Source organism: Alteromonas sp. 1_MG-2023 (genome assembly GCF_030547075.1).
Classification (GTDB): Bacteria; Pseudomonadota; Gammaproteobacteria; order Enterobacterales; family Alteromonadaceae; genus Alteromonas.
Genome location: NZ_JAUOQH010000009.1, coordinates 57,672 through 115,342 on the forward strand (window position 1 = coordinate 57,672; position 57,671 = coordinate 115,342).

At 43.5% G+C, this 57,671-nt stretch carries 49 protein-coding genes and 1 pseudogene (2 of these 50 cut by a window edge); 30 read left to right on the forward strand and 20 right to left on the reverse strand.

The genetic code is table 11. The annotated features are described in order from the left end of the window. Together Q4561_RS11140 and Q4561_RS11145 are read left to right on the forward strand one after the other, a co-directional pair. Positions 1–260, forward strand: partial view of a LacI family DNA-binding transcriptional regulator gene (locus Q4561_RS11140; protein WP_303460327.1) — the 3' end only. It extends 787 nt beyond the left edge of the window; the window shows 260 of its 1,047 coding nt (coding positions 788–1,047); its start codon lies off the left edge, out of view; the stop codon is at positions 258–260. Position 261: 1 nt separating this feature from the next. Beyond that, positions 262–513: a hypothetical protein gene (locus tag Q4561_RS11145; RefSeq protein WP_303460330.1), complete on the forward strand. Its 252-nt coding sequence runs from the start codon at positions 262–264 to the stop codon at positions 511–513. 74 nt (positions 514–587) lie between these two features. Here Q4561_RS11145 and Q4561_RS11150 read toward each other — a convergent pair whose 3' ends face one another. Continuing rightward, positions 588–830 (reverse strand): YdcH family protein, encoded by a 243-nt coding sequence (locus tag Q4561_RS11150; RefSeq protein ID WP_303460332.1) that lies wholly within the window; start codon positions 828–830, stop codon positions 588–590. 46 nt (positions 831–876) lie between these two features. Next, positions 877–1,302 (reverse strand): annotated as a pseudogene (locus Q4561_RS11155) (enoyl-CoA hydratase-related protein); the annotation flags it as partial. Between the two features lie 417 nt (positions 1,303–1,719). Here Q4561_RS11155 and Q4561_RS11160 point away from each other — a divergent pair. From Q4561_RS11160 to Q4561_RS11175, 4 genes are all read left to right on the forward strand, one after another. Continuing rightward, positions 1,720–4,290, forward strand: coding sequence for a M1 family metallopeptidase (locus Q4561_RS11160; protein WP_303460338.1), 2,571 nt, complete (start codon positions 1,720–1,722; stop codon positions 4,288–4,290). Between the two features lie 347 nt (positions 4,291–4,637). Then, positions 4,638–8,660 carry an ExeM/NucH family extracellular endonuclease gene (locus tag Q4561_RS11165; RefSeq protein WP_303460341.1) on the forward strand — a complete coding sequence of 1,341 codons (4,023 nt, stop codon included), beginning with the start codon at positions 4,638–4,640 and terminating at the stop codon, positions 8,658–8,660. Positions 8,661–8,674: 14 nt separating this feature from the next. Then, on the forward strand, positions 8,675–9,262 hold the full coding sequence (locus Q4561_RS11170; protein WP_303460343.1) for a hypothetical protein: 588 nt from the start codon (positions 8,675–8,677) through the stop codon (positions 9,260–9,262). A gap of 209 nt (positions 9,263–9,471) precedes the next feature. Next, the gene (locus Q4561_RS11175; protein WP_303460345.1) at positions 9,472–10,431 is read left to right on the forward strand and encodes a WYL domain-containing protein; all 960 of its coding nucleotides are present in this window, start codon (positions 9,472–9,474) and stop codon (positions 10,429–10,431) included. 5 nt (positions 10,432–10,436) lie between these two features. Here the strand turns inward: Q4561_RS11175 and Q4561_RS11180 are convergent, their stop codons facing one another. Further along, on the reverse strand, positions 10,437–12,572 hold the full coding sequence (locus Q4561_RS11180; protein ID WP_303460348.1) for a response regulator: 2,136 nt from the start codon (positions 12,570–12,572) through the stop codon (positions 10,437–10,439). Here Q4561_RS11180 and Q4561_RS11185 point away from each other — a divergent pair. After that, a complete protein-coding gene (locus Q4561_RS11185; protein ID WP_303460578.1) occupies positions 12,559–12,720 on the forward strand; it encodes a hypothetical protein in 162 nt (53 codons plus the stop codon). The two genes, Q4561_RS11180 and Q4561_RS11185, sit on opposite strands and share 14 nt — an antisense overlap. Before the next feature lie 97 nt (positions 12,721–12,817). On the opposite strand, the gene Q4561_RS11190 is transcribed toward Q4561_RS11185, so the two are convergent. The 7 genes from Q4561_RS11190 to Q4561_RS11220 form a co-directional block, all read right to left on the reverse strand. Beyond that, positions 12,818–13,408, reverse strand: coding sequence for an urea carboxylase-associated family protein (locus tag Q4561_RS11190; RefSeq protein ID WP_303460350.1), 591 nt, complete (start codon positions 13,406–13,408; stop codon positions 12,818–12,820). A gap of 49 nt (positions 13,409–13,457) precedes the next feature. Beyond that, entirely contained in the window at positions 13,458–14,123 is a 666-nt protein-coding gene (gene gntA / locus Q4561_RS11195) for a guanitoxin biosynthesis heme-dependent pre-guanitoxin N-hydroxylase GntA (RefSeq protein ID WP_303460353.1), read from the reverse strand. Between the two features lie 74 nt (positions 14,124–14,197). Further along, entirely contained in the window at positions 14,198–15,100 is a 903-nt protein-coding gene (locus Q4561_RS11200) for a glycosyltransferase family 2 protein (RefSeq protein ID WP_303460355.1), read from the reverse strand. A 350-nt stretch (positions 15,101–15,450) separates the two neighbouring features. After that, positions 15,451–15,945: a hypothetical protein gene (locus Q4561_RS11205; protein ID WP_303460358.1), complete on the reverse strand. Its 495-nt coding sequence runs from the start codon at positions 15,943–15,945 to the stop codon at positions 15,451–15,453. Next, positions 15,945–16,967: a YHYH protein gene (locus Q4561_RS11210; protein ID WP_303460360.1), complete on the reverse strand. Its 1,023-nt coding sequence runs from the start codon at positions 16,965–16,967 to the stop codon at positions 15,945–15,947. Before Q4561_RS11210 ends, Q4561_RS11205 begins: the two co-directional genes overlap by 1 nt. A gap of 122 nt (positions 16,968–17,089) precedes the next feature. Beyond that, a complete protein-coding gene (locus Q4561_RS11215) occupies positions 17,090–17,779 on the reverse strand; it encodes a response regulator (protein ID WP_303460362.1) in 690 nt (229 codons plus the stop codon). Continuing rightward, complete coding sequence (locus Q4561_RS11220; protein WP_303460365.1) at positions 17,779–19,203, reverse strand: ATP-binding protein; 1,425 nt, start codon at positions 19,201–19,203, stop codon at positions 17,779–17,781. The genes Q4561_RS11215 and Q4561_RS11220 overlap by 1 nt, the downstream gene beginning before the upstream one ends. 140 nt (positions 19,204–19,343) lie before the next feature. Between Q4561_RS11220 and Q4561_RS11225 the strand changes: the two genes are divergently transcribed. From Q4561_RS11225 to Q4561_RS11235, 3 genes are all read left to right on the forward strand, one after another. Continuing rightward, positions 19,344–19,580, forward strand: coding sequence for a hypothetical protein (locus Q4561_RS11225; protein ID WP_303460367.1), 237 nt, complete (start codon positions 19,344–19,346; stop codon positions 19,578–19,580). A 215-nt stretch (positions 19,581–19,795) separates the two neighbouring features. Beyond that, positions 19,796–20,386 carry a hypothetical protein gene (locus Q4561_RS11230; protein ID WP_303460369.1) on the forward strand — a complete coding sequence of 197 codons (591 nt, stop codon included), beginning with the start codon at positions 19,796–19,798 and terminating at the stop codon, positions 20,384–20,386. 84 nt (positions 20,387–20,470) lie between these two features. Beyond that, positions 20,471–21,052, forward strand: coding sequence for a hypothetical protein (locus Q4561_RS11235; protein ID WP_303460371.1), 582 nt, complete (start codon positions 20,471–20,473; stop codon positions 21,050–21,052). A gap of 115 nt (positions 21,053–21,167) precedes the next feature. Here Q4561_RS11235 and Q4561_RS11240 read toward each other — a convergent pair whose 3' ends face one another. Next, complete coding sequence (locus Q4561_RS11240) at positions 21,168–22,163, reverse strand: endonuclease/exonuclease/phosphatase family protein (protein WP_303460372.1); 996 nt, start codon at positions 22,161–22,163, stop codon at positions 21,168–21,170. Positions 22,164–22,554: 391 nt separating this feature from the next. On the opposite strand from Q4561_RS11240, the gene Q4561_RS11245 reads away from it, so the two are divergent. Next, positions 22,555–23,163, forward strand: a complete 609-nt coding sequence (locus tag Q4561_RS11245; protein WP_303460373.1) for a BON domain-containing protein — start codon at positions 22,555–22,557, stop codon at positions 23,161–23,163. A 381-nt stretch (positions 23,164–23,544) separates the two neighbouring features. After that, positions 23,545–23,907: a hypothetical protein gene (locus Q4561_RS11250; RefSeq protein WP_303460375.1), complete on the forward strand. Its 363-nt coding sequence runs from the start codon at positions 23,545–23,547 to the stop codon at positions 23,905–23,907. 282 nt (positions 23,908–24,189) lie between these two features. On the opposite strand, the gene Q4561_RS11255 is transcribed toward Q4561_RS11250, so the two are convergent. The 4 genes from Q4561_RS11255 to Q4561_RS11270 all read right to left on the reverse strand — a co-directional run bounded on the left by Q4561_RS11255 (position 24,190) and on the right by Q4561_RS11270 (position 29,469). Continuing rightward, a complete protein-coding gene (locus Q4561_RS11255; RefSeq protein WP_303460377.1) occupies positions 24,190–25,386 on the reverse strand; it encodes a DUF2891 domain-containing protein in 1,197 nt (398 codons plus the stop codon). A 145-nt stretch (positions 25,387–25,531) separates the two neighbouring features. Continuing rightward, positions 25,532–26,449 carry a 5'-methylthioadenosine/S-adenosylhomocysteine nucleosidase gene (locus tag Q4561_RS11260; RefSeq protein ID WP_303460379.1) on the reverse strand — a complete coding sequence of 306 codons (918 nt, stop codon included), beginning with the start codon at positions 26,447–26,449 and terminating at the stop codon, positions 25,532–25,534. Positions 26,450–26,647: 198 nt separating this feature from the next. Beyond that, the gene (pyk, locus tag Q4561_RS11265) at positions 26,648–28,084 is read right to left on the reverse strand and encodes a pyruvate kinase (protein WP_303460382.1); all 1,437 of its coding nucleotides are present in this window, start codon (positions 28,082–28,084) and stop codon (positions 26,648–26,650) included. A gap of 533 nt (positions 28,085–28,617) precedes the next feature. Further along, entirely contained in the window at positions 28,618–29,469 is an 852-nt protein-coding gene (locus Q4561_RS11270; protein WP_057791191.1) for a MurR/RpiR family transcriptional regulator, read from the reverse strand. A gap of 296 nt (positions 29,470–29,765) precedes the next feature. Between Q4561_RS11270 and zwf the strand changes: the two genes are divergently transcribed. From zwf to Q4561_RS11295, 5 genes are read left to right on the forward strand one after another with little or no spacing between them, the layout of a single operon-like run. Continuing rightward, entirely contained in the window at positions 29,766–31,262 is a 1,497-nt protein-coding gene (zwf, locus tag Q4561_RS11275) for a glucose-6-phosphate dehydrogenase (protein ID WP_303460384.1), read from the forward strand. Position 31,263: 1 nt separating this feature from the next. Further along, complete coding sequence (gene pgl, locus Q4561_RS11280) at positions 31,264–31,956, forward strand: 6-phosphogluconolactonase (protein ID WP_303460386.1); 693 nt, start codon at positions 31,264–31,266, stop codon at positions 31,954–31,956. Between the two features lie 9 nt (positions 31,957–31,965). Continuing rightward, positions 31,966–33,795 carry a phosphogluconate dehydratase gene (gene edd / locus Q4561_RS11285; protein ID WP_303460389.1) on the forward strand — a complete coding sequence of 610 codons (1,830 nt, stop codon included), beginning with the start codon at positions 31,966–31,968 and terminating at the stop codon, positions 33,793–33,795. Beyond that, a complete protein-coding gene (locus Q4561_RS11290) occupies positions 33,792–34,745 on the forward strand; it encodes a glucokinase (protein WP_303460392.1) in 954 nt (317 codons plus the stop codon). The genes edd and Q4561_RS11290 overlap by 4 nt, the downstream gene beginning before the upstream one ends. A 4-nt stretch (positions 34,746–34,749) precedes the next feature. Further along, complete coding sequence (locus Q4561_RS11295) at positions 34,750–35,397, forward strand: bifunctional 4-hydroxy-2-oxoglutarate aldolase/2-dehydro-3-deoxy-phosphogluconate aldolase (protein ID WP_303460394.1); 648 nt, start codon at positions 34,750–34,752, stop codon at positions 35,395–35,397. A 194-nt stretch (positions 35,398–35,591) separates the two neighbouring features. Here Q4561_RS11295 and Q4561_RS11300 read toward each other — a convergent pair whose 3' ends face one another. Together Q4561_RS11300 and gap are read right to left on the reverse strand one after the other, a co-directional pair. After that, positions 35,592–36,440, reverse strand: coding sequence for a D-hexose-6-phosphate mutarotase (locus Q4561_RS11300; protein WP_303460396.1), 849 nt, complete (start codon positions 36,438–36,440; stop codon positions 35,592–35,594). 207 nt (positions 36,441–36,647) lie between these two features. Next, complete coding sequence (gap, locus tag Q4561_RS11305; RefSeq protein WP_303460397.1) at positions 36,648–37,643, reverse strand: type I glyceraldehyde-3-phosphate dehydrogenase; 996 nt, start codon at positions 37,641–37,643, stop codon at positions 36,648–36,650. A 241-nt stretch (positions 37,644–37,884) separates the two neighbouring features. Here gap and malQ point away from each other — a divergent pair, with 241 nt between their 5' ends. The 5 genes from malQ (at position 37,885) to msrB (ending at position 46,680) form a co-directional block, all read left to right on the forward strand. Continuing rightward, the gene (gene malQ / locus Q4561_RS11310; RefSeq protein ID WP_303460399.1) at positions 37,885–40,080 is read left to right on the forward strand and encodes a 4-alpha-glucanotransferase; all 2,196 of its coding nucleotides are present in this window, start codon (positions 37,885–37,887) and stop codon (positions 40,078–40,080) included. Between the two features lie 111 nt (positions 40,081–40,191). Next, entirely contained in the window at positions 40,192–42,393 is a 2,202-nt protein-coding gene (gene glgB, locus Q4561_RS11315; RefSeq protein ID WP_303460402.1) for a 1,4-alpha-glucan branching protein GlgB, read from the forward strand. 8 nt (positions 42,394–42,401) lie between these two features. Further along, positions 42,402–44,489 carry a glycogen debranching protein GlgX gene (glgX, locus tag Q4561_RS11320; RefSeq protein WP_303460405.1) on the forward strand — a complete coding sequence of 696 codons (2,088 nt, stop codon included), beginning with the start codon at positions 42,402–42,404 and terminating at the stop codon, positions 44,487–44,489. Positions 44,490–44,601: 112 nt separating this feature from the next. Next, positions 44,602–46,155, forward strand: a complete 1,554-nt coding sequence (gndA, locus tag Q4561_RS11325) for an NADP-dependent phosphogluconate dehydrogenase (protein WP_303460407.1) — start codon at positions 44,602–44,604, stop codon at positions 46,153–46,155. A gap of 126 nt (positions 46,156–46,281) precedes the next feature. After that, positions 46,282–46,680 (forward strand): peptide-methionine (R)-S-oxide reductase MsrB, encoded by a 399-nt coding sequence (msrB, locus tag Q4561_RS11330; RefSeq protein ID WP_303460409.1) that lies wholly within the window; start codon positions 46,282–46,284, stop codon positions 46,678–46,680. Between the two features lie 170 nt (positions 46,681–46,850). Here the strand turns inward: msrB and Q4561_RS11335 are convergent, their stop codons facing one another. Next, positions 46,851–47,744 (reverse strand): DUF2989 domain-containing protein, encoded by an 894-nt coding sequence (locus Q4561_RS11335; protein ID WP_303460412.1) that lies wholly within the window; start codon positions 47,742–47,744, stop codon positions 46,851–46,853. Between the two features lie 123 nt (positions 47,745–47,867). Here Q4561_RS11335 and Q4561_RS11340 point away from each other — a divergent pair, with 123 nt between their 5' ends. From Q4561_RS11340 to Q4561_RS11370, 7 genes are all read left to right on the forward strand, one after another. Continuing rightward, positions 47,868–49,313 carry a glyceraldehyde-3-phosphate dehydrogenase gene (locus Q4561_RS11340; protein ID WP_303460413.1) on the forward strand — a complete coding sequence of 482 codons (1,446 nt, stop codon included), beginning with the start codon at positions 47,868–47,870 and terminating at the stop codon, positions 49,311–49,313. A gap of 157 nt (positions 49,314–49,470) precedes the next feature. Next, entirely contained in the window at positions 49,471–50,601 is a 1,131-nt protein-coding gene (locus tag Q4561_RS11345; protein WP_303460414.1) for a M14-type cytosolic carboxypeptidase, read from the forward strand. A 100-nt stretch (positions 50,602–50,701) separates the two neighbouring features. Continuing rightward, the gene (locus Q4561_RS11350; RefSeq protein ID WP_303460417.1) at positions 50,702–52,366 is read left to right on the forward strand and encodes a sodium:alanine symporter family protein; all 1,665 of its coding nucleotides are present in this window, start codon (positions 50,702–50,704) and stop codon (positions 52,364–52,366) included. 195 nt (positions 52,367–52,561) lie between these two features. Beyond that, complete coding sequence (locus Q4561_RS11355; protein WP_303460420.1) at positions 52,562–52,891, forward strand: hypothetical protein; 330 nt, start codon at positions 52,562–52,564, stop codon at positions 52,889–52,891. Next, positions 52,888–53,181 carry a YeaC family protein gene (locus Q4561_RS11360; RefSeq protein ID WP_303460422.1) on the forward strand — a complete coding sequence of 98 codons (294 nt, stop codon included), beginning with the start codon at positions 52,888–52,890 and terminating at the stop codon, positions 53,179–53,181. The genes Q4561_RS11355 and Q4561_RS11360 overlap by 4 nt, the downstream gene beginning before the upstream one ends. After that, positions 53,171–56,149 (forward strand): DUF349 domain-containing protein, encoded by a 2,979-nt coding sequence (locus Q4561_RS11365; protein WP_303460425.1) that lies wholly within the window; start codon positions 53,171–53,173, stop codon positions 56,147–56,149. Before Q4561_RS11360 ends, Q4561_RS11365 begins: the two co-directional genes overlap by 11 nt. Before the next feature lies 1 nt (position 56,150). Continuing rightward, entirely contained in the window at positions 56,151–56,366 is a 216-nt protein-coding gene (locus tag Q4561_RS11370; protein ID WP_061997703.1) for a hypothetical protein, read from the forward strand. A 62-nt stretch (positions 56,367–56,428) separates the two neighbouring features. Here Q4561_RS11370 and Q4561_RS11375 read toward each other — a convergent pair whose 3' ends face one another. Next, complete coding sequence (locus Q4561_RS11375; protein WP_303460429.1) at positions 56,429–56,623, reverse strand: hypothetical protein; 195 nt, start codon at positions 56,621–56,623, stop codon at positions 56,429–56,431. Positions 56,624–56,667: 44 nt separating this feature from the next. Continuing rightward, positions 56,668–56,844, reverse strand: coding sequence for a DUF1328 domain-containing protein (locus Q4561_RS11380; RefSeq protein WP_041452796.1), 177 nt, complete (start codon positions 56,842–56,844; stop codon positions 56,668–56,670). A 270-nt stretch (positions 56,845–57,114) separates the two neighbouring features. Here Q4561_RS11380 and yfbR point away from each other — a divergent pair, with 270 nt between their 5' ends. Then, positions 57,115–57,671, forward strand: the 5' portion of a protein-coding gene (gene yfbR, locus Q4561_RS11385; RefSeq protein ID WP_303460431.1) for a 5'-deoxynucleotidase. The gene runs 100 nt beyond the window's last position; 557 of the gene's 657 nt are visible here — the first part of the coding sequence; it begins with the start codon at positions 57,115–57,117; its stop codon lies beyond the right edge, outside the window.

The following is a 57,671-nucleotide window of genomic DNA, read 5'->3' on the forward strand; positions in this document are numbered from 1 at the left end:
GGGTGAGTGTTCCTGACGATGTGTCTTTGTTAGGTTTTGATGATATTCCCATGACGGAGTTCTTTAAAGTGCCCATCACGGTGGTAAAACAAGAGCCGTATATTATAGGTAAAGAAGCGGCCCAGCTTCTTCTTGAATTAATTGAAGATAAAGACCGGCATTCTCAGAAAATCATGATCTCCTGTTCTATCACCGAACGAGATTCTTGCGCCGCGCCGAAGGCGACCATGGGATTGACCGTGAATAGCGAAGCCAAATAAATTGGCTAAACCAAATAAGAAAGGGCCTGTTAGAACGGTACAAATAACGTGTGCGAAATGCAAAACGCCTATTTTCAAATACCGAAAAGGTGGCAAAGGCGCACTGGTTAAGTGCTTTAAAGAACGTATTGTTGAAGATTACACCGCTACAGCGTGTGTATGCCCTGGGTGTGAGCAACCTTTTGCTCGGGAAGCCACAATAAGAGGGGCGCCAGCGTTTAAAATTATTGGTGGGAAGGTACATATGAAGTAGCGGCGAAGCATTCGAGAGGTTAATGCCCCGCCACTTTTAAAACTACGCGCTTAGGGCTATCTATGCGCTTAGGGCTATTTCGCCGCCTGTAACTTTTCATATAGAGTGTCTTTGAGTACTGCTCGGTCGTGCTTCATTTGATGCAATGTTTCGTCGGTGGTTGGGCCGCCCTTTAGCTCAAGTTTGCGAATTTCTTCATCTAAAGCATTGTACTGTTTGTTTTCGCTGGCAAACAAACTGTCACTTTCTACCAGTTTCTCGATGGTATCTTTGTATTCTGGAAAGTCAGATTGCAATGAGTGAACTTCACCTAACATAATATGCTCCTAAAATTTTTCGATGACTTTATTTGCTTTGATAGTGTTATTTAATATCTTGCACGGCTACGACTAGATCATTCCAATTGCGTTGATTCTCCATATCGTATTCCATTCCCTTGATATCAGCTTCGTTGAAGCGCTTAATAGCAGGGGTTTTACTGGTAGCTTGATATAACCAGTAAGCTTCTGCACGTAACGCTTCATCTATAGGCTTGTCGATAGATTCGTATACTGCTTGTTTACAGGCGTTAATCGATTCTGCGGGAAACAGGGCAATACGTTTCGCAAGTGCATCGACATAAGGCCCAATTTCGTCAGGCTCCAGCGCTTTATTAATAGTGCCGTAAGCTTCGGCTTCATCGGCGCTGAAATCGCGAGCACTTAGAATGATTTCAAGGGCCCGGCCTAGACCGGTTTGAAAAGTCATGCGAGACTCGCCACCGCCGCAAGGCAATCTGCCCATGTTCATATTCCTCTGGTCGCATTCGTTTGTTAATTCATTTTTTAGTTGAGATTAACTTGCCAATAAAAGATTAGCAGGGTTTGAGTGACTTAATAATTGGTAAAACCGTGAATACAGTTTATGGTTTTTGTTGAAGATAGAGGGAGCTTGTGGAGAAACCCATGTAATTCGAACAGTGTTTAAGCAAGTCTTAGACAGAAAGTTTGATGGTTGTTCAGTTGAATGAACTATCTGATGCGCTGGACATTTCTCGTAACAATTTCAAACTTCATTTGCGACTGCCTACGTTGCGTGACACGCTAAAGCTGATTATGCTCCTTCGCGATTATACTTAGGGCAATGCTCCCTTTTTACGGGTAATGCTCTCTTTCAAAGGGAATACTCTCTTTTAAGGGAGCCCCTCTCTACATGGAATTATAAGATATGAGACGAATCATAACGTTGTTCAGTTGTGTTTTGGCGGTGCTAACGACTCAAGTGTTAGCAAAAGATGTGGAATACCGTTTACCATCTTCTGTTACGCCAACCTTTCAAGACATTCATTTAAACCTAGATCCTGATGCTCCAAACTACTCGGGTTCTACCCGCATTAACATTACGGTTAATTCAGCCACGAAAAAAGTGGGCTTTTATCAGCAAGACCTTACCGTTACTCATGCCAAGCTTAGTCAAAATGAGCGGGTAATAGCACTGAATGTTGAGCAAGGTGATTACAACATTAATTGGGGTACAGCCGATGCCGAGATTGCTCCAGGCAAATACACCCTAGTCATCGACTTCGAAGGCAAGGTGAATACGTCATCTGATGGTATGTACTTGTCTCGCTTTGAAGACACAAACTACATATTTACGCAGTTTGAAGATATGCATGCACGTAAAGCTTTTCCAAGCTTCGACGAACCCGCATTTAAAATACCTTACCAAATGACCATCACTGCACCTGAAAAACAGGTCGTTGTTTCGAATACACCGGTTGAAAGCCGTGATGTTAGCGAAGGCATGCAAACGGTTAAGTTTGAGAAAACCAAACCTATGCCAACTTACTTAATTGCTTACACGGTAGGGCCGTTTGATAGTGTTGAACTAAAAGGTTTGTCGGTACCAGGTAAAATCTATGTGCCTAAAGGCTATGCAGATAAAACTAAGTTTGTGGTGAAACACACCCCTGAAATTTTAGCCACGCTAGAAGACTTTTTCGATATTAAATACCCTTACAAAAAGCTCGATTTTGTTGCTGTGCCTAACTTCACCCACGGCGCGATGGAAAACGTAGGGCTTATCACCTACCGCGACAGCTTATTACTATTAGAAGATGAGCCAGGCTTAACTGAGCGTAAAGGGCCACTTAACGTTATTGCACATGAGTTGGCGCACCAATGGTTTGGTAACCTAGTTACCATGGCATGGTGGGATGATTTATGGTTAAACGAAGCGTTTGCCTCGTGGGCGGCAAGCTACACCATGATGGAATTGTACCCAGAGCTTAATTTTGCCGATCGTATCGTGCAAGAATCTGCGTTTGGTGCCGACGCTAGCCCTACGGTTAAACCGGTTAAAAAAGTAGTGCGTATTCAACCGGATGTTATGGATGGTCTGGGGCTAAACTACTCAAAAGGCGAGTCTATTCTGCAAATGATAGAGTCGTTAATTGGCACTGAAAAGTTCCGTGAAGGCGTACGCAACTATATGAATACCCATGCGTGGGGCAATACGGTTGCTGATGATTTATGGACCGCTCTTGATGGTGTGTCAGACATTAATTTAAGCGCCATGATGAAAGCCTACTTAGAGCAACCTGCTTACCCGCTTATTACTATTGATGACAACGGCACTATTACGCAGGAACGTTTCCATTACGCGGGCGCAACGGTAGAAGCGCAAACCTGGGCAGTTCCGCTTAAACTTACTTATAAAGTAAATGGTGAAATAAAGCAGGAAGTGGTATTTATAGATAAAGCGAAAACTCAATTGCCTCAACTTGCTGAAGCTGACTGGGTATTCCCTAACGATAACGCCACAGGCTATTTTCGCTGGGCAGTTTCAAGTAAGCAACTAGATAACTTACTTGGCGATTTGGACGTGCTGAACAATCGTGAAAAGAAAAACGTGCTTTATAACATGCAGGCATTGCTTAACGCGGGTAAGGTGAATATTGATAGCATCATGCCGGTATTAAATGCATTGGCGAAAGATAATGACCCTGTTGTTAAACGTGCTGCGGTAGGTGTTTTGGCTGAGTTTGATTACTTGGTTAACGACGACAATAAAGCTAATTATGCTGCATTGTTAAATCAAGAATATTTACCGTTGCTCAACTCACTTACGCTTACGCCAGAAAGCGGCGAATCGGAAAGTGTTATTAGCCTACGAAACCAGCTTTATAGCTTGCTTGGAAACAGAGCGAACAATGAAACCCTGATTAAGCAGAGTGAATCGATAGCTAAGCAGTACATTGAAGATAGCAGTGCAGTTCCAGCAGGTATTGCAGGTACCGCAATAGGCGTAACCACGAAGCACAGCGACGAAGAGCTTTACGATACATTAGTCGCTGCATTCAAAGAAGCCCAACTACCCAATGTTAAACGTACCTTGCTTTATTCAATGCGCTATACCGATGAAGTCACGGTAAACAAGATGCTAGATTTAGCCTTAACCGATGATATTACACCTGCAAATACCCTTTATATGTTGGTGCGGGTATCGCGCAATTTAGAACTTAAAACCGTGTTGTATAAATGGTTAGATAAAAACCTAGATGCATTAATTGCCAAAATGCCTGATTACCATGTATCTCGTATGCCTGAATTTGTATCAACTACATGCAGTACTGAAAACTTGGACATGGCTAAAGCTTTCTATAAGCCAATAAAAGATAAGTACGAAGGAATGGCTCGTAGCTTCGACATTATGTTAGATGAATCGAACCAATGTTTGCGATTAAAAGCGACTTACCAAGAAGACTTCAATAAATTCTTATCTAATTATGGAAATTAAATATAAGAATTAATTAATATCTATATAAATCAACAGTATTACTGTGATTAAACGCAAGAGGCTGCCATTCGGCAGCCTCTTTTTTATTTTCTACTTCAAAATGTCACATAAGGGCGCGGTAAGCGTCAGTTTTGTTACAACCCCATCTTTTACGCAAAATTTACCCACTTAGTTTTACCTGTACCTAAGTACACTGGAGTTAATCAAAAAATAAACTTATTTAAAAGCCCTAAGCTTTTGATTTATTTATGATAATAAAAAACTGACATTATTTTGTACAAGTTCTTGCTGTGTATACGCAAGTATATAATTTAATACTCTCCTAATAAAAAGCGGACGATAACAACATGGCGAAACTGGGTAGACAAGGGCGAGCGAAGTTGAGTAAGTCAGCTTTGTGCGTGAAATTGATATTAGGTAGTGTATTAACACTACCGCTTTCTTTTAGTGCTTTTTCAGATGTTATTTGGGAAGAGAACTTCGATGCAGACGCTTTAAACGGCAAAGGAGCCGTTGGCGGTGACAGTGTTACTATTGATATGGACGGCGTTACGCGCTGGAGTATTGATGTTTCAGATGCCGATTTAACTGCGGCTTCTGACTGGTTTAAAGTCGATGGTGGCCAACTTAGTGCTCGCGACGTAGATGGTCCTGCAGTGTGGTTGTCTGAAGTTATTGTCGTAAACGGCTTAACTGACTTGCAGCTTGATGTAACTGTTTCAGAACTGAGTGGGCAAGAATCGTCAGATTTCTTTGATGTAATGTATTCTGTTGATGGCGGCGCTTTTACGCTAGTGACCCATGAGTCAGGCACTGATAGCCACACACTGGTTGATGATTATACGAGTGCGTTAGTAAATGCCGCTATTCCTGATGGAAGCACGCTTCAGATAAAATTAGTCATGCAGAACAGTGCTGGGGGTGAATATCACCTTGTAGACAGCGTTATACTATCCGGTTCGACTGGCGAAGAAGGTGGTGGCGATGAAGGCGGCGATGATGGTGAAGTATCTGACGACACACTTCGTACATTAACTGAAAGTTGCTTTAACTGCCCTGATTTAACCGCGGTTAAATTACCCAGCGAATATGTTGAAGCTGATTATTATGCGCAGCTTGATACCGCAATAACGAACAATGAAAGCGCTGAAACACTCAAAGCGCTGGCACAAAATATTATCTCGCTAGACCACCACCAGCTTTCTTATTCAGAAGCATGGACAGCCCTTACCGATACCGATCAAGACCCAGCCAACCCAGACAATGTAGTATTGTTCTACATGGGAACGTCGTTAGCTAAATTTAGTAACGGTAGCGGTACCCAAAGTAGTAACCAAGATAACTGGAACAGAGAACACGTTTGGGCAAACAGCCATGGTTTCTCTAGCAATAACCTTGCAGCCTATACCGATATTCATCACCTTCGCCCGACCGATATTTCGGTAAACGGTTCTCGCGGTAATCTCGATTTTGATTTCAGTGACGGTGCACTATCTGAAGCGCCAGCAAACAAAATTGATAGTGACTCTTTTGAACCTCGTGATTCAGTAAAAGGCGATGTAGCGCGCGCTATGTTCTACATGGACGTACGTTACGATGGAAGCGATACCAGTGAATCGGAAGAAGACTTGGTATTAGTTGACCGTTTAACCAGCACTGACGAAGCGGCGCATGGCAAACTGTGTGTATTGTTACAGTGGCATGAAAGTGACCCAGTAGATGAGTTCGAGGAAGACCGAAACAGTAAAGTTTTCGAATTCCAAGGTAACCGTAACCCGTTTATTGATAAGCCAGAGTTAGCCTCGCTAATCTTCAACACTGATTGTGACGGTAGCGATGCTGGCGGTTCAGATGATGATACTGACGACGGAGACACAACTGGCGGAAGCACAGGCTCAGGCCACGCAGTCTTTATTTCTGAATACATTGAAGGTAGCAGTTTTAACAAAGCCATAGAGATTTACAACGGCTCTACAGAAACAGTAGATTTAAGTAACTACAAGCTTAAACTGCTTTCTAATGGCGCAACTGCGGTAGGTGATGAGAAAGTGCTAGCGCTTAGCGGTACATTAGCCTCTGGTGCCGTGGCCACCTTTAGCCATGCTAGCGCAGAAGAAGTACTTGCTACAGGTTCAACGATAAGTAGTTTTGTCATGAACTTCAATGGTGACGACTACATCGAGCTAAGCTATGGCGACGAAACCATTGATGCTGTTGGTACATTCGGCGTAGATACCGACTGGGGTAAAGATGTAACCCTAGTACGTAAGGCTTCAATTACCGAAGGTAATGCAACCCGCAACCCCGCTTTCGATCCCGCTAGCGAATGGGATAGTTACAGCCAAAATACCTTCGATTATTTTGGTTCTCACAACGGTAGTGTAGTCGAACCTACAGATCCAACCGACCCTACAGATCCAACTGATCCAACTGATCCAACTGATCCGACAGACCCTGTTGACCCAGTCGATCCGGTAGACCCAACGGTTGAATTGGTACTTATCAGTGAACTGCAGGGCGACGGTGATGCATCACCATTGGCTGACACAACCGTTATTATTGAAGCGGTTGTGACTAAGGTAGCTGAAGATTTATCTGGTTTCTTCGTTCAAGAAGAAATGGCTGATTCTGACGGTAACGATGCAACATCTGAAGGTGTGTTTGTGTATGCAACTTCGCTTGATACTTACCCTGCGGTAGGTGATTTAGTGCGCATGCAAGGTGATGTAGTTGAGTATAACGACTTGACTGAGTTTGTATTATCAGGTGAAGTTGAAGTACTAGGTGCGGGCGGCAGTGTACTATACACCGAACTTAGCATGCCATTTAGTGCTGATACTAACCTTGAAGCCTATGAAGGTATGCAAATTACCTTTACACAATCTTTGTTAGTGAATGATGTGTACAACCTAGGCCGTTACGGTCAGTTTAACGTGGGTTCTAAACGCGTGATGATCCCCACAAACCAATATCCTGCGGGTTCTGCTGACGCATTAGCATTAGCGGAAGAAAATGCCCTCAATACGTTATTGGTAGATGATGCTTCAAACAGCCAAAATCTAGATGGTATTCCATTCCCAGTAGGTGGGCTAACTCACAATAATCCACTTCGCCTAGGTGATACGGTTGCAAACCTAACAGGTGTAATGCATTACTCGTTCAGCGAGTATCAATTGCTACCAGTGATGGATTTAGAATTAGTACGCACTAATGCACGTACGGCTTACCCATTAATCGGCCTAACCGGAGACGTAAAAGTGGCTAGCTTTAACGTACTCAACTATTTCGATGGACCAGATTTCCCAACCTCTCGTGGTGCCACCAATGAATTTGAATTGGTACGCCAAGAAGCGAAAATTGTTGCAGCATTAGCGGCAATGGACGCGGATGTTGTTGGTCTTGTAGAAGTTGAAAATGATGGACACGGTGAAGACTCTGCCATTGCAACGCTAACCGCAGCAGTTAATGCTGAAATGGGCGGCGATGTTTATAGCTATGTGTCAATTACTGAAGCGCTAGGTACCGACGAAATTGCAGTAGGCATGATTTACAAGCCTGCAGTAGTCACACCATTTGGTAATGCAGTGACTTCGTCTGAATCACCTTTTGACTATGGTAACCGTCAGCCGCTTCTTCAATCATTTACAGTGAACGCTAACGGTGAAGCATTCACCCTTGCCGTAAACCACTTTAAATCGAAAGGAAGCTGTTCTAGTGCTACCGGAGATAACGCCGATTCAGGTGATGGTCAAGGCTGTTGGAACGCATTGCGTACCGATGCAGCTAATGGCTTAGTTGCCATTGTGGAAAACAATAGCGATACCTTGTCTGACCGCTTGTTAATTATGGGCGACTTGAACGCGTATGCTGCAGAGGAGCCTATTTTGGCCCTTGAAAGTGCAGGTTATACCAACCTAGTTAACACCTTTGGTGGCGACTCGGCGTACTCATACACCTTTGATGGCGAGCTTGGTTACCTAGATCACGCGCTATCAAGCCCTACGTTAACTCAATACGTGGTTGATGCGACGGTATGGCACATTAATGCAGATGAGCCTCGAGTGTTTGATTACAACGAAGAGTTTAAAACTGACGCGCAAATCACCGATTATTATGGTGCTGATGCGTACCGCTCTTCAGATCACGATCCAGTATTGGTAGTGCTTAACTTCCCAGATGCGGTTCAACCTGGCGATTTTGATGGCGACAACGACGTAGATTACAACGACATTATGGCGTTCTATGGCTTGTTCTTATCAGGTGGTGCAAGCGATTTGGCGAATGATTTTAATAACGATGGCATGGTTAATTTCTTTGACCTTAATGCCTTAATGGCCATGTGTACCCGCGCTGGTTGTGCAGTAGAATAAGTAGGAATTAGAAAATGAAAAAATTTATTATTGGTTTATTTGCACTAGTTGGTTTCAGTGCGCATGCAGCGGTGATCAACATCAGTACTGACCAAACTATATATAACGTGGGAGATACAATAACTGCCAATGTTTGGATTGATATAGCCGAGTTGCAAGACAGCAATCTGGCACAGCCAATCATTAGTGGTTTTGTGATGTCATTGATGACAGATCCTACAACTGTTTCATACAATGATAATTCGATTATGTTTGGTGATAAATTGGGGGCAGGGGCTTTGAGTGCTTTTTTACCAGCAGGATTGGGAATGTATTCTATACAGTCTGCAGGGTTCACTTCTACCCTGTTTTCTCTTCAGGCTGGACTAACGTCTTTCGAACTTTTCTCGCTTGAGTTTACCGCTTTAAACAGCGTTTCAGACGCGCTTTTCGGTCTTACTGCTAGTGTGAGTGAGCTTGGTTCATTCCTAGGAACGCCGGTATCAACGGCCTCAACCGCGTTTTCTGTCGAAGCGACTTCAGTTCCAGCACCAAGTACTGGTGTTCTAGCATTACTTGCATTTTTCGGTTTGGCGGTATCGCGGGTTAAGGCTCGTCGCTAATCGAGATATTCTAGCGATAAAGTGAAATAAGCTTTTTACAAAGCGTTTTAATAAAAACCCAGCATTTGCTGGGTTTTTTATATTTTAAACTCGCTAAATCATCTAGTACTTCTCGTTCAGGCTACCAGCAGCGCATACGATAAAATTTTTATTTACAGCTGGATCAAAATAAACCACACTGTTTAAAAATACAGTCAAGTGGGAATATTATGTCTGCCACCCAAATACTAGGCAATGACGGGCCAGAATTCGGCCTCAGCGATGCTTCACCTTCAGAAAACGCCAGTCTTGATACTGTCAGCTTTGCTCAGCGCCAGCGGTTGGCGTATATCGATTTTTGTTTGCTGTTCAAAGGGGCGATTTATCGCCAAGATCTTATTGGCCGCTTCGAAGTGGGCTTGTCTGCGGGCTCTCGCGATTTCAGCCTATACAAAGTGTTAGCTCCAAATAACCTTACGTATGACGCCAGAGAGAAACGTTATTTTCAAACTGATACATTCACGCCCTTATTCGAGCACGATCCCCGAAGAACCTTGGTAAAGTTGGCGAACGATATTTCAGATGGTTTCGATGCTATCGGAGATATTCATTTTCCAGTAGAAAGTGCATCGTCGTTAAATGTGCCCGACATTTATGTGGTAGCAAAATTAGTGCAAGCCATTGTTAACAATAAAGCGGTGAGTGTTATATATACATCGCTTTCAAGTGGTTCGGGGGCGCGAGAATTGGTACCCCATAGCATTGTAGATAATGGCCAGCGTTGGCACGTGCGTGCGTTTGATAGAAAAACCGGAAGCTTTAGAGATTTCGTGCTAACCCGTATTAGTAAAGTTACCCTAAAGGCCGCCCCTGCATTAAGCGAACAAAGCCTTGCTGATGAAGCATGGCAGAGAAAAATAGCCTTAGAAGTGGTGCCGCACCCGAAAAATATAAACCATCCTACTGCCATTGAGCTTGATTATGGTATGGAAGAGGGGGTACTTCAGCTTGAAGTACGAGCTGCTATGGCGGGGTATTTATTGCGCAGGTGGAACGTAGATTGTACGAAGTACGCTAGCCTACGAACCGGTGAATACCAATTGTGGTTACGTAATCAAGAAACGCTGGAAAATACCGATAATCTGGCCATTGCGCCAGGCTATATTGGTGAAGAAAAGCGCTACGAGTAAGCAGCTTAGCGCGTTTGGGTAAACTGCTTAATACATGAAAGTAGTAACTCTTTGTTTAATGGTTTGGTAAGAAAATCATTCATGCCCGCGTTTAAGCATTCTTCTTTATCTTCTGGGAATGCATTGGCGGTCAGCGCGGCTATAGGCGTGTTCACCTTTAACTCATTTCGTATAATGTTCGATGCCATAATGCCATCCATTACGGGCATATTGCAGTCCATTAAAATGAAATCAAAAGTGTGTTTAGTACAGGCCGCTACCGCTTGTTCTCCATCTTTCACATGAATAATTTTATAACCTTCACTTTCAAGCATGGCTTTTACAATTTCTGCATTTATGTCGTTGTCTTCAGCAATTAGAATGCGTAATTTCTTAGTGGCAACTGATGGTAAGGGGGCAGGGGCGCTAACTTGCGTGACAAGGTGTTGTAAATCCAATTCTAGATCTTTGCGAATAATAGGCTTGGCGTGGGTGCGCCAAATCATGTCACTTATCTCTTTTCCACATTCTAGCTGTTCTAGTTCGGCTGAAATCAAGATGACTTTCGGAAACGGCGTAATGCCTAACGTTAATAATTCTTTTAATAAGTCTACGCCGCTCATTTCAGGCATGGATAAATCGAGAATAATAACGGGGTAGTTACTAGGCGTATTTTCTAAAAATGCTTTGGCACTAGAGTAGCTTGTGGGTATTAATGACATGGCGGCAACCACATGTTCAAGATATTCACGACTGGTGAGTAAGTCGTCCACAATTGCACATTTTAAGGTGGCACCAGGCTTAACTTCAATTTCGGGTAAAGACTCTTCAATAACAGGAAGGGTTAATGTGAAATCACTACCCACTCCGACAGTAGTGGTAACCGTAATATCGCCATCCATTAATTGCGCTAACTCTTTTGCAATACTAAGGCCTAGCCCTGTTCCGCCATAATGACGTGTGGTGGTTTGGTCGGCTTGCTCAAACTTTTGGAAAATCGTAGTTAGCTTTTCATTCGCTATGCCAATACCAGTATCTTTAACCGAAAACAGTAAGGTGTTGCCATTCGTATCTGTAGTTTGGCTTATCGACAAAGACACGCTGCCAGATTCGGTAAACTTAATAGCATTGCTTAACAAGTTATGTAAGATTTGTGCTATTCGTGTGATGTCACCTTGAATGACAGGGGCCAAATTCTGTTGTTTATTGTAATAAAACGCCAGCCCTTTATTTTGGCAGTAAATACGCTGTATCGACACCACTTCGTCTAATAACTGAAGTAAGTCTACCGGTCCTTTTTCTACACTAATTTTGCCCGCTTCTATTTTCGATAAATCTAGAATGTCGTTTATTAGTGTAAGCAATTGTCTACCAGCGGCTTTGGCTTTTCGCAAATAATTGTCGCTTTTAGCGGGGTTATCCATTGCGAGTTCAATCATGCCGAATAAACCATTCATCGGGGTGCGCAGTTCATGGCTCATGCTGGATAAAAACTCAGATTTTGCCCTATTGGCCTCTTGGGCTTTTTGCGCTGCTACCTCTGCTTTATTTGAAGCTTTATGAAGGTGCTGAATAGTTCTCTTTATTTTTCTATCCATAGGCGCAAAAATGAAGAGCGCTTCCATAGCGAGTAAAAATATCGTGACCGCCCATAAATAAAACTCTAGGGATGACACATCATCTACATGCCCTTTGGCTTCCTGTTCAAATGTATAAACCACAGTATTAAGCTGTTTTAATAACACCGTTGCTTGCTCGATAGGAATGGCAATTGACGACGAACATTGGGGTGTTTTAACAAGAGATTTAGCTTGCGAAATATACTGTGTAACTTTTGCGTCTAATTCGCCAGCGCCAAAATACATATCGGAGATACTAGCAGGCAAAGAAGGTAAAGAAGTGAGTTTGCTATGGTTACTTGAAAAAGTGCGAATAGCAGCATCAAGCATCGCGGTTGAAGCGGCGCTATCTTGACCACATGCATTTATCTTTTGCACCAGTAATGCAATGCGCTGAGACAGCATTCGCTGTTGACCAGCAATATTGATAATTTCCGCATCAAGACGCTGATCATCTAACAGTGTTCTCATTGTAAATACTGACGCAGTAACAAGCCCAGCAATCAGGAGAAGCGCTAAGGTGTATCTTATGCGAATTGACATAAAAATAATGTTTGTCTTTGAGTACTTAAAAGATAATGGATCGCTTGGATATACGCAATTTTATGGTGGGGATAAATACAAAGTTTTTCGTATGAAAGGAGCCACTTGGCGCAGCATGGCAAGGCTACAAGGCTATTTAATACTTTAGTGTGGACGTAAAATATAGGTGTATAACAGGAGTAAAATGAAGTGGAATAAGCGGCGCTTACACTTAATTAGCCTAAGCGCCTTTTTGTATTTAACAATTATAAGCGAGCAGGCAAAATTTCGAATTGAATAGGCTTATAGCGAAAGTTATTTGATTCGCCGGCCGAGCACGCGGTAAGGCCAACAATCATGTCCATTTTTGCTTCGAAGATAGTATAGTCACCCGCCTTACTGGTAGGAGGAAGTACGGCAATTTTCCCTTCTTTACTGATATCAACGTGCATGAAAGTATTGAACGTTGTGCCTATGTGATGGGCAGGAATATCGAACTCGGCAAAGGCAGTTACCAAATTTCCATGGCATCCAGGAACCGGTGTTTCGGTAGGGTAAAAGTGTTTAAATGTATCTACACTGCAAGGCGTTAATAAGAAATCGTGCTCTTCAACCGTGTCTTCGATAATTTCAAACATCACCTGACTTTCGTTCGAGTAAAGTTTGCAACCGGTTTTAAATTGTGTACTCTCGTTATAATCTAAAGAACGGCCCGATGACATAAATTCATTCTTATCATGCGCATTAAAGGCATATAAATCGGCAACTTGTTCACCTTCCGGGTCGATAACTTTAAGTTGCTCACCTTGTTTTATGGTGAATGCTGTTCCGCTTCTTGGTTGTATTGTTTGTCGCATTGCCGCCTCGTTCTGTTTTATTTCAAATCTGTGTTGATTCAATAAGGAATTAGTTCTGACTCGCATGGAATGGGCACTGCCAATTATTGGGCTGCTGCTTCCCACTGTATTGATACGCCTCTGATTCCTCACCATGATTTTGCAATAAAGTATTTTTTGACCCACAGAAGGCTTCATCTTGTTGACGAATGTGGTCTCTTAAACTTTCAAATTTACCTTGTTCGCGAAGCAGTTCAAATTGCTCGTGTAAATTAAACACAAGGGCAGGGCGTTCAAAACGCCTACTTTTACGTTTCGCACCTGGGTGAAGGCCAATGATGAAAAATGCCTTGCCGCCCAAGCTAAAACTAAAATTAGGGTTGTGGGGATTGTCGTCTACCTCGTCATCCCAATCGTATAAACAAGAGTCAATGTCGTGTAGATTTTGAAGTTTGCGCCAAAGTAGTTTGTCAAAAACCGCTTCGGTAATGACTTCAGGTAGTTCGAATGTGAGCACTAGCGAAGAATACATATCTTGGTCTATTTCGAACTGATGAATGAAGTCATATATATCAGTCAAAATATCGGTATCGTTCATATCACACAGAAGGTTATCGTACTGACGCACAGTAACTTTTCCTTTATTCAGTGCTGTTTTCGCACCGACACAAGGAAATTCCGCTTGGTCAATGAACGCAGACAATTTATTGTCAAGATCAGGCTTAAGAATAGACATACTCACTCCTTGAATACTCACATAGTTCGGTTACACGTCGACTGGAGGTAATGATGACTAGGTGCTAAAGATGACTAAGCGGTTTGTTTTACTAGCGCAGATTCCACGTTTTGCGCTTCGCTCTTAACAGCAACAGCTGGTTTGTCTCGCTTTGGAAGTTGCAGAACGTGAATGCCTTCGGTTTCAAAATCCTTATTGATATAACCGGCTTCTGCATATGCGTTTAAAACATCAAGTCGTGGATTAACGCCCCATTTCGCATGATAGCGCTCGGCGTTTCTAACAAAATCTAATAGGTGGTTAATCGGACAACGATAATTTAGTCGCTCTGGAGCAAAGGTGTGCAACTCAATCTGATTGAGTGAAAACCCAAGTGATCGGCAATTGGTAAAGAAGTCTTCATCATTTAGTCCGAAGCCGTCGTAACCTTCATCGAAACCGCCGGTTTTCTTAAAATCTGTCTTGCTAATAAAAAACACTGTAGAACAAATGCTATCGTCACTAGACTTTCCATGATCATCTTCCTGTTTTCTTGACGGTATTTCGTTATTGTCTTTGCTTGGTAATTCTTGATTGTTGATTTGACGCAGAGTTTCATAGGGCAATGACCACTGCGGCTCTGGAATAAAGGTCACTTTAGTAAATACAACCGACCCAGGTCGCCACGCATTCATACCCTTTGAGATAAAATTTTTATCAACAATGGCATCAACGTTTATGTAAGCAAGCAAATTACTTTTAGCTTCTTGTAAGCCGCGGTTACGCGCTCTTGCAATGGGTAGTGCTGCATTGGCAACAAACTTATGTACGATGTTAAATTTCTCACTCTTCGCTAGTGAAAGCGTAGATGGAGAACACATCCAAACAATTACAAGTTCATCGGGTAATGGGTTACATGACTCAAGCTGTTCTATGAGTCTGCAGAGCTTTTCTGTTCGACTTTTTACAATCGTTACTACGCTGACGGGTGAATGCATGTAAACCTCCTAATTTCCCTTTGGGTAACTGTTGGATGATTGGTAGGAAACACTGCTCTCTACCAACAACACCAAACGTCGCACTAACTGACTTACGTGATTCTTAGTAAGCAATTATTAGACCTTAGTCTAATATGTTGAAAAGTTTAGAGAATATAAGTTTTGGTGAGGTTGTACTTTTAAATTACATTGCAAAGAATTCACTGGGTGTGAATCTATTTCATACTCGCATTAGCCTAATTGATCAGGAAATGAGAGAGGATTTGGCGGAATTTTAAAAAGGAAATGACCGAATTTAAGCACGGTTAAAAAGAGGTTAAACCTCTCTTTAACTATGATGTCCGTACATATTAGTTTGCAGTACTCTTGTTATCTATCTTTCGTTTATCGATGACCTGTTTGTCCGTGTTTTGTTTATCGATGCCCTGTTTATCAGTATTCGGGCCGGCAGGTTTCTGCTTAGCGCTATTCGAGGCAGTGGTGTCTAAATCCACAACCTTTCGCTCCACAACCTTTAACTCGACAATCTTTGAGGCATTTATTTGCGCGTCATCAATATGTGGGTCATGGATGTTCGGGCTGGGAGCAACAGGTTGAAGATACTCGATAGGCTTATTTCGCACACACAACCTATTTTCGTTGAATATCTGGCAACTGCCTTTATATCGTTTGGTATCTGCGACAATATAGCTGCATGTATCACCTTTTGTTTTAGCTTTACAGGCTAGCACTGCATCATCGTGGATATGACCGCTGTGGGCCAATACTACAGACGAGCACAGCATTACCATTAAGATGGGCATTGCACAAAATGATGCCAGTAAGGGTGAGCGTAAAGTCTGCATTAATTTAGCGCTATACTGCCTTGGGCACCTTGGTAGCAGCCAATAAACATGTTTTCTGCCGCACTGGCTGCATGGTAGTGATAGCCTCTGGTCTCGTCTTCATGGCCTCGGCACTCATCAAGATCATAATCTTCTTCACCGTCAGCGTTGAGCATGCCGTATATGCCATACCCATCAAGTGCGTAACCCATTAGGTTGGCATGATCATCAATGGTGGTCACAACTTCACTACACCCCAAAGATGCGTGGTAGTGATAACCTTCAGCGGGGTTAACATGGCCACCACAGTCGTCAAAGGCGGCAATGGTATTGGCGGCTAAAATTTGGGTTACTGGGGCTGGGCCGGCTATGACTACGCCGTTTAGTGAAACACCTAAGTCAGCGCCTATAGTTTCAGGGTTTGACATCGGCACTGGGGTAACGGGAATCAATATGGTTTGCTGCATACCGCCGTCATAATAGCTAATCGAGCATTGTACGCAGTGATTTTGATATTCGGCTGCTACATTAGGACGAGCTGCGGCCTCACACGCTACCTGTGTGTCTGTTACATGAATCTCGCCGGTATCTTCATCGTATAACTCCCAATCGTCGCCATATAAGGTTTTAACATCAACAAAGAACTGACCTTCAAGTGGGTACACTTCGCCACTGCCGTCAAACCATATACCGCCTTCAGTGGCATCATCTGTGATATTAGAAGGGCAAAATGGCCCTATTTCAGCATTGGCAGGTGCACCGTTAATTACCACTTTGTAGCATTGGGTAGTGGTGCCGTCGGTAAGCGTACACGAGGTGGTTGTGATGTTCTCGGCAAGTCCAGCAGCTAAGAAATAATCTGGATTTGGGCCTACTTGATTGCTGTCCGTATCATCTGGTGCATCCGAAGCATCATCGCCTGAGCCGCTGTCAGCAGATGTATCATTCGCCGCTGCTGAAGAATCGGTCGAATTGTCGCTATCGGAACAGGCAGATGTGCCTAATAACGCGAGTATGACCAGTGTGTAAAATGATGTCTTCATGAATTGCTCCTGAACTTTATTTTAGATTTGAGTGGTTAACCAACAGTAAAGCTGAAGGTTACCGCTTAAATGTGTAGATCCAGTGCAGGTTCAATGAGTCTTCGATGAAGATTTACTAAAGCCTATTGTACTTTGTAGCCAATTCCATAAACGGCATGAATAGGGCTAGTGTGCTCAGGGGCCATTAACTTCTGGCGTAAGTTTTTCATATGACTGTCTATGGTGCGGTTACTCACCACGCGACCATCTTCGTAAGCGAGCTCCATAAGTTGGTCTCGGGAATAAACTACCCCAGGTTTTGTCATCATGGTTTTTAATAAACGAAATTCAACAGGGGTAAGCTCTATAGTCTTGCCATCAACTGCACATTCAAACCGCGACATATCTAATTCAATATGGCGAAATTCCAGCTTATCTGTTGATGCGTCGGAACTGATTTGTTGCGTACTACGGCGTAACACAGCTTGAATTCGGGCGACCACTTCACGGGCAGAAAAAGGTTTACAGACATAATCATCTGCGCCAGCCTCAAGCCCAATAAGCCGGTCTATTTCGTCGACTCTGGCCGTTAGCATGATAATGGGCACCATGGAAAAACGCCGTAAGGATTTACAAATGGTAAGCCCATCCATGCCGGGTAACATTCTGTCTAAAATTATCGCTGCAGGGGCTTCTTTTTTCACTGTGTCAACCACATGAGTCCCTTCATTCAATACGGTAGATGTGAACCCTTCTAATGCAAGAAACTCAACTAAGATTTGAGCAATCTTATCTTCATCTTCTACAATGAGTACGTGTTTCTGGGTTGTCATCAATTTTTTTCCGTATTGAAATTTTTAGGTAACTCGGCCGTAATGTTAACTCCGCCGAGGGATGAAGCTGATGCGCGAATAGTACCGCCATGCGCCTCTACAATTTGCTTGCTAATAGATAAGCCTAATCCAGCGCCTTGAGTGCGCCTTTTACGTGAGGCATCTTCTCTAAACAAAGGTTCAAATAACACTGCTGCATTTCCTTGCGCAATACTTGGGGCCGAGTCTTGGACGATGATGGAAACATGGGAAGATTGTTCAGTTACCAATAACTCTACTGTGCCAGGCACATCAGTATACTCACAGGCATTGACTAGTAGGTTCAGCATCAACTGCTTTAATCGCTGGTGGTCCGCATTTATGGTTATGTCAGACGGGCATGAAAAACGAAAGGATAATCCCTTTGTCTCGAAAATATGCGTAAGGCTTTCACTTTGCTTTAAAATGAGAAGACTTAAATCTACCGGTGAAAAATGGTACGAAAGCCCGCCAATATCAGACAGTGATAATTGATATAAATCTTCAACAAGCAGAGATAATCTAGACACTTCTTGGTCGAATGACGCCAATTGTTTTTGATCTAAAGGACGTATTCCGGCCTTTATTAGTTCTATTTCCCCCGACAAAATTGTGAGTGGAGTTCTTAGTTCATGAGATATATCAGCAAGCCACTGGCTTTTAGTGTTCTTGTGAGCTTCAAGAGTATTACCTAGCGTATTGATATGTCGCATAAGTTCACCAAACTCATCGGGGCGATCCTCTGGTAAATTGGTTTTGTACTGATGGGCGGTAAGCCCTTTAACGCTTTGTAGAATAGCCTTGAAAGGGTTAAGCATGCGAGGCGTTACACCAAGCGCCAGTATAAGTGAGCCGATAAGCGATACTAAGCCAATAAAAATGATGGCATGCAGTTGTTGCGCTGAAAAAGCGCGGGCCACATCTGAATCAGGGGTTTTAGGCGGATAACTGGTTAAGCGGCCTATTAACTCACCGTTAATTTCAAGTTTCACCATAACTTGGTTGCGTTCGTTTTCGTCCTCTTTAGATACACGCCCTGAAATTACCTCTCCCGACGCATCCATCAGTAAGGTGGGCGGGCCAAATGATACGTCTTCAATTAGACGTCGTGGGGGAGGAAAATTTCCTGGGCGAGGTCGCATGCCGGGGCGAGGAGGGGGCATGCCATCCGGCGCTACGCGCTGTATCCTATCAATATCCGTTTCAATGCCATCCCACGAATTATTGTTGTTGCGGTATTCAGCAATGAGTACGCGACTTAAGCTTCTTAAGCGTTCACGTTCTTGATTTTGGATAAATTCGTTAAAGCCTTGTTCAAAGCTCCAGCGTGCAAGTGCGAGTGAAAGCAACAAAGATACACAGGTAAAGCCAACAAGAATAACAAGCAATTTATGGGATAGTTTCATGCATAGAGTATATCTATGCTTGCCCCTTGCTAACAATCGTTTCTGGATTTATTCCGCTACTTCTACATACTTACTACACTAAATCTGCACAATTAACGCGTATGCTTAATGTGAGTTAGTTAATCTTCTTAGGAATATTCATGAAATTGTTAAAGTTTGTACTCGTTGCCACGTTAATCACAGGAAGTCTTAGTGCATTCGCTCAACAGGGTCGTCCGAATGGTCCACCTCCAGAAGCTATTGAAGCATGTGATGGAAAATCTGAAGGGGATACAGTCTCTTTTGAAACGCGTCGCGGAGACAGCGTTGAAGGTACGTGTGAAATGGTTGAAGAGCAATTAGTTGCGGTTCCTGCAAACCATCGCGAACAGCGTTAATCCCTCGCGCTAGCCATATCAATTCCCCTCAGAGCATGAAAGCTGACAGTGTATAATTACACCGTCAGTTTTTGCTTTCTTATTACAGATCGCTCTAACAAAAAAACATCAAATATGTCATAATGGCGCTTCAATAAACTGAGTGTTAACAGCGCGACCTATTATTAGGTTTTTCCCTTGCGCATCAGTTTAGAACATCTAATGGAAGGCCTAGTATGCAATACAGTGACGAGCGCCTTAACGAGCTAGTAAACGCAAGAAATACAGAAGTTCCCGATGTATTCAGCATCCAGTGCGACGGTATCGATCTTTATGTTCACGTTAGCCCTTATGTCTGGATCCGGCCATGGGAAGGTCGTGACCATACGGCATTTTCAGTGAGCCTAGCACCAGGGTGCCCTAATGCATGTCGTTTATTTGGTAAAATTGACGTTCCCTATCTAGATATCACCCTTGAGGCGCTGAAAAAAGCTGCCATCGACAGGGTAACCGAGGCCGGAATTTCATTTTTAACTAAGCGCGGAGCTGGGGTTAAAAGCTTTGCCATCCACCCTCGTGGGGGATTAACGTCGGTAGATGAAAGTCGGGCATACCAAGATGCCTATGTAAACGGTTATCGATATGTAGTGCATGTTTACCAATTGCGCAGTGGTGGCCTAGGAAAACTTTTTGCTGAATGGTTCTTTTTTGGAGAACCTGAGCCATCCGTGATTTTGTCAAAGTTACGCCGACAGCAAGATAATCATGCAGATTCAATGCATTTTGAAATTTGCCAGCTTTCTACGGAACTTCCTAAGTCAGCGTAAATCTTAATTATTATAATAATTTATGGTTCACTTGTGAGCTTAATCGTATATTTGTAAAGTGAGTAAAAACAAGTGGAGAGAGTTGTGAACTCTGGATCGGTAGTTGAACTTCGCAACTATGAAAAAAGCCAATTAAAACAGGTTAGCGTTATTTCCGGTATTTCGCCTAACGCTATGCGAAGGGTTTTTGGTGGGTGGATATTATTTGCTGCATTAGTAGGAATAATTGTGTCTGTTGCACCAGATTTAGACAGCCAATTTATTGGTCTCACTTTATTTGTGTTAGTTGCCTTTACGTTAGTGATGTTTTGGCAGAGCCGAATTTCTGAAGGATGGCCGGCTATTATCTGTGATGACGATTACATTGGTGTAGTTCGCGACCCGGTATTACGAGAATATGTGTGCGTTCAAAAAAGTATTATTACTGATGCGAAACCGGCATTGATTAAACCCAATAAAAAAGCTGTTGAGATGAGTTTAGATACAAGTTTACTCACCGACAGTGATATGGCCATTTTAAAGCAAGCTGTATGGCCGCGAGAAGATAAACTCGTAGGCTTAGCGCACTTTAAGCGCCGTGAAGATGCGTGCGAAAGCGTGATGTGGTGTGTTAATCATAATACTAAAGCGGCTAAAGCCGTTTCATCGCGTCACCTCGCTACATAAAGGTAACGCGATACTCTTCATTATCTTATTAATACTAATACCGCATTAATACGACGTAAAAACCGCACTCTATAACCCAGTTTTTATTACCTTAACGCTTATATCAAGCCGCTGTTTAGCGGCTTTTTAGTGTCGGCTGTAATTTCAATCGTGTTAATAACGGGTAGTGGTCGGAGCCAATATCCGACAGCTTTCTAATGTCTTCTAACATAAAGTGGCTTGAATGAAACACATGATCTAACGGCCACTTTATAAGAGGGTAGTGGGCATGAAAGGTGTTAAAGAAGGCTCGTCCAATTCTAGGATCCAGCATGCCGCTTATTTTCTTAAATTTGCGAGTGGTAGGTGACCACGCTACATCGTTCAAGTCTCCGGCTACAATAATTGGCCCTTCTTTTTGAGATATTTCTTGTCCTACCATGGTGAGCTCAATATCCCGTGGTTTCGCCGTCTTGTTTTCAGTCGGGCTAGGCGGTTTAGGGTGTAAAAAATAGAGGGTGACATCTTGACCACCCATTTCAATCGTTACTAGCATCGAAGGTACGTCATCTTCAACCAAGTAATTTAGTGTTGCTGTCTTTAGTGGGTATTTACTATAAAGGTGCATGCCATATAAATTTTCCAATGGGCAATGCTGTTGATGAGGGTGAGTTTCATTCAGCGCAGAAAGGGCTATTTCCCAACGTTTGTTCGATTCTAAGGTAACCACAAAATCGGGATCGGCATCGCGTACATGGGTTAACAACTTGTCATAATCTTCATTTGGCATGAATACATTGCTAGATAAAATACTGATGCTCTCTCCCTCATCTTTATCAGATGCTCTCACCACTTCCTTTTTGTAAAACAAGGTATAAGGCAATATCCAAATGGCTTGATACACAGCAGATGCGACTAATGCTAAATAGAGTAACGCAGTAAAAATTAGCCCAGAGTTGGACAAATCGGTTGGGTACATTACGCACCGTACAACTAACGTAATAACCATTAACCCTAATAGTTGTAAGCGTGGAAACTCCCATACCCGAACAAGCCAGTGTTTAGAGGGAAGTGACGGGGCTAATGTGGCGGCTATAAGCAATATCGCCACAGTGTTAAGTAATATATTCATTGTCGTTCCTGACTAAAATTTATCGAATTACTTTCATTTGTCTTCGCTAATCGAGCCCTTGCAGGGCTTCTATTAAATAGCGCTCATAGGAGACTATCTATAGAAAAGTACTCATAAAGAACACCCGCGAGACAAATACGTCTAATGCGTTGTGAACGTGCTTTTATCAACATTTATTGGTTCAAAACCCGTTACTTGTTTGAAAATCATTCAATAATTGTTCCGCTTGGGCATTTAGTAGGTAAAAAATTCGCACAGAACGAAAAGTTTGCAGAAATGTTAATGAAATAAGATACTTGAGAATTAATATTTCGCAATTAAAATCAATCACTTGCTGTGTTGGCTTGAGTTTCGCATTAGTTATTATGAGTTTCGACAAAGGAGAACTGTTATGAAACGCACAATACTTTCCATACTTGTAGCAACCTCGATGACAACCGCAGCATTTGCTGGTGACATGGAGACCGATAACAAATGGGAAAAAGGCGCTAAGGATGCGTGGATAGATGGAAAAGCAGAAGCAACTCTACTATTCAACGGCAACCTTGATTCATTCGATATCAATACAGATGTAGACAACGGCAACGTTGTGTTAACAGGTAAAGTAGACCACTCTGTCGATAAAAAGCTAGCTGAAGAGTTAGTGGCAAATATCGATGGTGTGATATCAGTAGACAACCAGCTTACTGTGATTGAAAAGAAAGATATGGATAATATGACTAGCGATATGTCTGATGACGCCGACGAGGAGTCTGACAAGCAAGTCGGTACACTAACTGATGCTAAAATCGCTACCGTCATTAAGACCCGTCTATTAATGGACTCTGACATCTCTGGTTTCGATATTGATGTAGATGTTCAGGAAGGTAATGTTACTTTAACTGGTAACGTTGATTCTGATGCCGAGCGCCAATTGGCCATCGAGATTGCCAAAAACGCATCTGATGTAAAACATGTTGAAGATAATTTGCAAATAATTACAGAAACTGCAATGAAATAGGTAGTAATTATCGCATTTGAAAAGGGGCCCTATGGGCCCCTTTTTTGCGTAAAATGTAACCGTAAAAGCGAGGTGGAATAGCAACTAACGCGCTGTATTAACTAAAAATAGTAGTTTTAGCAACTTAGGTTAATATCCCGTTTTTTCGCAGCAACATGTAGAATTTTCTCATCAACTTACAACTTTTGTCTTACAACCTTTGTCGTGTTTTCATCCAATCCATTGCTACGTATACTCTCCACCGTAATTGAACAGCCGTACAAAACCTGGAACACAATGTGCAATCTAAGGTAAAGGTTAGCGTCACTCTGAATCAACGGCAGTAGGAACAGACGTCGCTTACTGAAGAATGTGCAGGATTAGTTTTTATAAAGGAATTAGATGATGAAAATGTTAAGTTGGTTAGTATCAGGTGTTTTGATTTCTCTGCTGATAGTTGTTGCTGGTGTTTTAACGAACAACTCGGGTTACGTGGCTAAAGCTAACGCTGATGATTCAGATAAAGCTCACCACGCTACAATCGTTAAAATAGAGCGCATACTATCTCAAACCGATTTCGATGTGTCACAAAAGCGTGATTTGTTGCGTAAAACTCGTATCGAGTTTTATCTCGCTGAAGCTAAACAAGCTGACTTACGTAATTGGACATTTAAGCGCGACGATTTAGTTGATCGTGCTAAAAGCATTCTTATTCATCATCAATCACAATTTAATGCAGACGCGACTGAGTTCGTGAGCATTTAAGCTCGCTGGATTAGCGCTTGAAGTAGGTTAACTATGTGGCTTTTCAAGAGCAAACAGAGTCTGTGTAAATGTGATTAAAGGAAAATATAGCCAGCATAAGCGCCGTCAATGCATCTAATGCGCTATGCGAAAGCTAAAAGGGCTAACACCGAAGCGTCAACCAGCACCGAAGCGTCAACTAGGCAGCCTTAGCCATTACAGCTTGCGTAGGTTAAGCAATAGGTGTTAACGCAACGCAAGTCGGTAAGATGAGGCTCAGTTGTCATCTAAGCCCTGTTAAGGCTATAGGCCTCTTTGTGTTTCTAAGTAAGTCGCAAAACTTCCCAACCAATGACTCCCCATATAGTGCATATCATGAATAACGGAATTCACTCCCGCTGTTTTATGCGAAATTGCGGCGTGGTTAATAGCAAGGCTGCGCTTATCGCTTTTAGGAAGCGCTGAGGCAATGCCTTCAAGCATCCATGCTCGGCTTAAATTTAAACCATCTAAATGCGCAAGTTTGCCATCGCTCTTGTCCACAACCGATGCCACGGTTAGCCAAGAACCATCTCCATCGGTCGGGATACTAGGTAAAAATGCAGATAGCCAGCTCGCAAATTGTTTAGGCGCTAACACTCGGCGCATTAAATCCGCCTCAGCAATACACGGTGATAAGAAATCTTGACCCGAAGGTTCATAGGCTAGCGGGCAATTAACATCGTCTGAATATAAACGGGTAATTGTGTCCGTCAGTAAGGTTTCAAATGTTTCATCACCTGCGGTTTGGCTCCAATCCAACATAAGGCCAAATGCGAACGCGGTTTGGCTATGTTCGCCAACACGGATAGGAAAAGATAATTTAGGTAGCCAGTCAGACACGTTGGCCACTATTTTTTCTTCTAAGGGTAATAGAATGGCTAACCACTTCTTAGCGTCAGGTGAGTTCCACTCACGAAGTTCGCTGGTTAATTGTAAGAACCAAGCAAGTCCATAGGGGCGTTCAAAGCTAGTACCTGTGCCTTCACGATTAAAATAGGCCAGTTCACCCGCAATGTTCTCTTCAGTGAAACTAACATCTAGGCTATTCATAATGTCTTGGTAATGGGGTACTTGCGGGTATTGGCTTGCTATACGCGTTAGCAGCCAATGACCGTGTACAGACGAGTGCCAGTCGAAGCAGCCGTAAAAAGCAGGGTACAGTTGCTTAGGGGGCTTCACATGTTCTTCTCCCGTCATCATATGCTTTACAATATTCGGGTACTCTTTGTGAACGCATGCAAGCGCTAATTCAGCAAAGCGGTCTATGACTTGCCTCTCTCCAGGTAGATCAGCAGCAAGATCGCTTGGTAAAGCACTAGGCAAATCACTAGTAGCCCCCTTACTATTCTCAGCATTCGCCAGCAATGGAAAAGAAGCGAGAGAGAGCACAGTGAACAGCACCGTTACTGGCTTAGTTATTAGCCCAGTCGACAAATTAGATAGCATGATCAATTTCATAAAATAAATGCCAATTTTTGATAAGAAAGAAAATCGCCGAGTTATATATACCAAAACGGATTAGCACTCGGCAGTTCATTATGGGTTAGGCCGACTAAACTGAGGGCGATTAGCGCTAACAGAATATACAGGCCAAACGATGTGTTTACTCAGCGCCACTTGACGTTTTGTTTACAGTTGCGCTCGCGGTTTTTAATGATGAAATATAAGCTTCGACAACGGCTTTAACAAACACTTGGCAGGCTTCTGCAGTATTCGGGTTGTACTCACCATTATTGGTAATATTGTTAGATAAAATACGAATGCCAAGAAAAGGTACGCCATAAGCGTGTGCCATTTGGGCCGCTGCCGCAGACTCCATTTCTTCTACACTAGTCCCCAAATTTTTATGCAACCACGCAATGCGGTCAATTTCATTATTCCAAAAGTTACCACTGCCGATGGTACCTTTTACCACATTTCCGCTTTTATGTTCTTTGCTCAGTGACATGGCAAGCGTCAGCAAGGTTTCGTCACCGGCATAAAAACGAATTTTTTCAGCATCTGCGGCACTGTCACCTTCACCCGCACTGCCTTCGGAAGCCATTATATCCATAGGGATCCAATCAAGTGGATTAGACCCTTCGCCCGCACTTAACTTGGGCGTTTTAAAGTTACTCGCGTTTACGCTTTTTTCACCCAATACAATATCGCCAACATGAAGGGCGGGGTCGTGTCCCCCTGATGTCCCTTGATTGATTATCATTCGAGGTTGATATCGGGCAATGCCAATGGCCGTTGCAGCGGCGGTGTTTTCTAGTCCTTTACCGGTTTTCGCCACTACCATGGGGTAACCATTTAATTCACCCAAATAGAAAGTGGCATTACCAGAATGCTCAACACGAACATCGGTTAATAAAGAGGCAAAGTATTCAGCTTCTATCGGCATGGGCCCTTGAATCATGATGGGCGCCAAAGGAGCAGTAGAAGCGCTAACGGTCACGCTCTTCATAGTAGATTCAGCCATACTGTTAAAACAAAGCAGCGCAAAAAGCGCGGAAAAAAGTGGAATTGCTATTTTCATTATTATTCCGTCGATTGGAGGAGTTATAGGTGATACATAGTAACTTGAACGCTATTCTTTTCTATCAGTTCAATGGGGAAATTACAATGCGAGTAGGTGGTAGGCATGGGTAAATCTCGCATTTAAAAAAGCAATAAAAAAGGCAATAAAAAAGGCAGCCATCGGCTGCCTTAATATGAAAAAGGAGGGAATTCCCGCTTATTCTACATCTACAATTTTAAGTGTATTGGTTGCGCCAATTTTTTCCATTTCATCGCCGTAGGTCAAAATGATGCTATCGCCGCTTTGCACTAAGCCTTTTTCTTTTAGTGCAGCCACTACGTCATATTTCAACTTACCAGGTTCGCTTTTCGATGAATCGAAATAAACCGGCTTAACACCACGGAACAATGCCATAGTATTCAGAGTGCCTTCATGACGAGACATCGCGATGATAGGTAACGAAGTAGTAATACGCGACATCAATTTAGGCGTGTTACCGCTTTCAGTTAATCCTACAATCGCTTTTACGCTAGGTAGGTGGTTCGCTGCGTATACTGCTGACAACGCAATTGATTCGCTGGTAGATGAGAAAAGCTCATCCATGCGGTGCTTTGAAATTTTAACGCTAGGGTGCGTCTCAGCACCTTCACATACGCGCGCCATCGCTTGAACAGTTTCAATTGGGAAGCTGCCTGCCGCTGTTTCAGCAGAAAGCATAACCGCATCTGTGCCATCAAGTACCGCGTTAGCAACGTCCATAACCTCTGCGCGCGTAGGCATAGGGCTATCAATCATCGACTCCATCATCTGGGTCGCAGTGATAACTATTTTGTTCAGTTGGCGCGAACGTGCAATAAGCTTTTTCTGAACACCGACGAGCTCGGCATCACCAATTTCAACACCTAAATCACCACGGGCAACCATTACCGCGTCTGAAGCGCTGATAATGTCAGTAATAGCTTCATCAGTGGCTACGGTTTCTGCGCGCTCAACCTTGGCACAGATTTTTGCAAAGCAACCCGCTTCTTCAGCTAACTTTCTTGCGTAATTAAGATCTTCACCACTTCGAGGGAATGAAACTGCAAGGTAATCAACGCCAATCTCTGCAGCAGTGATGATGTCTTTCTTATCTTTTTCAGTAAGGGCTTCAGCAGATAGACCACCGCCTTGACGGTTAATGCCTTTATTGTTTGATAGTTTGCCGCCAACAGTTACTTCTGTTAGTACTTTGCGACCTTCTACGCCAGTAACTTTTAGCTGAATACGGCCGTCATCAAGTAACAAAATGTCGCCAGCACTTACATCATCTGGGAGGGCTTTGTAATCTATACCAACTTGCTTAGCATCGCCGGCATCGCGGTCTAGTTCAGCATCAAGTGTAAAGCTATCGCCAATAGACAATTTAACCGCGCCTTCAGCAAAACGGGCAACACGAATTTTTGGACCTTGCAAATCACCTAAAATAGCAACGTACTTACCTAAGTTCTTAGCCGCTTCTCTTACACGTTTGGCACGTTCGATATGATCTTCTGCCTGTCCGTGTGAAAAGTTCATTCGAACCGTGTTTGCACCTGCGGCAATCAGTTCTTGAATTTTTTCGAGTGAATCGGTGGCAGGGCCAAGCGTAGCAAGAATTTTCGTTCTTCTGGTCATTAGGAGTCCGTCGCAATTTTTTAAGTGATGTAACACAAATAGATATATGGCTAACCTGCACATTTTGTACAAAGGTTGACCTGTAATCGCTTTACGTAATTTTATTACAGAATAGTAGATGAATCTGACATAAATGTGAATGAAAGATGAAGAATTGGGAACTGAGCCGACCAGTTGCGTCATTCATCTCAATAAAGAGTGCTAATGCCTTTCACTGCTTTTTCTGTGCTTTAATTAAACAATAGTTAAGCTTATTTCCATTTAACTAGGGTAGCAGCTATAACAAAAATATGTGGTTATTTACCGCAAAGCTAGAAAAGAGTAGAACGTAAAGGCAAGCTAGCTAAGCCCGAAGAGCTAAGCCAAAGCGGGAAGCTGAAGAAAAGTACTTACAAGAAAGAAGTTTGAGAGAAAGGAACTTAAGAGAAGAAACCTAAAGAGAAATGCTGAACGCAGTTTAACGGATAACACGCACCCGAGATAGTCATCGTGAACCATGGCGGCTCGCTAACTCGAATGCGTTAAAAAAGTGTTTATTCGTTGCGCTTTTCGTAGCGAGAACCGCGCAAGGTATCTTTTACTCGTTTTAAGTTTTCTCTGAATTTGTTACCTCTACGTAGAGTAAAGCCAGTAGCCAGCACGTCAATAAGCGTAAGCTGTGCAATACGTGATGCCATTGGCATATACATATCGGTATCTTCTGGTACCTCTAGAGACAGTACATATGTACATTCGTGAGATAGGGGGCTATCGGCTGAAGTAATACCCACCACAGTAGCATCGTTCATACGGGCAATCTGGGCAATCTCTACCAAGCTTTTGGTGCGCCCTGTATGTGAGATAAGTACAACAACATCACCGGTTGAACAGTTCATGCAACTCATGCGCTGCATTAAAATGTCTTCGAAATAGACAACGGGTACATTAAAGCGGAAAAACTTGTTTAATGCATCGTGAGCCACAGACGCTGATGCGCCAAGTCCAAAGAATGAAATTTTCTGCGCTTGAGTCAATAAATCTACAACGCGATTAACCACTTGCACGTCTACAGACTGGCGAGCAACTTCTAAAGAAGCCATGGTCGATTCGAAGATTTTGTTGGTATAATCTGCTGGCCCATCGTTTTCATCAACATGACGGTTTACGTAAGGCGTTCCATTTGCGAGACTTTGTGCTAAATGAAGTTTAAAGTCTGGAAAGCCTTTTGTATCTAAACGTCGACAAAAGCGATTAACTGTCGGCTCACTAACATCCGACATTTTAGCCAAGGTTGCTATACTCGAGTGAATAGCTGTTTGCGGATTCGCAAGAATAACATCAGCCACTTTTCGTTCTGATTTGCTGAATGACGCTTTATTTTGTGTGATTTTTTCTAATATATTCATACGGAGATAGCAATTAATAAGGGAAATTGATGTAGGTTACCCGACTCATAGTACCCAATGTGACGGAAGTGACAAGAAAAATGTAATTTTTTGACATTTTTAATCGATTAAGGGGAACAAATAGGGCTTAAGTAGGGTACTAACCCTTTAATCAGTCAAAATGAGATTCAATGGTACCCAAAAGTTGTAATTTTACTACATTTGGTGTTAACTATATGCTAATAACACGTGGATGGCGTTAGAAGATACGTCTACCTCACGTTAGTTTCACACATACATTTAAAAGGTCGACGAAAATGGTATTGGAAAATTCCTACGAACCCTGTGATTTCGTGCTATTTGGCACATTGGGTGATCTTTCACGACGCAAATTACTGCCGTCTTTATATCAGCTTGAAAAAGCAGAACTCATTCATCCAGATACAACCATTGTTGGTGTAGCCCGCCATGAAATGGAATTAGAAGATTATATCGCTGAAGTGCATACAAACTTAGTCAAGTTTGGTGATAAAGAGCTTTGTGAAAAAACGTGGGAGCGAATGAAAGCACGTCTTCATTATGCTTGTGTCGATATGAAAGATATCGGTAGCTACTGCGTTTTAGAAGATCATGTTGACCCTGCGCGCACTATGGTGTGTTATTTAGCTACACCGCCTTCTATCTATGGTGACATTTGTCGCGGTCTTCACGGCTGCAAAATTATCGATTCCAGTGTACGTGTTGTACTTGAAAAGCCGATTGGTCACGATCTTGAATCTTCAAAAGTGATTAATGAGCAGGTTGCTGAGTACTTCGACGAGAAACAAATTTATCGTATTGACCACTACTTAGGTAAAGAGACCGTACTTAACCTTGTTGCACTTCGTTTCGCCAACTCTATCTTTGCCACTAACTGGGATCACAACTGTATTGACCATGTTCAAATATCAGTAGCGGAATCAGTAGGTATTGAAGGGCGTTGGGGTTATTTTGACGATGCGGGTCAAATGCGCGACATGGTGCAAAACCATTTACTTCAAATATTAAGCTTAGTGGCCATGGAGCCACCAACGACATTAGATGCAGACAGCATTCGTGATGAAAAGCTCAAAGTACTTAAAGCACTGCGCCCGATTAATTCATCGAACATTAGCGATAGCACGGTTCGTGGTCAGTACACCGCAGGTTTTGTAAAAGGTGAAGAAGTACCAGGCTACTTGGAAGAGGAGGGTGCTAACACCCAAAGTAGAACGGAAACCTTCATTGCAATTAAAGCAGAGATTGATAACTGGCGTTGGGCGGGTGTTCCGTTCTATCTTCGTACGGGTAAACGTATGCCGTCGAAAGTCAGTGAAGTGGTTATCTACTTCAAGCGTCAGCCACACAACTTGTTTGGCGATAGCTTTAAGAACTTGCCACCGAACAAATTGGTAATTCGACTTCAACCTGATGAAGGCGTTGAAATTACTGTAATGAACAAAGTGCCGGGCTTGACCAGCTCTGGCTCTATGGATTTACAAAAATCTAAGTTGAACTTGAGCTTCTCTGAAGCCTTTGCCGACGATCGTATTCCTGATGCCTACGAAAAGCTACTTCTTGAAGTCATGCTAGGCAACCAGGCGCTGTTCGTTCGCCGTGATGAAATTGAACAAGCCTGGACATGGGTTGATTCAATTCTAGAAGCATGGAAATCGTCTAATGAACCACCAGAGCCTTATCAGGCTGGCACGTGGGGACCGGTAGATTCAATTGGCCTTTTGGCACGAGCAAATCGCAGTTGGTACGAAAGCAAAACGGTAAGGAAGAAGAAATAATATGGCTTTAACAACCCTTTCATTCGATACACCCGATGCGCTTACCTCAGCATTTGCTGAAGACTTGGTTAGCATTCTTAAAACTGGCATTAAAGCCCGCGGACGTGCTTCGCTTGTAGTAAGTGGCGGCAGAACGCCCCTTGCGCTTTTTAAGCAGTTGAGCGAAACCGACATAGAGTGGGACAAGGTAGATATTACCCTTGCTGATGAACGTTGGGTGGAAGAAGGTCATGAAGCCAGTAATACCAGTTTAGTAAAAGCGAACCTTATTCAAAATAAAGCCAGTGCAGCACATTTCGTTGAGTTAAAAAGCGATGTTGCTGACGCTAGTGAAGGCGTAAATGCTGCTGAAAAAGCGATTGCAAGTATGTCCCAGCCTTTTGATGCGCTTATTTTAGGCATGGGTGAAGACGGTCATACCGCATCGCTATTCCCCTGTTCTGAACAAGTCAATGATGGCTTGAGCATGAACAGTGGCCGCACATGTATTGCTGTACAACCTACAACTGCACCCCATCAACGTATTTCACTTACGTTGCCGGCGTTGCTAAACAGTCGACATATTTTTCTGCATTTAACCGGTGATAAGAAAAAGCAGGTACTGCTTGATGCACTGGACAATGCTACCGAAGCGCAAAAGCCCATCACGGCCGTGGTAAACAGAGCCCCGGTAACCTTGATGTGGGCGCCATAGGAGACAATGATGGATTCAAGAATTGTAGAAGTTACGCAGCGTATCATAGAGCGTAGCAAAGATAGCCGTAAGGCATACTTAGAAAAAATTGAACACGCACGCCGCCAAGGTCCTCACCGCGGTGTGCTGTCGTGCGGAAACCTAGCGCACGGTTTTGCAGCGTGTGGAACAGAAGATAAATCTGATCTACGTTCGATGACGAAAGCAAACGTAGCAATTATATCTGCGTACAACGACATGCTTTCGGCGCACCAACCTTACGAAACGTATCCCGCGATTATTCGCGATGCTGTGAAAAGTGTAGGTAGTGTGGCGCAGTTTGCTGGCGGTGTTCCCGCTATGTGTGACGGTGTTACTCAGGGTCAAACCGGTATGGATTTGAGCTTAATGAGCCGTGACAACATTGCTCAAGGTGCTGCTATTGCGCTTTCGCACAACATGTTCGACTCAACCCTAATGCTAGGTATTTGTGATAAAATCGTACCTGGATTATTAATGGGTGCGTTAAGCTTTGGTCACTTACCGACAGTATTTGTGCCAGCCGGCCCTATGCCTTCAGGTTTACCGAATAAAGAAAAAGCCCGTGTTCGTCAGGAATACGCAGAAGGTAAAGTAGGCCGTGATGCGCTACTTGAAGCTGAATCTCAGTCTTATCACTCTGCGGGTACATGTACTTTCTACGGTACCGCAAACTCTAACCAATTAGTGGTTGAAATGATGGGCCTTCATTTACCAGGCTCTTCGTTTGTAAACCCAGGTACAGAGCTTCGTGATGCCCTAACAAAAGCGGCTTCAATTCAAGCGACACGTATTACTGACTTAGGCGATACATACCGTCCAATCGGTAATATTGTTGATGCTAAAGCCATTGTAAACGGCTTAGTTGGCTTGTTAGCAACTGGCGGTTCTACAAACCACACTATGCATTTAATTGCAGTGGCGCGCGCTGCTGGTTACATTGTGAACTGGGATGATTTTACTGATATCTCAAACGCAGTACCACTTATCACTCGCATATACCCTAATGGCTCAGCTGATATTAACCATTTTGTAGCGGCTGGCGGTATGTCTTTGCTGATTAAGCAACTGCTAGACGCTGGATTACTCCACAACGACGTAAATACCATTTGTGGCGAAGGACTAGATTTCTACACCAAAGAGCCAATGTTGAAAGACGGTGAGCTTGAATGGCGTGATGGTCCTACAGAGTCATTAGATAAAGAAGTACTTTCTACTGTTGAAGCGCCATTCAAAGCGGATGGTGGTTTGAGTGTTCTTGAGGGTAACTTAGGGCGTGGTGTTATAAAAACGTCAGCGCTACCTACTCCGCATTGTAATATCAAAGCGCCTGCTGTGGTGTTTGAAGATCAATTCGACTTAGACGCTGCGTTTAAAGCCGGCGATCTTGATAAAGATTGTATTGTTGTGGTGAGATTCCAAGGCCCAGCGGCCATCGGTATGCCTGAGCTTCATCGCTTAACGCCTCCTCTAGGTGTACTACAAGATAAAGGCTTTAAGGTTGCGTTAGTGACCGACGGACGTATGTCTGGCGCATCAGGTAAGGTTCCAGCTGCTATCCACGTGACTCCAGAAGCCTACAAAGGCGGTTTACTTGCCAAAGTAGTAGCTGGTGACATGATTGAGCTAAACACCGAAACAGGTGCTATTACCTTGCATGTTGATGAAGCAACATTAGCAGCCCGTGAACCTGCACCAGCTAACATTGGACATCACCATATTGGTATGGGACGTGAAATGTTTGGTGGCATGCGTGCTATTGTTACCGGCGCTGAAGAAGGCGCATGTTCATTGTTTTATACGCAGGAGCAGGCGCTATGAGCCAGAAGTTTGTGGCCGATGTAGGGGGCACTAACATTCGCGTAGCTCGGGTTACCGAAACAGGCGTAACCGATATAAAGAAATACATGTGTAATGATTTTGCCAGTATCGACTTGGCAATTTCACAGTATTTTACTGATATGCCTGAGTACCAATTCACCGAAGGGTGTATTGGTATTGCGTGCCCAGTATTGGGCGACCAAGTGGTGATGACTAACCATAGTTGGGCGTTTTCGCAAAATGCATTGCGCGCACAGCTAAAGTTAGACTCGTTATTTGTAATCAATGACTTTACTGCAGTAGCACACTCTTTACCTGTATTGAACGCAGATCAAGTGGTTCAAGTTGGTGAAGGTACGGCGAAAGCCGGCGGTAATATTGCGGTATTTGGCCCAGGTACTGGGCTGGGCGTAGAGCATATCACGATGACCTCTACTGGCTGGCAAACGCTAGACGGTGAGGGCGGTCACATTGACTTCGCACCGGTAGATGAAACTGACGTAATAGTATGGCGTCATCTGCAAAAAAGTTTTGGCCGTGCGTCAGCAGAAGAAGTTATGTCGGGCAGGGGATTACATAATATCTACACTGCATTGGCAGAAGATGCTGGCAAAAAGGTTGCGTTCTCAGAGCCTGCCCAAATTACCGATGCCGCATTAGCGGGTACCTGTGATATTGCCGCCGCAACGCTAACCCAGTTCTGCAGAATTATGGGTAGCTTTGCCGGTAATTTAGCCTTGAATATGGCAACAACGGGCGGCGTTTTTATTGGCGGTGGCATTGCAAACCGTTTTCCTGAATTCATTCAAAATAGTGACTTTAGAGCTCGTTTCGAAGCGAAGGGGCAAATGAAGCATTACGTGAAAGATATTCCTACCTACTTGATAGCAGAGCCTGATCATGGCTTATTAGGTGCCGCTGCTTATCTTCAACAACATACTGCGAGCTGATTTTATGACAAATAAATGGAAATATTCGCCAGCTGATATCTTTGCTGCTGGCCCTGTTGTACCGGTATTGGTTATCAACGACGTAGAAAAGGCAGTTCCGCTAGCAAAAGCGCTTATGGCGGGCGGTATTAAAGTATTGGAAGTAACCCTTCGCACACCAGCTGCAATTGATGTAATCAAGCGTATTGCTGATGAAGTGCCTGATTCTCTTATTGGTGCTGGAACAGTAACGAATGCACAGCAGCTTAAAGCGGTTATTGAAGCGGGTGCTAAATTTGCAATCAGCCCTGGTATGACAGCTGATTTGCTAAAAGCGGGTATGGAAGCAGAAATTCCACTCATCCCAGGTATTTCTTCAACGTCTGAACTGATGAAAGGGAAAGACGCGGGTTACACCCACATGAAATTCTTCCCAGCTGAAGCGTCTGGTGGTGTGAAAGCGATTAAAGCAATTAGCGGCCCATTCCCTGAATTCACGTTCTGTCCTACCGGTGGCATTAGCACGGGTAACTACAACGATTACCTAGCGCTTAAGAACGTTGTGTGCGTAGGTGGTTCTTGGTTAGCACCTGATGATGCCATTGAGTCTGGTGACTGGGATCGTATTACTCAGCTTGCTAAAGAAGCGGTTGCTGGTGCCAAAATCAGCTAACGTTAAGTGATTAAAAAAAGCCCCGATGAGAGCGACTGATAAGGTCAGCTGTTGTCGGGGCTTTTTTGTGTGTAGTCGATTCACCTTTTATGACAAATAGAACTGGCTAAATCTGGCAACAGAATGGGGCACTTGTACTTGTTTCTATTCGTTGTCGAAGCCAAGCTGCAAGCCGTTAAACGGCTTGCTAAGCATTACACAGGCGTAATCGTTTGCACCATGGCATGTGATTCAGTTGGCTGCAAAGTCTTCCCTTGCGTGATTGAGGACTCTACGCAAAGCATGTGTTTGTAACCAAACGGGTCCATATCTGAAATTGATGCTGCCCCTTGCCATGGGTTCCACACCACCAACGAATCATTCCCTTGCGAGCCTACATCCGTAAATGGCGTATCGTTTACCACAATAGATGCATTCTCTACGGCGGTCATGTGGATACGGTCGGTTTCAGCTGCAAAGGTATAGTTATCAGGCGTGGGTTTCACCGCCCAATCATCTAGTTTATCTTTATACTCGCCAGTTACACCTTCAAGTCGAACTGCTTGAATATGTTCAACATGAAAGTAGCTATGCAAAGCACAGTTATAAGTAAATGGAACAACACCGGTATTTTCTGTGATCAACGACACGCTAAGGGTTGCACCAATGCTTACTGATAGTGTTACCGCGCAGTCGTATTCAAACCCTTCTCCACGAGTAAAGGAAGGAGTAAGGATAATATGGGTTCCTTGTTCGTCTTCACTTGACGATGTTAGCTGCCACATTTGTGTACGCAAGAAGCCATGTGCAGGTAACTCACCTTGTGCTTTGCCATGATCATCACTGAACCAAGGCCAGCAAACAGGAATTCCACCTCGGATAGGACGCTCGCCATTTAGGTAAGCATGTGGGCTAACCCACAAACGCTCTTTTTCATCTTTTTTAGGAATAAAAGATAAAACATGCCCACCGTATAAACTGATTTTTGCTGTAGCAAGGTGGTTATCTATTTCTAAAAACGTCAATCCGTTTGATTCGCTTACTTGCAATGATTCTGTTGACATAAATCCTCCTTGAAGCAACGTAGTGTTAGTGCCGCTTTCGAGATTTTCACAAGGTTTCGTTTAACCGAGTTAGTATTAGTCTATTGTGCTATGAAAACAAAAAAGGTGCGAATATTATTCGCACCTTTTTAAGTCTATTTACACTGTCATCAACCGTTAAAGCGTAAAGGCTTGCTGATTGATTAGTTGTTGATATAGATACAATGGTTACTTAGAAATATGAGCAACCAAGTCTAGAACCTTGTTTGAATAGCCCCATTCGTTGTCGTACCAAGAGATAACTTTCACGAATGTATCAGTAAGTGCAATACCGGCTGTTGCATCGAAGATTGACGTATTAGCGTTGCCAATAAAGTCATTCGATACCACTGCATCTTCAGTGTAGCTCATAATACCTTTAAGCTCGCCTTCAGACGCTTCTTTCATTGCTGCACAAATAGCGTCGTAGCTAGTTGGTGTAGCTAGGTTAACAGTAAGGTCAACCACTGAAACGTTTGGCGTAGGAACGCGGAACGCCATACCTGTTAGTTTGCCGTTAAGCGCAGGAATAACTTTACCTACTGCTTTAGCTGCACCAGTAGACGATGGAATGATGTTTTGGCCAGCACCACGGCCGCCGCGCCAGTCTTTCATAGAAGGACCGTCAACGGTTTTCTGTGTAGCTGTAGTCGCGTGAACTGTCGTCATTAAGCCATCTACAATACCGAACTTGTCGTTAAGTACTTTAGCAAGAGGCGCTAGACAGTTAGTCGTACATGATGCGTTAGAAACAATGGTTTCACCCGCGTAGCTATCATCATTAACACCCATAACAAACATAGGAGTGTCATCTTTAGAAGGCGCAGACATAACCACTTTCTTCGCGCCAGCTTCAATGTGTTTAGCGGCAGTTTCTTTGGTTAAGAACAAGCCAGTTGATTCAACTACTACATCTACATCTACTTCGTTCCATTTAAGGTCAGAAGGATTTTTCTCAGACGTGATGCGAATGGTTTTGCCATTTACAACTAAGTCGTTGTTGTCTACTGTAACTTCACCGTCGAATAAACCGTGAGTTGAATCGTATTTCAATAAGTAGGCAATGTAATCTGTATCTAATAAGTCGTTAATAGCAACTACTTCGATGTCTTCACGGGCTGCAGCCGCACGCATTACTAAGCGACCAATGCGACCAAAACCGTTAATACCGATGCGAATTGTCATGACGTACCTCGATTATTTTTAAATATGAAAATAAATTACGTAAAGTATGGATCAAAATGCCATAATTGGCAAAACAAAAACGCTAAACTGTTGGAAAATTACGAACAACAGCTTATGCAATCGTATTCAGTTTTCATAGCGCGACTGTTTCTAGAATAATGTTAATATTTTGTACGTATAAGCAAATTTGCTAAGTGCAAATTAAGCGTGCCTTCTCACAGGAATACAGGAACAAGTTACGATGACACAACATCTTCTGCAACAACTGGTTGAAATGCGTGGAATAGAGACACAATACGTCGACGCATGGGGCAAACCAGCAACCATCGCAGAGTCAAGTAAAGCCAAATTACTTAACGTGCTGGGTTATGACACCGCCAGTGAAGAAAAGATTCAGTCGCAAATTATAGACGACATTAGCTCAGTTTGGTTATCACCTTTGAACCCTGTTCAAGTGGTTCGTAATGATGAAGCTATTATCGTCGTTGTACGATTGCCTATAGAACTTGTAAACGATGAACATGTCATTACAGTTCACTGTGAAAACGGAGAAATTGTAAAACATCCGTTTACGCCCGTTGATCAAGAAATGACGACCATGGCGCACATCGATGATGTGGAATTCCATGAGTACATTGTATCCTTGCCACTTAGCCTGCCTCTTGGCTATCACACCATGAAATTGAGTGCTGATGATGACCAGTTTGCTGAGTCACGCTTAATTGTAGCGCCTAAAGCCTGTTACACCCCAGCCCCTATTGCCGACGGTAAAAAGATTTGGGGATTGAGTGTGCAGTTATACTGTGTGCGTAGTGAGAAAAACTGGGGAATAGGGGATTTCACCGATCTTGCCACCTTAATTGAAAAGGCTGCAGGCGTGGGGGCAGATTTTATCGGCCTTAACCCTATTCATGCACTTTATCCTGCCAATCCAGACGCGTGTTCTCCTTATGGGCCAAGTTCTCGCCGCTGGCTAAACTACTTGTACATTGATGCGTCTGCTATTGAAGGTTTTGATGACGAAAGTGTTCAGGCCGTTGTGAATGCTGAAGAGTTCCAAAACACGCTGACCCATGCCCGTGAAACAGAACATGTAGACTATGAAGCGGTCGCGCATATTAAACTGGCGGCGTTAAAAGCGGTGTTTGATGTTTACGATGCCCGTTATCTTCGTAAAAATACTAAGCAAAATAAAGCATTCAAAGCGTTTATTGCCGAAGGTGGTGAAAGCTTAGATATGCTGGCGGTGTACGATGCATTGCAATCACATTTGAAAGCCAAAGGAAAAGATTGTTGGGGATGGCCGGTATTCCCTCAAGAGTACAAAGATTACCATAACCCTGCGGTGGCTAAATTCAAAAAAGCCAATGCTGGCGATGTGAAGTTCTACCTATTTTTACAATGGATAGCAGCGCAGCAGTTAGAAGCGGCTAGCAGCAAAGCCACTGAATGTGGCATGACCATTGGGCTTTATCGAGACCTGGCGGTAGGCGTTAGCGAAGGCAGTGCGGAAATTTGGGGTAACAAAGATTTGTACTGCGTTGATGCAAGTGTGGGAGCGCCGCCAGATATCTTAGGTCCGCTAGGTCAAAATTGGGGCCTTCCTCCTATGGATCCTCGTAAGCTTTATGAACAAGCTTACCAACCTATTATTGACTTATTCTCTGCCAATATGGCGTCGTCAGGCTCACTTCGTATTGACCACGTAATGGCATTGCTGCGTTTGTGGTGGGTAGTGAAAGGTGATGACGCGAAAGAGGGCGGTTATGTGTATTACCCAGTTGATGACTTACTCGGTATTTTGGCCCTTGAAAGCCATCGTAACCAAAGCTTAGTCATTGGCGAAGATTTGGGCACCGTACCTGAAGAGATTCGCAGCAAGTTGGCAGATAACGGCGTGTATTCATACCGTGTATTTTTCTTTGAACAAGCAGAGGATGGCGGGTTCTTTTCGCCAAGCCATTACCCTGTGCAATCTATGTCTACGCTAACCACACATGATATGCCTACGCTAATCGGCTACTGGCATTGTTTAGATTTAGCGCTGGGCAAAGATATTGGCCTTTATCCTACCGACGATATTCTGCAAACCCTGTATACCGATCGTCATGACAACAAGCAGTCTATTTTAGACTCGCTTCATGGTCATCATTCCATTGCAGACAACGTGGGAAGAGACGTGAATAGCACTGGCATGACTGCAGAACTTAGTAAAGGTATGCAAGTGCACATGGCTGGCGGCTCAAGTGCGTTGTTAAGCTTGCAGTTAGAAGATTGGTTGCAAATGGACAAGCCCGTTAACATTCCAGGTACATTCAATGAGTACCCGAATTGGCGTAGAAAGCTGACTAAGAATGTTGAGGCTATTTTCGAGACTCATGATATAACAGAGTTAGCAGCTCAGTTAACTCAGGCACGTAAACAAGCGAGTGCTTAAGTTTTAACTTTCATTTTTAGTGAGTATGTTGGCGTGCAAATACGCACGCCTTTGCCTAATATTAGGGCAGTAAACCCGCGTTCTCTTGCGGGTTTTTAATAGGAGTAGCAGATGCAGGTAACGCGGATAAAACAGATAGCGCAGCAACTAGAACATGCAACATGTTCCCAGCCGTTTTCCGTTCTTGGACCAATTGAAACAGGAAGTAAAACTAAGATTCGAGTATGGCGTCCTGACGCTTCATCCATCGAAATAAGTTGGCCAAACACCGCATTGCCAAAGGTTACACTGAAACCGCTCACTGAAGCGGGGTTATTTGAAGGTGAAATTACAAAAGCGCAAAGTGCACAGGTTTACTCGGTTACCGTTAACAATAACAGCGAGGAGTTCACTTACTGCGACCCTTATCAATTCGCTGATAGTGCTTATCATGCTGTGCATTACATCGACAGCAAACCAGAAAATTTGTATCACCAAGCCGGCGCCCAAATTATAACCGTTACGCCTGATAAGGGGGATGCACTCGCTGCCACTCGTTTTTGCGTTTACGCCCCCAACGCCTCGTCAGTTTCATTAATTGGCGACTTTAACCAATGGGATGGGCGTTTACACCCCATGGAAAAAACCTCATTGGGGTACTGGGTATTAATCGTTCCCAGTTTAGGCGAGGGGGAACGCTATAAATACCAAATTAAAGATGCTCACGGGCATGAATTACCGCACAAAACAGATCCGTTAGGGTTTAGCGCTGAACAATATCCTTCTCATGCATCAAAAATATTCAACCACGACAAATACCAGTGGAACGATGATGCATGGTTAGCATCGCGTAAGCAAAATAAGTACGCCAACCCCATGAGTATTTATGAAGTGCATCTAGGCTCGTGGAAACGCCCTGGAGCAGACAGTGGTCAGCGTTACTTAACTTACGAAGAATTAGCCGACGATTTAATTCCTTACGCAAAAGAGATGGGCTACACCCACCTTGAGCTATTACCCGTGTCGGAATTTCCGTTTGATGGGTCGTGGGGCTATCAGCCGGTTGGCATGTTTGCGCCAACCAGTCGTTTTGGTAACCCAGATGCTTTTAAATACTTTGTTGATAAATGTCACCAAGCTGATTTAGGGGTGATTATTGATTGGGTGCCTGCGCACTTCCCTGAAGACGGGCATGGTCTAGCGCGCTTTGATGGTAGCCATGTTTATGAGTATGAAGATCCTAGACGTGGCTGGCACCCAGACTGGAACTCGTGCATTTACGATTTCGGTAAACAAACGGTTCGCCAGTTTCTCGTCGCCAATGCGCTATTCTGGCTAGATAAGTTTCACATCGATGGGCTACGTGTAGATGCAGTTGCCTCTATGCTTTATCTCGACTACTCCCGCAATGAAGGAGAGTGGATACCTAATGTGGACGGTGGGAATGAGAATTACGAAGCCATTAGTTTACTGCGTTGGATGAACGAGGAAGTGTATAAGCACTTCCCCGATGCCATGACCATTGCCGAAGAATCTACGTCCTTTCCGAAAGTGTCACGCCCTGTGTTTGATGGTGGGTTAGGCTTTGGCTTTAAATGGAATATGGGGTGGATGCACGATTCCTTAACCTATATTGCCAAAGATCCTGCTTATCGTAATTACCATCATGGTGAAATTACTTTCAGTATGGTTTACGCGTTTGACGAGAATTTCGTGTTGCCTATTTCCCACGATGAAGTGGTACATGGTAAAGGTAGCATGTTACACAAAATGCCTGGTGACGAATGGCAGCAAGCCGCTAACGTGCGCTGTTATGCTGGCTTTATGTATGGGCACCCTGGTAAAAAGCTCAACTTCATGGGCAATGAATTTGCACAAAGCAAAGAGTGGAACCATGATACCAGCCTAGATTGGCATCTTCTTGAACACAAAAAGCACAAAGGTATTCAAAGTTTATATAAAGCGTTGAATCAGTTTTACACCAGCACGCCTGCTATGTATGAACAAGATCATAACCACAATGGTTTTGCGTGGATTGATCATGAAAATGCAGATCAAAGTGTGGTGTCTTTTGTGCGAACGTCTTTAGACGGGAAACAAAAGGTATACGTTATCTGTAATTTTACGCCTATCCCTAGAGAGCATTACCGCGTGGGCGTAGATGGGGCAGGAGAGTTGGCACTTGCACTGAATACAGATAGTCAGGTATTTTGGGGTAGCGAATATCCCGTGGTTAGCCATGTAACCCCTACGTCGGTAGCATGGAATAATCGTGACCACTCTATTAGTATTAATTTACCCCCGTTATCTACCGTATTTTACATCACGAAATAGGAATTACGTTGGACGCCAAACAGATTGTCACAGAAACAAACAAGGTTTTATTGGGTGAAGCGTTTCCATTAGGTGCAACACCTTATGATGACGGGTGTAACTTCGCCGTTTATGCGCCAGATGCTAAAGCTGTGGCCCTTTGTTTGTTCCACAACGATACTGAAGAGCCATTAGGTGAGATATTACTGCCTGAAAAAAGTGGTGATGTTTGGCATGGCTTCTTGCCCGATGTTCAGCCCGGTCACTTATATGGCTATCGCGTTGAACGGGGAGAGGGGCAACTCCATGGTGTGCCTACCGATAAACTACTTATCGATCCTTATGCAAAAAAACTAAGCAGACCCATTCATTGGGATGCAAGGCAGTACAAATACGACTCTCAGTTTATGGTACCTAAATGTGTGGTAGTCGCAGACGCTGATTACCCGCAAAGTGGTATTCGTTCGGTGAATATTCCTAAACACAAACGTATCGTTTATGAAGCGCATGTAAAAGGGCTAACTAAACTGCATCCTGATGTACCAAAGGAGCATCAAGGTAAATATCTTGGGGCATGTCACCCTGCGGTAATTGCACACCTAAAAGCATTAGGCATTACCACGGTGCAGTTCATGCCCATGTGTTCTTTTATGCCCGAACCTTATATTACCGAAAAAGGGTTAACGAATTATTGGGGCTATAACCCCGTCAATTTCTTTGCTCCTGAGCCTCGTTATGCTACCGAAGACGCCTTAGCTGAAATAAAGCACATGGTTGATGAATACCATAAAGCAGGGCTAGAGGTGATTGTAGATGTGGTATACAACCACACGGCGGAAGGTGGTAAAGGCGGCCCTATTTTGTCGTACAAAGGTTTCTGCCCGTATCAAGCCTATTTGTTAGAACAAACTAAACGTGGAGAGTTGGTTTATTCTAACCACTCTGGCTGTGGTAATACGGTACACACATCTCATCCTTACATGATGACACTCATACTTGATGCCATGCGCTTTTGGGCAACCACTATCGGCGTAGATGGTTTTCGCTTCGACTTAGCGGTAACACTTGGGCGTGAGCCACAAGCTTACAATAAATATGCTGGATTAATTCGCGCCATAGGGCAAGACCCTGTGTTAAAGCAAACTGTTTTACTGGCCGAACCTTGGGATATCGGGCTTGGCGGTTACCAAGTGGGTAACTTCCCCACACCGTGGTTAGAAGTTAACGATAAGTACCGAGATACAGCGCGGGCTTTTTGGCGTGGTGATGAAGGTTTAGCAGCCGATTTTGCTACTCGCTTTATGGGGTCTCGCGACTTATTTCATAAAGGCTACCGTCATATTTCCACATCGGTAAATAATATTACCTATCACGATGGCTTTACGCTGCATGATTTAGTGAGTTATGCCGACAGGCATAACTTGGCTAACTTGGAAGATAACCGGGATGGCCACGGTCATAACTTATCGGCCAATTATGGTGTTGAAGGTGAAACTCAAGATAAAAATATACTGGCGCTGCGCGAGCGCCAAAAGCGGAACTTGTTCGCGACCCTTATATTCTCGCAAGGCACTCCCCACATTTTGGGCGGGGATGAATTAAGCCGCACCCAATTTGGTAATAACAACGCTTACTGCCAAGACAACCCGATTAGTTGGACCCAGTGGGAAATGAATAAGCGTCAGCAAGATTTTCTCAGTTTTTGCCAGTATGTTATCCGGCTTAAACAAAGCTCAACCTTGTTAAGTGAAATAAAGTTAGAAGACGATCATTTTTCATTATCGAAAAATGTCAGTCAAATTAACTGGTATAAGCCTGACGGCACCGATAAAGCCTCAGAAGATTGGAACGCCGCTCACAATAAAGCCTTTGGGGTGGAAATTAGAGGTTGCGCTGTGGGTGAACAAACCCCAGAACATTGGTTCTTGTGCGTGAATGCTGGTGATAGCGATGTACGGTTTAATCTGCCAAGTTTGTCACCTAGAGGTGGCTGGACGCTGCACTTAGATACCCGTTACGCTACACTGAGTGAACAGCCGAAAATCTGTATTCAAAAGGTCTTCTTACAGGCAGGTAAGTCGTTAACCTTGTTTAGTTTTAATGAGTTTACTTCGTAAGCTTTACCTCTGACGAAAAAAATAGCATACCGAACGTATATCGACACGGTATGCTGTTCTTTATTGATACAGGTGGTATCATGCTCTCCCATCTGAATGTGAGGGTTTTTCTATGCAAAATGAAGGTGGAAATAAGCACGCTGGAACAGCGTGTGATATTGGTTTTATCGGTTTAGGCGTAATGGGTAATAACCTTACAATGAACTTGGTAGACCACGGTTATCGCGTAGCGTGTTTCGATTTAGACCAACATAAAGTTGATGCCATTCTAGCTAAAGATGCCAGCGAGCGAGATGCCAACGCTGAACCTCGTGTTGAAGGTTGCAGTTCTTACACCGAACTACTCAGTAAACTAAAAGCCCCACATCTTATTATCCTTTCTGTGCCAGCCGGCGACCCTGTTGATCATGTGTGTAATCACCTGATTGATGCAGGTATTCATGCCGACGATATTGTTGTAGATACTGGTAATAGTTTATGGACTGACTCCGTGGCCCGTGAAGATCAGTACAAAGGTAAGTTCATCTTCTTTTCTACTGCCGTATCTGGTGGTGAAGTAGGGGCACGTTTTGGGCCTTCATTAATGCCTTCAGGTAATCCTTATGCTTGGACTCGCATTGAGCCGGTACTAAAGGCAATTGCCGCTAAGGTAGATCCTGAAACGGGTAAACCTCTTGAAAGTTTTGTACCTGGTAAACCAATATTAGAAGGTGAGCCATGTGCCACTTATATTGGCCCTGTAGGCGCAGGTCACTACGTGAAAATGGTGCACAACGGTATTGAATATGCCGATATGCAGCTTATTTGCGAAACCTATCATGTAATGCGAGAGGCATTACAAATGTCGCCCTCTGATATTGCAGCGGTGTTTCGACGCTGGAATGAAGGCAAGCTAAATAGCTACCTGATGGAAATCAGCGCCGAAGTGCTCAACCAACTCGACCCAGATACTAATCAGCCTCTTGTTGACGTAATTCTTGATAGAGCAGGGCAAAAAGGCACGGGCCTGTGGACTGCAGTAAGTGCATTGCAAGTAGGTAGCCCAGCGCAAACCATTACGTCGGCGGTTTTTGCTCGCAGTATTTCAAGTTTGAAAGATGAGCGTGTAGCGGCAAGTAAGGTACTTTCTGGCCCAGAGCCTGTTGTACACTCTGATGAGCAAAAAGAAGACATAATCAATAAGCTAGAGCAAGCGTTATATTGCTCTAAAATTTGCGCCTATGCCCAAGGCTTCCAGCTTATGGCCATTGCCGCTAAAGAGCATGGTTGGCATTTAGAGTTTGGTGAAATTGCCAAAATTTGGCGTGCAGGCTGTATCATTCGTGCGGTATTCCTACAGTCTATTTCTAAGGCTTATGAAAACAATGAAGAGTTGTCGAACTTGCTGATGGACCCTTTCTTTGCGAATCAAATTTCTGAATTTCAATCTGATTGGCGTCAGTCAATTGCGCAGGCCACTATTGCTGGCGTGCCGTGCCCCGCTATGATGTCATCACTAAGTTACTACGATTCGTATAGAACCGCGGTATTGCCAGCTAATTTGCTTCAAGGCCAACGAGACTTTTTCGGTGCCCACACATACCAGCGTGTAGATAAGCCAGCGGGTAAGAAATATCACCTAGAATGGAGTGATCCCCAGCGTCCACAAATTTCTATAAAACGCTAATACGAGTTCTATAGTAAAATGAAAGGTGTACCAGACGTTTCAGGTACACCTTTTTCTTTTTAAGGGGCTGGATTTAAGGGCTTGGACTCAAAGACTGATTTCAAGAAAAGGTTTATAGGAGAAACTATGTCAGAACAAAAATGGCAAGAAACACTGTCGGAAGAAGAGTACCGAGTATGTCGCAATGCTGGGACTGAAAGACCGTTCACCGGCGCTCTATTAGATGAAAAGCGAGCTGGAACTTACGTGTGTAAGTGCTGCGGCGCTGATTTGTTTTCTTCCCAAACTAAGTTTGATGCTGGTTGTGGCTGGCCCTCTTTCTTTCAGCAACTTGAAAACGACAACGTAGGTTACCGAGACGACAATACTCATGGTATGCATCGTGTAGAGATTTTCTGTAAACAGTGTGATTCCCATTTAGGGCATCTGTTTCCAGACGGCCCAGAGCCTAGTGGTCAGCGTTATTGCGTGAATTCAATTTCGCTAACCTTTAAAGGTAATGGTGATGTGGTGGTAAAAGGTTAGTCACGGGCGGCCTCTTGCTTTGCAAGGTAAACAGTCGAACAAAAAATATACAGACATGCTTGCGGCCACACAAAAGATAAAAAAAATTCGCCCTAATACGGCGGATTTTTCATTTTTTAGCACTTATTTAGTCTTTTTTATTGGCTAAAAAGTGTAATTCATTTTCACTATTACAATCTGTTTAGCTTTAAGGCGTCGGCATCAAACCGACTATTTTCAAGTGCAGAAACAATATCTCCTACAACGCTGTTTAATATATCCACCGGTAAATTAAACTTCTGCCCAATAGCTTCCCGTCTTTTTGAAGAAATATTTTCATCAAAATACTCACTCACCCCAAGCCATACATAAGCCATTCTGTAGTTTTCTTTATCCAAGGCTAACGATACCAAGGATAAATACACGGCAGTGTCTATGTTGTCGGTATTTTTATATAAGCTAAGTGCTTTGTATAGAGTGGAGATAGTGCGCTCAGAATTGGTTTTAATTTGCGCCGAGGCCAGAGAAATTAACAGTTCTGGATCGTTAACGTTATCGCTTGCGGCATAACGCTCAAACCGATGAAAGGCCTGTTTATCGCCATTGCGAGACCAATGGTAATAAGAAAGGTAGGGGTCGAGAGAGTTCTTGGTTTCCCTTGCTAAACGGGTAAGTTCTCTTTGCGCTGTCATCACCCCTTTAAGGCGGGTGGCTTCTTTGCCTTTTCGCTTAACATGTTCAATATGTTGCGCTTCTTCTACGCACACTAAGTACTCTTCAAATGCTAATAACAACGGATATTTAAAGGCGTCTGAGGTATCTGCTGCGTGGTTGTATCTTAGCCTAATGATGTCGGCGCGTTCATGACGACAACGGGCATCTAGGCTTAAATCTAAACACATTTCACTGTTAGTTTCGCAAATTTCACTGATAGTCGGTTCGAACCAATCACTACAGCCAGATAACATGACGGTCATCGAAAAGGCGATAATAATTTTCTTATAACCTGTTGGAAAATTACTAAATAAATCGCCTCTATCGGGCTGTTTCTCTGATTTTTTGAAATTTATCAACAATTTGGCCATCCTTGTTTGTTTCTTTAAGATACTGCTCGTCACCGTCAGACGAAATCTTCACCTAGTGTACCCTAAAATTTTAAAAAGCTGACGTGTCACACATCGTTAATTTACGTCGATAAAGGCAAAAGCATGAATCAACAGTTTGAGCAGGAATTACAAAGCAGCTGGCAAGAGCGTCAGGAATACGCAGAAATGATGTTGCCCCTTATCGGTAAGCTATACCGAAACAGCGCAGTTGAAATTTCAGTTTATGGTCGCTCGTTATTGAACGCCAGCGCGACTGATGTGATCAAGTCACATCGCAAAGTACGTTTGCATGAGGGAGTAAAATTGCGACTTCGGGAGAGTTTCCCAATTTTACTTGCACTAAGCGAAATGCAGATTGCACCTGCGCAAATTGATATTGGTAAGCTAGCCTTCGATTTTAATTACGGTTCGGCGGTAGACAGCGACGACTTAAATGCTTTTTTAAGTGAAAAGTTAGGCGACGTTATTGATAAAGAGGACGATCAGAAACCTCAAGACGTTGTACTTTATGGCTTTGGTCGTATAGGTCGTTTATTAGCGCGTTTGTTAATAGAACGCCAAGGTAAAAACAACAAGCTACGTTTGCGTGCCATTGTGGTACGTGGCGGGCGCGATGGTGACCTAGAAAAACGCGCGAGCTTACTGCGCCGCGACTCAGTCCATGGGCCATTTAATGGCAGCATCTCTATTGATCACGATCGCAATGCATTAAAAGCTAACGGATCATTTATTCAGGTGATTTACGCGAATAGCCCTGATGAAGTGGATTACACTAAATACGGTATCGACAACGCTATTATTGTAGATAACACAGGTATTTGGCGTGACCGCGATGGTTTAGGTTTGCACCTTAAAGCCAAAGGTGCAGCTAAAGCGGTACTGACTGCACCAGGTAAAGGCGATATCAAAAACATCGTGCATGGCGTAAACCATGATGAAATCACCCCAGACGACACCATTCTTTCTGCTGCAAGCTGCACTACCAATGCGATTACTCCTGTGCTTAAAGCACTTGATGAAGAGTACGGTATAGAAGATGGTCATGTTGAAACTGTGCATTCATACACGAACGATCAGAACCTCATTGATAATTATCATAAAGGTGATAGACGAGGTCGAAGTGCACCATTGAATATGGTTATCACTGAAACCGGCGCAGCAAAAGCGGTATCGAAGGCCTACCCTAAGCTAGCGGGTAAGCTTACTGGTAATGCGATTCGTGTACCCACACCAAATGTGTCACTGGCGATTTTGAACCTTAACTTAGCGAAAGCGACAGACCGAGTAGCAGTGAATGAATTTTTGCGCGATGCTGCACTCTTTTCAACACTGCAACACCAAATAGATTACACCGCGAGTAAAGAGATTGTGTCTACTGACTTAGTCGGCTCACGTGCAGCCTCAGTGGTCGATTCACAGGCTACAATAGTGGCAGATAAACGTCTTACTCTTTATGTTTGGTACGACAACGAGTTTGGTTATAGCTGCCAGGTAATGCGAGTTATTAGGGATATGGCAGGGCTTAGTTTCCCCACACTGCCGCTTTAATATTCAATTTGAATGAAAACCGACCGTCTTGGGTCGGTTTTTTATTTGTGTAAACAAAACCGTGCCTTCAAGTGACATAAATCACGCATTGGCACATGGTATTTGTATAACTGACTATGCTAAATTACTGCTCAAATAAAGAGGAAAACGACAGTTTATGCATATTTCTAGTCAATTCGACAGCGGCAATATTGAGGTACTAAGTGCCCAATCGCCTGAAGACATTCGTCTTGCCATACCCAAAGATAATCAATCTGAATTTGCGCAGTGGTTTCACTTTCGCCTCGTTGGCGAGTCGTTCGTTACCCATACAATGACCATTACTGACCTGGCCAAATCTGCCTATCCTGACGGTTGGAAAGGCTACAATGTGCTTGCGTCATACGATCGCCAAACGTGGTTTCGTATTCCTAGCGAGTTTGATGGAGACAACCTTACATTCTCACTGACGCTAGAGCAGCCTAGCGTTTACTTCGCTTATTTCATTCCTTACAGCTACGAAAGACATCTCGACCTAGTACACGATGCGCAAATGTCATTGTTATGCGAGCACCGCTTTTTAGGGTTGACATTAGATGGTCGTGATATGTCTATGCTAGTGATTGGCGAAGAAACCCCAAACAAGAAAAAAGTATGGGTTACTGCCCGCCAACATCCAGGTGAGACCATGGCCGAGTGGTGTGCTGAAGGATTAATCTATCGTTTGTTAGACGAGCAAGACGGACTGGCGCGACAATTGCTGGATAACGCTGTGTTTTACGTGGTTCCTAACATGAACCCTGACGGTGGCGCACGTGGCCATTTACGTACCAACGCGGTAGGCACCAATTTAAACCGTGAGTGGGCAACCCCAAGTGCTGATAAAAGCCCAGAAGTGTTTTATGTCATGGACGCCATGGAAAAAATTGGCGTAGATATGTTTGTCGATTTGCACGGTGATGAAGCACTGCCGTACAATTTTGTGGCAGGCTCAGAAGGTAACCCAAGTTACTCTGACGAAATTAAAGCGCTAGAAAACATCTTTAAAGATGCGTTATTAAATGCAACACCAGAATTTCAAGACGAGTTTGGATACGATAAAGACGCGCCAGGTGAAGCGAACCTAACGGTGGCAGCGAACGCAGTAGGTGAAAAATTTAACTGTATGTCTTATACCGTCGAAATGCCGTTTAAAGATAATGCTGATGTACCAGATGAAATATATGGCTGGTCTGTTCAGCGCAGCAGACAGCTAGGCGAAGATTTACTTATTGCCGTAAATGCCGTAGTAAAGAAGCTAAACGGTTAATGCGTTGAGAAATACCATAATAAAGCCCCTTATCAATGGGGCTTTATTAATAAATACAATAATAGAAATCATAACAACAAGATAATAAAGAGGTGATACCTTGGAAGGGTTATATAGTTTTCTCGTCATACTGGATGGTTTTTTAGGCGGCGCAGGGTGGTTTCCTTACGTATTGCTCGGTGTAGGTTTGTTCTTCACTATCTATCTTAAATTTCCTCAAATTCGTTTTTTTAAACATGCATGGCAAGTGGTAACGGGTAAGTTCGATAAAGAGAGCGACCCAGGTGACACTACCCATTTTCGTGCGCTAACAACTGCGTTATCTGGAACGGTAGGAACAGGTAACATTAGTGGTGTGGCATTTGCTATCTTCTTAGGTGGCCCAGCAGCATTATTCTGGATGTGGGTAACCGCTTTTTTAGGTATGACTACCAAATTTGTAGAAGTGACCCTTTCTCACAAATACCGAGTGAAAACCGAAGATGGCACAATGGCGGGTGGCCCCATGTATTACATGGACAGACGCTTAAACATGAAATGGTTAGCGGTGGCTTTTGCTATTGCTACCGTTGTTAGCTCATTTGGTACGGGTAACTTGCCGCAAAGTAACGGCATTGCACAAAGTATTGAAGCCACGTTTGGTTTTGAGCCATGGGCGGTAGGCAGTGTGCTAGGTATCTTGTTAGCGCTAGTTATTCTTGGCGGTATTCAACGTATTGCGGCTTTTACGGCGCGGGTCGTGCCGGTAATGGCGGTTATTTACCTTATTGGTGCGTTAGCGGTAATTTTCGCGAACGTTGAAAATATTATTCCTTCTTTCACCGCGGTAGTTAAAGATGCATTTACAGGGTCTGCGGCTGCAGGGGGCTTCTTAGGAGCATCTCTCGCGTATGCATTTAACCGTGGTGTAAACCGTGGCTTGTTCTCAAACGAAGCGGGTCAAGGTTCTGCGCCAATTGCTCATGCTGCAGCGAAAACCAAAGAGCCAGCATCAGAAGGTATGGTGTCGCTACTTGAACCTTTCATCGACACTATCATCATTTGTACCATTACCGGTCTAGTTATTCTTTCTTCTGGTGTGTGGAAAGAAAAACACGAGAACGTGTTTGATCGCTCTGACATGTTTTTTGTTCAAGGCCAATATGACGACAGCGACCAAGCCGATGTGGACAAGCTTTACGGGTACCTTAATGATATTGAAGGTAACGAGATAAAAGCTTACACAGGCAGCATTACCGTGGTAAATGGTACTGCGGTAAGCGAAGGCTTTACCTTGTTGAATTCACGCTCTGTTGCTGAAGATGTTAAGTACGCCGTGGGTAGTGAAGACCCTTATACCGGTACACTTAAAATTGAAGATGGAAAACCGCTTAAACAGAACTTAGAAGTTAGTGGTAAGTCACTGGTTCACTCTGCTGCGCTAACTACCATTGCATTTACTCGTGGTTACTTCGGGCAGTTCGGCCAATACATAGTGTCTATTGGTTTATTGCTTTTTGCCTTTTCTACAGCCATTGCATGGTCGTACTACGGTGATAGAGCCATGACGTATTTGCTTGGGCCCCGCTCGGTTATGCCATATCGTGTTATTTATGTGGCTGGCTTTGTATGGGCTGCCTTCTCAGATACCACTTTAGTGTGGGCATTGTCAGCAGTTGCCATTGTAGTAATGACTTTACCTAACCTATTTGGTATTGTGCTGCTCAGTAAAGAAATGAAAGAAACCGTTAATGACTATTGGAAAAGACATAAAAGCAAAAAATAGCCGATAACGTGTAAGTGGTGTGAAAGTCATGTGGTAGCCTTTTATTTGGCTTTCACACCACAATTCTAATTAAATTATATTAATACTCGTCAGCCTTTGATTAGGCTTTGCAATACGCATTTCAATACGTAAAATACTCACCTCAAAAACCAACGCTACCTGGTTAATTCCGCGTCTTTCCTACAGGAGCAAACTATGGCACTCGTTGACTGCCCATCGTGCAATAAAAAAACGTCTGATAAAGCTAAAATATGCCCACATTGTGATTTCAAAATAGGCGATGCTTCTTCAGAAGATATTGAGCGTAAAAAAAGTTTACAGAAATTCAAAAAGTTACAGAGCATTCAAAATCAATCGCTGTTGGCCATGATTATATTTGTGGCAGGATTTGGTTTTATGTATTGGGGCGGAACAAGACCCGGCGACCTGCAACACAACCTTGCGATCGTAGCCAGTATTGCAGGTTTTGTGTGGTATCTTGTCAACCGCGTGAGAGTTGTCCTTATTAAACGTTCCCGTTCATGAATATAGATGTATTACTAAATAGTATGACGCCAGAGGTGTATGAACGTCTGCGTCAATCGGTTGAAACCGGTAAATGGCTTGATGGCACGCCGTTAAGCGAAGATCAAAAAGCCAGCTGTATGCAAGCAGTGATGCTGTATCAAGCAAAAATTGAGAAGTCGTCGGAACATATGACGGTAAACGAAAGCGGTGAAATAGTGCATAAAAGTAAATCAGACTTTAAACGTGCACTTTCTAAGCAAGAAGATGATAACAACACTATAGCGCGGTTTAAACAGGATGATATTTAGTCGGTTCTTTGCTCCTTCACATACCAGTCAAAATCCCGAAAAAAGACTGGAAGCCATTAAAAACCTGTCGCCGGAAAAGCCTACAGACAAAACATTATTACATGAATTAGCATTTAATGACGCCAATGCTGACGTTAGCCTTGCTGCCCTTAACAAACTAAACACTTTTGTGTTGTGGCTTAAAATGTCCCAGAGCGCTCAGCATGCGAAGGTAAAGAAAATTGCCGAACGTAAGGTGGAAGCGTCATTAATGGGGCGCAGTGAGTTATCAATAAGCACTAATGAGAAAGCATCATTTTTGCGTGAAACCGCTAATGCTGAACTTATTCAAACAATATTGGTAAATGACAAAGCTTTACTTGCCGATAACAGTCTAGTACTTACTCTACTTAAAAAAGTAGATAAGCCCGCTTTTACTCAAACCCTCTTTCTTCAACACGCAGATAATGCACTACAGCAGGCAATATTGGCCACTATCGAAGATGGTAGCGTGCTACAAAAGCTAGAAAAGAAATGCCGTGAAACCGTTATTCATGACGCCATTGAAACCAAGCTTCAAGCGCTAAAAGCCCAAGCTGAAAAGCCAGTTGAATTACTACGCCGTGTGACCTTGTGTTTATCTAAATACCAAGCCTTGGCTGATAAGTCTGATGTGGTAGACATTGATAACCGCCAAGCTGAGTTATTAAGCGAATATAATAACTTGATGTCGGATGCAGAGCTTTTAAGCGACGAAGACAAACTGTCAGTGGTAGCAAAGTTCGCACGTATTAGCGAAAAAGTATCACGTCATTTGGCGCGCATTCGCCCTGAATGGGAAGCGCAAAAAGCGGCAAAAGAAAAAGCTGAAATTGAAGCCTTGTGTAAGCAGCATCTTTCTCATGCTACTAAGCAAGTGAATTGGCTTTATGGCGAACGTTTATGTGAAGCTACACTTGCTGACGTTGCGGTAGTGAACGAATCGGTACGGGCACTCGAAGTAAGCGCAGAACATTTGGTCTCATTAGGTGGTAATACTAAATTAGTAGATGAGATACGCCAAGGTATTACTAAGCTAAACAGCAGCCTTGAAGCGTTTTCTATGCAACAGCAATATGGTCAAAAGCTTTTGATTTGTTTGACTCAGGTTGAAACCTTGGCCGAAGAATCTGTTCAGCAACAAACGGTAGGTACGCCATCACAAGGCAAAGCCAGTGAGCAAAATGCGCTAGGAATTAATACTAGTGTAACTGATACTAATTCAAGTGATGCTAGCTCAGATGTTGCGGACAATGCGACTCAGGCAGACGCTATTAAGGCAGGTTCTACCCAAACTAAAACTAGCGATGCTTCGATGTCGATGGGTAAAGATGCAGCGTCTGTTGAAGAAGAGTTTAAAGCACTCAGTGAAAAGTATGAGAGCTTACGCAATGAACTCATTTCAGTACCTAGCTCGCTTAATAAGCGCTGGCATGCTGCTTCGCGTGTTTTTAGTCAGAAAAAACAGGCTAAAAAAGCCGAAGTCGACCAAGCGCTTCGTCAGTGCAGAAAGCAAATTAGTGTAGTAGATAATTTAATTGCGCAAGGTAAGTACCGCGGCGCTATTACTAAGTTTGAGAAGTTATCTTTAGCATTTGATGGCATGCCTGATAATGTGAAAAAGCAACTGGCTAAGCGTTATGAAAAAACCGCTGAAGACATTGCTCACCTTGAAGGCTGGCAAGATTATATTGCAGCGCCTAGAAAACCGGCATTGGTTGAAGAAGCTCAAGCATTAGCAGCAACGCCCGTTGACGATATTAAACAACGTGGTGAAGCCATTCGTTATTTACGTCAACAGTGGCTTTCATTAGGCGCAGCATCAGATGATGACGCACTGCAAAAGGCCTTTGACGATGCGTTAGAGCTTGCGTTTAAACCTTGCCGCGATCATTACGCGGCATTAGATGCAGAGCGCGAAAAAGCCCTGCAAGCTCGTCAGGGGTTAATTGAACAGGTTAGTGCTGTTGAATTATCACAAGATGAAGCCGTGCTGGCTAAGCTGTTCGATAGAATTGTTAAGCAGTGGCACGACTGCGGTCAAGTTGAAAAGCGTGAGTACGAGGCGTTAAAACAGCGTTGGAGTCAGGCTTTAAACCCACTGCAAACTAAAGTAAACCAGTGGCATGCAGAAAACAAAAAAGCGAAGCAACAACTGGTAGCCCAAGCTGCAGCGCTTTTAGAAGATGAAGACATTGCCAGTGCTACGGAAAAAGCCCAAAAACTGCAACACAATTGGAAGGCTATCGGGCATGCTGGTAAGCGTGACGAAAGCCGCTTGTGGCGAGAATTTCGTTTAGCTAACGATGCTTTATTTGGACGCTTGAAAGAACAACGCAAAGCGCAGTCATCAGCATTTGACGAAACATTTAGTACGCTATTTGCCGAGCTGAACGCTATTGATTCAGCATCTGATGAAGCCGCTATTGCTAGTTCAGTACAGGATATTGAAACCCGCGCTAAAGCCTTGCCCGCTGCGATGCGTACAAAACTGGATAAGAAAATTGCCGGTATTCAAAAGCAACAGCAAGCTAATGCTCAGCAGCGCCAAGTAAGAAAAGTGCAGCAACGGGCACAATCCGTAATTACGTTACTAAGTGAAAGTTTACGGGCCGGTGATACTGCTAATATCAGCGATGAAGACGCTAACATGCTAGGTAAGCGATGGAAATCAGCGCTTGCTAAGCCTAGCGAAGTTCAACAAAGTCGACATTGGCTTACGGTAGCGCTAGAAGCGGCTACTGATATTCCCAGTCCTGAACACGACAGTAGTATGCGAACCAATGTGCAATTGACCATGATGACAGCAAAACTGGAAAAAGGTGAAAGTTTATCTCCTGCACAGTTGTTGGAAGATTGGATTGCGCACGGAAAAGTGGATGATGAAGATACACACTTGCTTGAGCGTGTGGTGAATGTGTTAGATAACAACCCCGAGGTAGTCGCGTAAGATGAAAAGCCAAGTTGAATTTGGGTTTGCTAGTGAGATGACAGCATACCGGTTTATCAACACGGTGAAGCACATGGACGTCGATTCTCTTGTGGTGAAGTTCGGCCGCAGTGACCGTCATGTGTTGGTATCTTACCGTTATGCGGTAGCTGAGTTCGATAGGACGCTGTCTGAATTAGACGATTTAGCGCGAGAGCTTGGCGGCGAAGAAGTATAAAAACAAGTACAAAAAAGCGGGTGGACAAAGTCCACCCGCTTTTTTACTAAATAAAGTCTGGATTAACAGTCTTTATCTTCGGCATTTGCGCCTTCTTTAACGTCTTCACAAGCATCTTCCATTGCGTTGCCTGCGTCCGTTACAATCTCATCTAGCTCTTCACCAGCATTTTCTGCTTCACCGTCGCCGCATGCGGCAAGTGTTAGTGCGAAAGTTCCAGCTGCTAAAAGTTTCAATAATGATTTTTGTGAGATCATATCCTTTCTCCTGTGTCCTGTAGTATTAAAAAAATCTGGTTAATTTATGCTCGTGGTGACCGACCGCGTAAGGCATTCGCGACTAGTGAAATTACTAGTAAGGCGATAAACACAAAGAATAAAAATTGTGCTATACCTGTTGCTGCACCTGCGATGCCGCCAAAACCAAAAACTGCTGCAATAATGGCGATAATGAAAAAAGTAATTGCCCAACCTAACATAGCTAAGTCCTCTTTTTGCTTCCGTTACTGTCACAGTAGATAATGCGAACATTGTGCCTAAATTTCAACTTATTGATTTTTATAGTTTTTGTGGTTTTTATTGCTACTTTTGGTTAATATTAAACGATATAGGTAAACAAGGTTTACAGAGCATTTGCACTTTTTACATAGGGGGAGGGCATAACATTAGTTACCGCTAATTAAGCTTTCGCTTTCTCCAGATGTTAGTATCATTACGTTATAAATTCGGCTTTGTATTAAGGGTAGGCAATGGCAAAAACGCATTCAGCATTTATTGGATTAATGCAACGAGCAAGAAACGTTAAACGATGGCCATTAATGGCGCAGTTTCAAGAAGAAATGTTGTCTACCCATATTTATGAAGCCTCTATGGTGGCGCATATGTTAGGGGCTATTGCTGCTGACGTATTTAACGAAGATGTTGAGCCTGACAGAGTAGCCGCTATGGCGATTTTTCATGAGGGCAGTGAAATAGCTGGCATGAGTGATATCCCGAGCCCAGTGAAATATCACGACCCTGAGACTACCGCAGCCATTAAGAAGCTTGAGCGTAGGTTTGAGGCTATGCTAATACAAACCGTGCCAGAGCCGTTGCAGAAGCGTTACCAGCCCCTTATTGAACAAGACAAAGATGATATACACGTACGATTAGCGAAAGCGGCTGACGTTCTATGTGCGTATCTTAAATGTGACTATGAATTGTCGAAATCCAATTCTGAATTCTCTAATGCCATGCATGAAATGGAAGTGCAATTACAACAGTACAGAGAACGTTTTCAATCGGTTGAGTACTTTTGTAAGGTATT

Coding starts and splice junctions, on each gene's coding strand:
- Q4561_RS11250 (WP_303460375.1), top strand. CDS start 23,545: ATGATGAAAATGTTAAGTTGGTTAGTATCAGGTGTTTTGATTTCTCTG.
- gntA (WP_303460353.1), bottom strand. CDS start 14,123: ATGTCTATTCTTAAGCCTGATCTTGACAATAAATTGTCTGCGTTCATT.
- Q4561_RS11380 (WP_041452796.1), bottom strand. CDS start 56,844: ATGTTAGGTTGGGCAATTACTTTTTTCATTATCGCCATTATTGCAGCA.
- Q4561_RS11180 (WP_303460348.1), bottom strand. CDS start 12,572: ATGTCAATTCGCATAAGATACACCTTAGCGCTTCTCCTGATTGCTGGG.
- zwf (WP_303460384.1), top strand. CDS start 29,766: ATGGTATTGGAAAATTCCTACGAACCCTGTGATTTCGTGCTATTTGGC.
- Q4561_RS11260 (WP_303460379.1), bottom strand. CDS start 26,449: ATGAAAATAGCAATTCCACTTTTTTCCGCGCTTTTTGCGCTGCTTTGT.
- Q4561_RS11185 (WP_303460578.1), top strand. CDS start 12,559: ATGCGAATTGACATAAAAATAATGTTTGTCTTTGAGTACTTAAAAGAT.
- msrB (WP_303460409.1), top strand. CDS start 46,282: ATGTCAGAACAAAAATGGCAAGAAACACTGTCGGAAGAAGAGTACCGA.
- Q4561_RS11290 (WP_303460392.1), top strand. CDS start 33,792: ATGAGCCAGAAGTTTGTGGCCGATGTAGGGGGCACTAACATTCGCGTA.
- Q4561_RS11255 (WP_303460377.1), bottom strand. CDS start 25,386: ATGAAATTGATCATGCTATCTAATTTGTCGACTGGGCTAATAACTAAG.
- pgl (WP_303460386.1), top strand. CDS start 31,264: ATGGCTTTAACAACCCTTTCATTCGATACACCCGATGCGCTTACCTCA.
- Q4561_RS11230 (WP_303460369.1), top strand. CDS start 19,796: ATGCAATACAGTGACGAGCGCCTTAACGAGCTAGTAAACGCAAGAAAT.
- Q4561_RS11220 (WP_303460365.1), bottom strand. CDS start 19,203: ATGAAACTATCCCATAAATTGCTTGTTATTCTTGTTGGCTTTACCTGT.
- Q4561_RS11295 (WP_303460394.1), top strand. CDS start 34,750: ATGACAAATAAATGGAAATATTCGCCAGCTGATATCTTTGCTGCTGGC.
- edd (WP_303460389.1), top strand. CDS start 31,966: ATGGATTCAAGAATTGTAGAAGTTACGCAGCGTATCATAGAGCGTAGC.
- pyk (WP_303460382.1), bottom strand. CDS start 28,084: ATGACCAGAAGAACGAAAATTCTTGCTACGCTTGGCCCTGCCACCGAT.
- Q4561_RS11150 (WP_303460332.1), bottom strand. CDS start 830: ATGTTAGGTGAAGTTCACTCATTGCAATCTGACTTTCCAGAATACAAA.
- Q4561_RS11270 (WP_057791191.1), bottom strand. CDS start 29,469: ATGAATATATTAGAAAAAATCACACAAAATAAAGCGTCATTCAGCAAA.
- Q4561_RS11355 (WP_303460420.1), top strand. CDS start 52,562: ATGGCACTCGTTGACTGCCCATCGTGCAATAAAAAAACGTCTGATAAA.
- Q4561_RS11215 (WP_303460362.1), bottom strand. CDS start 17,779: ATGACAACCCAGAAACACGTACTCATTGTAGAAGATGAAGATAAGATT.
- malQ (WP_303460399.1), top strand. CDS start 37,885: ATGACACAACATCTTCTGCAACAACTGGTTGAAATGCGTGGAATAGAG.
- Q4561_RS11160 (WP_303460338.1), top strand. CDS start 1,720: ATGAGACGAATCATAACGTTGTTCAGTTGTGTTTTGGCGGTGCTAACG.
- Q4561_RS11240 (WP_303460372.1), bottom strand. CDS start 22,163: ATGAATATATTACTTAACACTGTGGCGATATTGCTTATAGCCGCCACA.
- Q4561_RS11365 (WP_303460425.1), top strand. CDS start 53,171: ATGATATTTAGTCGGTTCTTTGCTCCTTCACATACCAGTCAAAATCCC.
- Q4561_RS11370 (WP_061997703.1), top strand. CDS start 56,151: ATGAAAAGCCAAGTTGAATTTGGGTTTGCTAGTGAGATGACAGCATAC.
- Q4561_RS11210 (WP_303460360.1), bottom strand. CDS start 16,967: ATGAAGACATCATTTTACACACTGGTCATACTCGCGTTATTAGGCACA.
- Q4561_RS11300 (WP_303460396.1), bottom strand. CDS start 36,440: ATGTCAACAGAATCATTGCAAGTAAGCGAATCAAACGGATTGACGTTT.
- Q4561_RS11345 (WP_303460414.1), top strand. CDS start 49,471: ATGCATATTTCTAGTCAATTCGACAGCGGCAATATTGAGGTACTAAGT.
- Q4561_RS11205 (WP_303460358.1), bottom strand. CDS start 15,945: ATGCAGACTTTACGCTCACCCTTACTGGCATCATTTTGTGCAATGCCC.
- Q4561_RS11175 (WP_303460345.1), top strand. CDS start 9,472: ATGTCTGCCACCCAAATACTAGGCAATGACGGGCCAGAATTCGGCCTC.
- Q4561_RS11225 (WP_303460367.1), top strand. CDS start 19,344: ATGAAATTGTTAAAGTTTGTACTCGTTGCCACGTTAATCACAGGAAGT.
- Q4561_RS11170 (WP_303460343.1), top strand. CDS start 8,675: ATGAAAAAATTTATTATTGGTTTATTTGCACTAGTTGGTTTCAGTGCG.
- Q4561_RS11165 (WP_303460341.1), top strand. CDS start 4,638: ATGGCGAAACTGGGTAGACAAGGGCGAGCGAAGTTGAGTAAGTCAGCT.
- glgB (WP_303460402.1), top strand. CDS start 40,192: ATGCAGGTAACGCGGATAAAACAGATAGCGCAGCAACTAGAACATGCA.
- Q4561_RS11340 (WP_303460413.1), top strand. CDS start 47,868: ATGAATCAACAGTTTGAGCAGGAATTACAAAGCAGCTGGCAAGAGCGT.
- gndA (WP_303460407.1), top strand. CDS start 44,602: ATGCAAAATGAAGGTGGAAATAAGCACGCTGGAACAGCGTGTGATATT.
- Q4561_RS11245 (WP_303460373.1), top strand. CDS start 22,555: ATGAAACGCACAATACTTTCCATACTTGTAGCAACCTCGATGACAACC.
- Q4561_RS11200 (WP_303460355.1), bottom strand. CDS start 15,100: ATGCATTCACCCGTCAGCGTAGTAACGATTGTAAAAAGTCGAACAGAA.
- Q4561_RS11375 (WP_303460429.1), bottom strand. CDS start 56,623: ATGATCTCACAAAAATCATTATTGAAACTTTTAGCAGCTGGAACTTTC.
- Q4561_RS11335 (WP_303460412.1), bottom strand. CDS start 47,744: ATGGCCAAATTGTTGATAAATTTCAAAAAATCAGAGAAACAGCCCGAT.
- Q4561_RS11360 (WP_303460422.1), top strand. CDS start 52,888: ATGAATATAGATGTATTACTAAATAGTATGACGCCAGAGGTGTATGAA.
- gap (WP_303460397.1), bottom strand. CDS start 37,643: ATGACAATTCGCATCGGTATTAACGGTTTTGGTCGCATTGGTCGCTTA.
- Q4561_RS11190 (WP_303460350.1), bottom strand. CDS start 13,408: ATGCGACAAACAATACAACCAAGAAGCGGAACAGCATTCACCATAAAA.